This window comes from Methylocaldum sp. RMAD-M, from assembly GCF_017832375.1.
GTDB lineage: Bacteria > Pseudomonadota > Gammaproteobacteria > Methylococcales > Methylococcaceae > Methylocaldum.
In genome coordinates, this window is sequence record NZ_JAFIBZ010000006.1 from 115,343 (window position 1) to 173,013 (window position 57,671).

The window sequence follows — 57,671 nt, forward strand, 5'->3', positions numbered from 1 at the left end:
CAGAACCACGCCCGGAATGCCGGGCTTGAAGGCGAGACACGCCTCGCCCGCCACGTCCAGGATGAAATCGTTCCGCACCTCGCGCACTCGCGGCCAGACGTTCTCCAAAAACCAGCGGAGTCCGTCCACGTTGTGCGGCGCATGGCTGCCGAGATACAGAATGCGGGACTCCGAGGCGCCCCGAGGCTTTATCGGCCTCGCGTCAACTGGCGCCGGAAGAGCGACGATCTTCGCTATCGGCATCAGATTGCCGAGGTCGAGGGCGTCTTCGTCGCTGATCGCGAGCAGCACGTCAAAGCCTCCGAGCATGGCCTGCTCCTGTTCCGGGGTCACCGGGGGAACGGCGGTTATGCCGCGAGCCTCCAGGGACTGGCAGCGCTTGTAAAAGACGTCGTGGGCGATCAACAGCGTGCGGGTGCGGTTCGGCAACCAGTTCACGATCCGCGCCCGGAAAATGGTATCGACGAAGACATAGTGGGGAGCTAGTCGGGCGAACAGCGGCGCCAATCGGCGCAGATCCGGTTCGCTCAGGCAGCGGCCGATAAAGACGGCTTTGCTCTGCGATGCGCCGCGCCAGTTCGCCAGCCGTCGGGCCCATGCGCCGCCCACGCTATCGAGCAGCCAGCGGTAAACGGACCGAATCAGGGCCCGTGGGTGTGTGACAAGGCGCCACTCCCCCAGCCGAACCGTTCCGGGCACGTGAATCTGGAGTCTTGTGCAACCCAATCGGCGCCGGGGGCGGAATATCGGCGCCGGCAGGCGCGGTCCGCTGATCACCAGATGCGCCTCGAACTCCCGTGACTCCAGGTATTTCACGAAAGCGTGGTTGTAGGTGGAATACCCGTTCAGGCCCGGAACCGGCAAATCCTCGCACAGAAAAACCGCGACCGGACGCAGACGTTCGGTTTTAGGCGCGCTCATTTCAATTCCCACTGCAGCAGAAGCTTGCGTTGGACCGGCAGGAAATTGTCGTCGGACACCGCCGTGACGACGGTGATTCCGTTTTCGTCGCGATGGGCGGCGATACCTTCCATGTTGTCGATCTCGTGAAATAGCCGATTGGCTTCCAGAACGGGGGAGCCGTCCGAAACCGCTCCGGGCCGTATGTCGGTTGCCGGGATGCGGCGAAGACGCATCTTGAAACCGCCGAGCAGCGATAGCCGCCGCTCGAGCAAGAGCAAATCACCTTCCGGGAGAAAGACGGCGTCGCTGATGTCGTAGCCGTCGGTCAAGCGGACCTTGAGTTCCAGCGCCGTCCCTTCCTTCAGAATCCAGGCCGGAGCCATGTCGCGACCGGTTCGGTCCCGCTCGGCAATGGCGAGGAGCGCACCGCCGAAATCATGTCCGGCGGGAATCGCGACCAGAGCTTCCAAGCCGCGACCTTTCGGCAGTGCCACAATGTCCGGAGGAACCGGCAGGAGCCGACCGTGGCGCCGGAGCAAGTCGGATGTCGGCTGGAAAACGGCTATCCCGTTGCGGTGCCCTTCGAATCCCAGGTAAGCGGCCTCGGCGGTCAGCTCGAGAGACTCGATGTCGCCCTTGCCGTTTTCTCGGAGTGGTTTTCCTTCGGGCCCAAGAACCGACGCCATCACCACATCGGCGACGCCGCTCGGACGGCCCCGGTCGTACAAGAGACGGCCTTGTACCCAATAGCCGGCATCGGTGACTGCCGCAAACCCATGGCCGCGGTCCGTCATCCGCAGGCCGGAAATTCCGCCGAAATGCGGGGCGCCGGATTCGAGCACCAAGCCGCCCCGAAAGACCAGCGGCGACGCTGCGGTTTCCGCGATCTCGATTTTTGAAAACTCGGCGATCGGGTGCGCCTCGACCGGGATAGGCGTAAGACCCGGCAAGGCTACCGTGGGTTTAAATCTCAGAAAGCCGGCCCAGGCGATCGCGGCGGCCAACACTGAGGCCGCCGCGGCCGTTACCCACCATCGCCACCGCCGTGCGACGCCGTATCCGGTTCGTGGAGAAGCTTGCGTCGGACGGCGCGTATCGCGAAGCCGGTCGCCGCTGGGCACGATTTCCGTTACAGCCGCTTCGAACCGTTTTCTCATGGGCTTCGTCACGAGCGCGCCGGGTGGCTGCATCGGGCCGCCTGGGCGAGTCTCAGCGCCCGTGAAAAAGCGGGCCAGGCCAGTTCGCGGCGAAGCAGCAGATAGATGCCCACCAACACTTTTCGCACCGCCTGCAAGGCGACCGCCCGGCTCGAGGCCGCGCTTCGAGACAGCGCGTACAGGCTGCCGGCATAGTAATGTCCGATCAACCAACGATGAGGGTCGCGGTGCCCGACCAGAGAGGCGTCGAACCAGACGGCTTTTTCCCCGGCGGCGACATAGGCGCGCAGGGCGTAATCGAGGTCTTCTCCGCCGTTGATCGGCGCTCCGACCCCCAGGGACTCGTCGAAATAACCCGTTTGAGCGGCGCGAGAGGCGCGCATGAACAGCGTATTGGACGAGGCATTGGCAACGAACGCCCTAGTGCTCGCCGGCCGCGCGGCGCGCAGCTCCAGCGGCAGGGCGGAGAGCGTCGAAGGCGTGGAGGAATACCGGCATATAGCGAGATCGAGCGAGGCGTCTCCCCCGAACAAGGCCAGCATGGCTTCCAGCGTGCCCTCCGGGTACCAGGCGTCGTCGTCGGGAAAAGCGACCATCAACGATCGCTCGAACATGCCGTCTTCGCGCGCCGAGCTCAGGAGGAGATTCCGCGCCTTGGAGAGCGAAACTCGATCGGGAATGGTCGTTACCCGGATATAGTCCGGCAGATCGGGCAGCGGCTGGCCGGGAGCGTGCCGCTGCAGCAACAGGTATTGAACGACCCGAAGGCCGGACGTCGCTATGGCGCGCTCTACGCTCCGGACCATGCGCTCCAGTTCGTCGTGACGTCCGCCCGCACTATCGTTGGTGGTGAAGAGCAGGGCGTCCACCTCCGCGTAGCGCCCTTGCTCGGTCGCGGGAACGGCATTCATGAGCGCTCGCTCCGGAGAGTGCGCGCTTCGCTGGACGAAGCGCGCCGACCGGCGCGACGCATCAGCGCGCGATCGTAGGCGGCCAGAAGGCTGGAGACCTGGTCGGGCCAGCGAAAGTACGTGCGGGCCCGCTCCAAGGCGCGCTCGGCATGGTTCCGGCGCAAGGACTCGTCTTTCAGGAGAGCCGCCAGGGCGGATGCCAGCCCCTCGGGCGTATGGTCGGGCGCGTAACGGGCCGCATCCCCGAGGAGGCGCTTGGTCTCCGCTAGTTCAAAGGCGACGATAGGCATCCCCAAGGTAGCGTATTCGAACACCTTGCACATGCTGATTTTGTCGTTGTATGTGTCGTAAGGATCGGGAATGACGCCGATGTCGAAGCTGGATAGGGCGGCCAACAGCGCTTCCCCGGACAGGAAACCCGTGAATTGGCAGACATCGGCTACGCCCAACGACTGGGCCAGTGCTTTCAGCGAGGCAAGCTCGGGGCCGGCGCCGACGAATCTGCAAGTGAATCGCGGCAGCCCGGATTCGTTGCGCAGCGCCGCAACGGCACGAATCAGGTTGTCCACCCCATCCTGAGCGCCCATGACCCCTACGTATCCGACCGTGATCGTGTCTTCCACGTCGGTTTTCGGCACCCGTTTGAACTTAGTAAGGTCCGGCACGCCGTACACGGTAAAAACATCGTCGGGATACTTGCCGCCCCGATTTATGGCCAGTTCCTTGAACGTTTCGTTGGCCGAGATGACCACGTCCGAAAACCGGAAGGTCAGTTTTTCGAAGAGTCGCAGCAGGGCGTGCATCGGGCCGCGTTTCTTGAACTTGGATTCGTAGAGCTCCGGACAGATGTCGTGATGATCGAAGATCAGCGGCCGGCCGAGCGCTTTATAGGGCAGGGCAACCAGGAACAAAAGATCGGGCGGATTGGCGATGTGGATGACGTCGAAATCGTGGCGTCGAAACACTTTGAAGGCCAAACGCGTTTCGTGGAACAGCGCCGCGCCGTATTCCAATAAGAAGCCCAATGCGCCGCTGGCTTCCAGGGGCAGGGGATGGCGGTAGACCCGGATGCCGTCGATCACGATTTCCCGTTCCGGGTGCCTTTCGGTGGCCGGGCAGATCACCGTAACCTCCCAACCGGCGTCGCGCAGTGCGGTCGCCTCCTGCCACGACCGCCGGTCCAGCGGCAGCGGAAGGTTTTCGACAATCATTAGACAACTTGGCATTTAAACCCCCGGTGAATGGTCATTTTTTCGCTCCTCTCGAATGCGATCTTCGTTTGCGGTCGTTAAGCGAAATCGTTTTCCGCCATCATGCGACCTTGCCTTTCGTCGGCCCCTTCCAGGCGACCGAAGGGACCTGCCACCACGATGTCGGTTTTGATGACGCGGGCCGGATTGCCTGCTACGACCGTCCGGGGCGGCACGTCGCGCGTGACCACCGAGCCCGCTCCCACGATGCTTTCGTCCCCGATCGTGATCCCAGGCAGAATGATGCTTCTCGCTCCCACGAAACACCGGCGTCCGATCCGGGTGTGAGTATGAAAGCCGCGGGTCAGGTCGTGCGCGAGAATGGCGACGTCGAAAGCGATGTAGGACTCCTCGCCCACGTGGATCCCCTTGGGATTGGTCAGATCGAATTTGGTCGACAGCGAAAACTGGCTGGATGGATGGATATCCATGCGAAAGACCTTCACCAGCCAAAGGCGCTTGAATTTGACCAGGTACAATCGGACCCATCTGAGTTTGCCGAGATTCATCTTTGACGTTTCTCCTGGATACTTGCTTTTTTGAGGTGAAACTTTGGCGATGTCCTGGGTCAGACCCTGTGCGGCGGGTCGAGGGCGGGCTCGGCCGTCCGAAACGGTTGAGGACTGTACGATTCGGGAGATGGCGGAACCGGTTCGCGGCGGTCGCAGGAACCGAAGAAGGCAACCACCAGCGCCATGAAGATTTGAGGCACGCTGAATGTGTTGTCGGTTGACGAATAAACGAAGAAAGCCGCAGCGACCATCAGAAAAGCCCACTTTTTCGTCACAAGAGGATCGCGCAGCAGGTTCACCAGCATGGCTATGAAGGCGCAGCCCATGAGCAATGAGCCGACATAGCCGACCTCCACGGTGAACCGAAGATATTCGTTGTGCGCGGCGACCGTGTGCGTCGTGGTGGACGTTCTAGCGGACAGGATATCCATCTGGTGTCCCAAGCCGACGCCGAAATAGGGAAAGCGGTGTACGTAGGCTTTCAGTTCGTTCCAAATGATGTCGCGGCCGCTCATCGCCTCGGACGACACGCGGGTCATCAGTTGGTCTCCCATGAGGTAGAAAAGTCCGGCTACCACGACGCAGCCGTAAAGAACCATCAAGATTCTGAACACCGCGGACCGGCTTTCCATGAACAGCATCGCGCCGGTAACGCCGAGCGCGAGCGCCGACGGCATACGGGAAGCCGTGAGCATGGTGATTCCGGCATTGACGAGGGCAAGCAGGAGATAACGCGAACGCTGCTGCAGGGCGAGGTAACTGGCCGCCACGGCGCCGGTAACGCCGGCTCCCCCGAGAAATGCCGGTCCCATGTTGCCGGCGAGCCGGCGGGTGCCGAGATAATCCGTCATCCATAGATAACTGATGCCCACTGCCTCGTAAATCGTTCCGAGCAACACCGAGACCGGCGGAATGAGGGCTGCGATCAGCAATATGAACTCCCGGTCTCGCTGTTCCGGAAAAGCCGTAAAAAAAAGCAGAAAAGCGATGAGACTCACCAGGCTTCGCGCGTATCGGTTCCAGGAAAAGGCGTCGAACTCGCTGAGAAGACCGCAGACGAAGCTGACGAGGATGATGAAGCCCATCAACACGAGGTTGGCCGGAATGCGCTTGCGGGTGAGCGTGAAAACCAGTCCCGCCAGGATTAAAAACAGTTTCTCGACGGGATTGGCGTTGGCCAGGCCGAGCAAATGTCCCATATTGAGGACCAACACCAGTTGCGCGAGAAGAAACATGCGTCTAAACGCCATGTTCGGCTCCCCTCCCGTCCGGCGTTCGGCGCAATCGATCTTCAAAACTCATTGAGTACCGCGCCCACGATCCGGCAGCCGACGGCGGTCAGCATTTGCCGGAGAAAATCGGTTTCGGAGAAGGGGGTTACATGCTTTCTCACGATCAGCAGGGATGCGCCGGCGCGCGCGGCGACCGTTTGGGCGTCGCTGCTGGCAATTCCGCCGGGCGTATCCAGAAGAACGATGTCGTATGCCGCCGAGAAGTCCCTCAGAAGCGCATCGAATGCGCCGCGGCTGAGCAATTCCAATGGATTGGGCGGAAGTGTGCCGGCCGGAAGCACCGATAGATCGGCGAATTCCACGATGCGGCGGATGCATTCGCCGCCGCCGCGACCCACCAGCAGATCGGACAAGCCCATGCCGTTGCGGCCCAAAGCGAAAATGTCGTGCTGGCTCGGGTTGCGCAGATCGGCATCTACGAGCAGCGTTCGCTGTCCCAGTTGCGAAAATACGACGGCAAGGTTCGACACGGCATAACTGCGCCCCTCTCCGCGACGAGGACTGGTTACGGCCAGGGTTTTGCTCCCATTGCCGTGCCAGCGCAGCATCAGCTGACTGCGTATGGCGCGGAACACCTCCATCTGGGGGCTGAACGGCTGATACGCGGCAATCAGTCGAGTGCTGAAATTTCCCTGCCCCGGCTTCAAATAGCGGTAATCGAACTGTTCCGAAATCGCTCGGTTGATGTCTTCTTCGGAAATCAATCCAAGCCGCAGTGCGGCCTCGCCGAAACGCAGCCCGGTTTCTCTCTGGAGATGCAGCACCCGTTCCGCATCGAGCGGCGAGAGCCTGCCCGATTCCCGCAGGATTTGTCCGATCCGGCGTTCGGCGCCGATGGGTTCCGGGTTAATCTTGAGCGCCGGGGTTTGTGTCATAAAAAGATCTCGTTGGGCAATGAGAGATGGGCGTTTCGTCCCTGCCATCGGGGCGACGGCTGGAAGATTTGCGTGCGGCCTTGGCAATCGAAGCCTACCGGTTTCATGGCGGCTTCAGACCGGAGTTTTGGAGAAAGCCAAACGCCATTTCGGATGGCGTAATTTCGCATCGGTCAAAACCCCTAGCACGGGGAGTCCGAGTGTGATGCTCAAGTCTTCCGGGGAGCGCACGCGGCGATCGAGCAATTCCAGCAGCAAAGCGAAGCTGACCGCCAGAATGACGCCTAGAAAAGCCGCTACCGCGACGTTCAGCAGCACTTTCGGCCGCGACGGCCGCAACGGCGGTTTGGCGGGATTCAAGACGGCGACATTGGTTTGGTTGGCCTCGCTTTCGAGGCGCGTCTGATTGAACCGTTGCAAAGCGGCTGTGTAAGACTGCCGGGCATGTTCGACTTCATGGGTCAGTACCGCGAGTTCGTCCCGCTGCTTGTTGAGTTCCAGTACTCGTGCCTTTTGCGCGCCGAGCGCCGTTCTGAGCTCGTTTTCGCGCATGCGCGCGATGTCCACCGCGGTATTCAGGCTGTGAAGGATGGTTTTTGTCTCGGCTGCCAACTTGCGTTTGAGGCTGCCGGCTTCGGCCACGGCTTGCTGATGGATGGGATGGTTGATGTCGTATTTCTCTCCGATTTCGGCAAGTCTGGTCTCGGCTAGCGCCAGTTTCGCCTTCAGATCCTGAACCACGGAATTGGCAAGCACATCCGGTAAGGTTTCCGGCAAGAAGGCGCTGCCTGCCGCTTCCAATTGATTGCGGCGGGAGATCAGATCGTAGGTGTGCGACTGAGCGGCCACCAGCTGCTTGGAGAGCTCTTCCAGCCGGCTGTTTTCTACGTCCCAGTGTTGGTCGAGAGCGACGATGCCCTTTTCCTGCTGGTATTCGGACAGACTGGCCTGGGCTTTCTCCAGGTTTTCCCGCAAACCCTTGATTTGCTGCTCGAACCAAGCGGCATTCTGGCGCGCCGGCTCGGTCTTGAGTTCCAGGTTGGTCGCGATGTAATTTTCCGCGAATGCGTTGGACAGCGCGGCGGCGAGCGTCGGGTCGACATCCGAATAACTTACTTGAATAACGCTGCTCTCCCGCGACGGTTGAACCTCCAGTTTTTTCAGCAACTGATCGGCCAGCCAGTCGCGAATGTCGCCCGTTCCCTTCGCTTCTTGCTCGAACCGTTCCTTCGATTCCGGCAGATCGGCCAGCTTGAGTCGATCGACGACCTTGAGCGCCACGTTATGGCTGCCGATGATGTTGACTTGGGTGGCCATGTAACCCGGCATCAGCTGCGCCGGCACCGCGATGCCGGTAATGGGGTCCACGCCCTTGTAATCGACGACGAGGGTCGACGTGGCGGTATACGCCTTCGGCAGTATCAGGCTTATCGCGAGGACCGTCAGGGCAGCCGCCAGCGGCGTAAGAACGAGCACCCACAGCCGTGCCCATAGAATCTGCAGAAACTGATTCAAATTCATATCTGGTTACCAATCCATGAAATCCATGCCGAGGACGAAGGCATGCCTTTGCTTCCGGGAAGATTCGCTAAAACCATCGTTCGTCCACATAGATCACATCGTCCTTTTCGATCAGTTCATCCAACTCCGCATCGAGCGTCGTCAACTGATCTTCCGAGGATCTCCGCTTGATCGTGATGCTGCGCAGGCTGCCGCGAGGAGTCACGCCTCCGCCCAATGAAATCGCTTGAGCGACGGACATGTTCCGCTCCAAACGGTATGCGCCGGGGCGCTGCACTTCGCCGTGGATGTAAAAAACCGGGGCACGCGGCACGAATATGACGTCTCCGTCTTCGGCGAAAATGTCTTCCGACGCTTTTCCTTCCTCGAGCAGTTCTTTGAGATTCAGCTCTTCGCGGTAGGTTTGCCCATTCCGAGTTCGGGTCACGATGGTCCGATCGTCTCCTTGCGGATTCACGCCTCCCGCCAGCGCGATCAACTGAGTGACCGTGCTCGCGGTATCCAGGGCGAAACGTCCGGGTTTGTTCACGAATCCCAATACGGCCACTTCGTGACTGCGGTATTCCTGCACCGTGATGTTTACCTGGGGATTGCGTACGTAACCTCGTTCTGAAAGAAGGGTTTCGACGCGAGCTTCCGCTTCTCCGACGGATAAACCGCCCAATTCGATTTCCCCGAGGAGCGGAAACGTGATTTTTCCGCTATCCGAGACACGGGTTTCGGTGGCGAGATCCTCGTTGCCGTAAACCGCAATGCGTACGACATCGTTGGGGCCGAGCAAATAATCGGCCTGCGAAGTCGATAGGATCAGCAAACCGATCAAGCCGATAAAAAAATGCGGGCAAATACCGAAGGGTCTGAACATGTTTTAGTGAATAAAGTTCGAAAATAAGGCTGAATCCAAAAGTCCAAATAATGAGAATCTACGCGCGCCCTTATATTCTTCCGATCAGTAAGCGGTGTCCTGTTTGAGAAAGACACCGGCGGTTCTCAAAATAATCCACAGGTCCAGAGACAGCGACCAGTTCCGCAAATAATCGAGATCGAACTCGATTCGGGCTTTCATTTTCTGCAACGTGTCGGTTTCTCCCCGGAAACCATTGACCTGCGCCCATCCGGTAATACCCGGTTTTACCTTGTGACGGATCATGTAACCTTTGATTTGAGTGCGGTACAGTTCGTTATGAGCCACGGCATGCGGACGAGGCCCGACTATACTCATACGCCCCTGCAATACATTGATAAATTGCGGCAATTCGTCCAGAGATGTCTTACGCAGAAATCGGCCGAAACGGGTAATTCGATTATCGGTCTTACTCGCCTGTCGAACGTTATGACCGTCCTCGCAGACCGTCATCGTTCGGAATTTGTAGACTTTGATTTCCTCGCCGTCGAGGCCGTAACGACGCTGCTTGAAAATGACGGGACCGGGCGAACTCAGCTTGACCCCGATGGCTATCGCAAGCATCAATGGGAAAATCAAAATCAGAATGATCGATGCAAAAAGGATATCGACGATACGCTTCATGACCCGGTTGACACCATAAAACGGTGATTCGCAGACAGCCACTACCGGAATGCCGTTTATATTCCCAAATCGTGCTTGAATGAGATCGAAGACAAAAATATCGGGAACGAAGTAAATGGATGCCGTGGTATCTCTGAGTTTATCGAGAAGATCGAAAATCCGCGGCTGAGCCATCATCGGTAACGCGATATAGATGAGGTGAATGGATTTAGTTCGGACGAACTCCGCCACCTCGTTCATCTTTCCCAATAGATTGATGTGGCTCACGCCTAGACGCTCCGGACTCCTGTCGTCGAAGAAACCGGCGAAGCTGATTCCCAAATAAGGCGCGGACTCGAACTGTCTCGCTAATTTAAGGCCGAGCTCGTTTACCCCGACAATGATTGCTCTGCGTTGGGCATCGCCCTGCGAGACCGCCGATTGCAATGCACGACGAGCCAATAGTTGTACCGCAATGAGCACCAACGGCGTGGCGACAAACCAAGTCAACAGAAGCTTTCTCGAAAAGTCGTCCGACATTTTTGCGGCAAAACCCAATATCGCCAGGAAACCGAATAAAAAGGTCCAACGAGCGAAAATATTGCCGAACGAACGCAAGAGACTCGATTTGAAGTCTAGTTCCAGGTCTATTTCGTCAAAAATTAGCGAGGCGATCAAAAATGTTATTACTAATAGCAAAAAGTAATGCTTTTCGATCTTTAATCCATAAAAGTGGATCGTCAAGATAAAACACCCGACGATCACAATTGGATTTAGAAGACTCTTGACTAATAGAACTGAAGGTCGGTCGATTGCCTGCAAGCCTTTTTCTCCTAAGATCAGCGAAATAGGGTAGCTGTCGTAGGGTGACGTTAATGCAGAGAAGAATAAATGGGTTCGGCTTTCTTGTTGCCGCGTATAACCTGCAATCCGATCAAGGTAATTCCGACCAATATCATGAGCCAGGTTTCTGTGTCGGGTGCGGGCGAGGCATAACCAGCGTACATGTCCTCTTTTCGATTTTTCTTGTAGCGGTCGACGGCCATGGCATCAAGAGAAAGCTCTTGCATTCCTTGGAATGTTATTTCAGATTCATTCCAGCCGTTCTTGGATTTTCGGCCCGGTATGTCAAGTGCAAGGCGGATGGCGTTTACGTTGACAGAAGATAGGAGGCGATAGGAGCTTTTGGCTATGCCGAAGAAGGAGGTTTCAGCAAAGCCTGCTTTACCGGAAGGTGGTATATGAGCGCTAGACTTATCGATAGCGTGGTTCCTTTCTTTGTCGTGATAAGGCGTGCCGAAAGTTGAAGGATAATCACTGAAGTTCTCCGCAGATGCTCCTTTAAACCAGATGAACAACAGGCAAAAAATTATTCTGTAAGAGACGTTTAGAATCTGTCTTAAGCTCATATAAAACCCCCATGTGATGCGTCTAAAGAAAACAGAACTGGATGCTCGTATTCTTATGAAATCCGATATCGATCAGCTAGGCGAAGCATAGGTTGGCTTATTATCAGTCCATTATTGGGTTTTAAATGGAGGAATATTATTCGATATAAATTCAGCGCCGCTGTCGGTGGGCGATAGGGTATTTCCGGAAGGTTCCATGCCGCCAAAATACTCTACGGTTGCGGTCTCCCGGAGCCGGCTCAATTCACGGTTTATCTGCGTTATCCGCCGCTGGTTTGTGAGGAAGGACTCGATCAGGGGAGTGGCCTTATCGTGATCGAGGGGAGCTTCTTTGACCGTCAACAATTGCAACACGAGAAACTCATCTCCGGCCTTGAACGACACGGCATCTCCTTTGTTTAGGCGATCAAATTCGTCTAGTTTCTCCAAGGGTAGATGTTCGGCAGGACGTATTACCGTTTGTAAGGTATGGGGAATATTTTGCTCGTGCAGCCATTTTGACAGGGCGTTGAACCGCACGGGCTGCTTTAGGCGCGAGTCAATAAGCTTGTTGTTTTCAGGCGTTAGGGGGATAGATATTTGCTGGAGTTCGTAGATCTTGCGCTTTTCGAACAGTTGAGGATGGGATTTGTAAAAAGCGCTGATTTCAGCGGGGTCCGGTTTGGCAACCGCTTGAGCAATATGATCGAGGTAGGCCTGCGCGAGAACCTGACGCTCAGCCATCGCTGTAGCAAGCGTGACACGGGGATCACGGTCAAGATGCTTTTCGATCGCTTGTTTTGAAAGGAGTTGTTGGTTTATCAGGCTGTCGATGCTCTTCTCCCAAATGCTTCCGACTTCACTATCGGGGCGCGTGGCCGAACCAGAGAGGAGAACATCGAGCTGACCGACGGAAATGTCATCTCCGTTAACACGGGCCACGATTTGGGTCGTTTTGTCGGACGCGGACTGACTGTCGCATGCACTCAACAACGCCAAAATCGCGTGCGCACTCAGCGGCAGCGATCTCAACCAAATCTTTCTATCCACAATTCTCCGTAAAATCATGAACTCCTAAACTCCTAATCCTGTTTCCAGCGGGGTCGAAATATTTACCGTGTACGAACCATGTAAAGCAAAACCTGGACCATCATCGTTTTTCGGTCCAGTCCTGCGAGGAATGCAGTCTTTGGACCTACGCGCAGAGAGGGTGCGATTACAGCGTATACCGCGGATACCGTCGCTTTGAGCTTCGGGGTTGGGAGTCTGGACACAGCTCTTGAATCGATGGGAAAGGGTTGCGACGGTACGGTGTCTTTGTTTGATTACGCTCAAAAAGAGGTCTTCCGGCAGCGGATTTGTTCCAGTTTCGCTCGTTTTGGAAAGCGTTGAGTCGCTGCAAGACGACATCGCTCGTGAGAGCAGGCTGCAACCGGTCGAATGCGCTTGAATCAACGCGTTTTTCTGTCTAGCGTGCGTCCGAACGCGTTTTCGTCGGGGCAATGGGAGAAATCGTGCCGTCCCTCAAGCGTAAAGGTCATCGGTAGTGTCACAGTTTTGCGACAAGATGGGGCTGTTAATTGGATGCGTATGGCTTCGGCCATCACTGTGAAGGGTTCATGCCTTCGGCGCGAGCGATGCGAGTGTATTTGCGGAAAGTTTTGGTGGGGGCTTGCGACAGAGTTAGCTCCAGGAGTAACCACGACGAACGGGTATTCGATGGAGCCGAGGGTTTAGGTGTTGCCGGACGGCGATAGGACAATGGATAAGTTGTACCTGGAAACGGCAGTTGGAGCTGCGGACCGTGCGTTAGGCCGGTTAGATGGCCTTGCCTGTCCTCAGCCCCGTCGGAAGGGCCTGCCCTGAGCTCGGTCGAAGGGGCACGAAGACGGTGGGCGGCGCGGGCGGCTCAGCCGCGAACCGGCCGGCGAGCGTAAGGAAACAGGTCGCGACTAAAGCGACGTTTGCAATTGAAGGAGCAACGCCGCCTCGGTCGGCTTTTGCAAGCGAAACCCAGGGCGTGCTTCGGCGCGACAGCTCTGCCGCTATTCGGGGGTAATCCCGAACGCCTATCGCGCCTCCTTGTTATTAAGTCGTTTCGCCTTTTTCTCCCTCTTGCGGACGGCGAAGGCGTATACCGAGTTCGCGGAGCTGAGCGTCGGTGACCATGGCCGGAGCGTCGATCATCGGGCACCAGGCCGATTGAGTTTTGGGGAAGGCCATGACTTCGCGTATCGATGTCGCGCCGCTCATAAGCATAACCAGCCGGTCCAGACCGAAGGCCAAGCCGCCATGAGGCGGCGCTCCATACCGGAGCGCATTGAGCAGGAAACCGAATTTTTGTTGGGCCTCTTCGTCTCCGATCCCGAGCAGCTCAAACGCGGCTTTCTGCATGTCGGTACGGTGGATACGTATGGAGCCACCGCCGATTTCAGTGCCGTTCAGCACCATGTCGTAGGCTCGGGAAAGGGCGCGGCCGGGATTCGACTGAAGCTCCTCGAGGCTGCATTTCGGAGCGGTAAACGGGTGGTGCAGTGCGAACCAACGGGCTTCCTTTTCATCCCATTCGAACATGGGAAAATCGACCACCCATAGCGGCTTCCAGCCTTTGTCCACGAGTCCGCGGTCTTGGCCTAGCTTCAGGCGCAGGGCGCCTATCGCTTCGTTGACGATTTTGGTTTTGTCGGCGCCGAAGAAAATGATGTCGCCGGTTTCCGCCTCGACTCGATCCAGGATGCCGCGCACGGCTTCCGCAGGAAGGAATTTGACGATCGGCGATTGCAAGCCTTCGACTCCGGCGCTGCGGTCGACGACCTTAATGTAGGCTAGGCCCTTGGCGCCGTATATGGCGACATACTGGGTCAGATCGTCGATCTCCTTGCGGGACAAATTGGCGCCGCCGGGGAGTTTAAGCGCCACGACTCTCCCATCTGGATCCTTGGCGGGACCGGCGAACACTTTGAATTCCGCTTGTGCGACCAAGTCCGCGATATCGACCAATTCGAGCGGGATGCGCAAATCCGGCTTGTCCGAACCGTAGCGTTGCATGGCTTCCGCATAAGTCAACCGGGGGAAGGGATTGGGCAACTCGACGTGCAAAACGTCGGTGAACAGCTGCCGAATCATGTCCTCCATGAGATACATGATCTGGCTTTCGTCCATGAAGGAGGTTTCGATGTCGAGCTGCGTGAACTCCGGCTGGCGATCGGCGCGAAGATCCTCATCCCGGAAGCAGCGTACCACCTGATAATAGCGATCCATGCCGGAAATCATCAGCAGCTGTTTGTACAACTGCGGAGACTGCGGCAGAGCGAAAAAATGATTCGGGTGAGTTCGGCTCGGGACCAGATAATCCCGCGCGCCCTCCGGGGTCGCTTTGGTCAGGAAAGGAGTTTCGATCTCGTAGAACCCGTGATGATCGAGAAATTGTCTGAGAAAGCGTACGACGTCGCGCCGCATCTTCATGCGATGCTGCATCACCGGACGGCGCAAATCGATGTAGCGGAAACGCAGACGGGTTTCCTCGCTGACTTCGATTTCGCTTTCCAAGGGAAACGGGGGCGTTTCGGCTTTGTTGAGGATTTCCAACCGCGTAGCCAGAACCTCGATTTTGCCCGTCGGCAAATTCGGGTTTTCCGTGCCGGCGGGGCGGAGGCGAACCGTGCCGTGCACTTTAAGCACGTATTCGCTGCGAACCGTCTCTGCCAGCTTGAAGGCTTCCGCATAATCGGGATCGAATACGACCTGAACAAGGCCTTCTCGGTCGCGGAGATCGATAAATATCACGCCGCCGTGGTCGCGGCGGCGGTGAACCCAGCCACAGAGGTCCACGTCCTGATTCAAATGGCTTTCCGTCAATTCTCCACATCTGTGGCTACGCATTGCTATATCTCTAAATTCGAACGACAAAAACGAAAATATTACGGGTCTGGCTATCGATGTACAAGTTTACGAGGCCGCATCCGCAGTCGACTTTTGGGTTTCCTTCTTGGCCGTCGACGAATCCGATTTACCGTCGGAAGTGTCGCCGGCCAGGTTCTTTTTCTTGTCTTTTCCGCCCTTGAAGTCCGTTTCATACCAGCCACCCCCCTTCAGTCGGAAACCGGCGGCCGATACCAATTTATTCAATTCGAGATCGCCGCATGCGGGGCATTCTTTCAAAGGATCGTCGCTGATTTTCTGGATGGCTTCGAATTCGTGGCCGCACGATTTGCATTGGTATTCATAGATAGGCATGGAAAACTCCTCGTTTGGTCTGAAACAGGCGCTTGTAATATGAGGGTTTAGGACGAGTTTTCAAGGACAATGTTCCATGATCCGGGAAACGGCATTTGACCGCTCAGGTGCCCCCAAAAGCCCGATGAATACGGCCGTTTCGCGGATGATAGGCTGTCCGCAAGATTATGGATCAGGCAGGTAACCCGAATAGTCGCTCGATAGCGGTGTTTCCGTGTCCGGCGAGTCGGGATCCGCCGGCTCACCCGCTATGGCATAGGACGCCGAGGCCCATTCGCCTAGATCGATCAATTTGCAGTACTCGCTGCAAAATGGCTTAAACCGATGGGTTTCGCTCCAGGCGACTGGCTTTCGACAACGAGGACATTTAACGATTTTATATGAAAGTGCGTCGGACAAACTCGCTCGTCACAATAAGCAGCAGGTTAACTGGAAAGTAATATCGTCTTGGCATTGGGTCGGCCGTTCAACCGTGTCGGGAATCATGAAGCGCACGGTGAACCGGTGCTTGCCTCCGCTGATTTCCGCAAAATAAGGTTGCGAACGCCTCACGCCTACGCGGAGCAGTTGAAACGGCAGGGTGTGGTCCAGGCTTTTCTGAAAGAAGCCGCCGCTAGCCTGTTCATCGGTCGGTGCGGCGCTGGTCCGTATGAAATTCAGCAAAATATCGATAGCCGAGCGTATGAGACGAAACGGCTCCAACCAACTTTCGAGATCGTGCCGGCGTGTGTGGTCGTCGAGTTTAAGCCAGTAATGAAAGGCCGGTAAATCGAAAGAACAAGTTCCGCCCGGAATGGTGCTGCGCTGAGAGATGCTCTTGAAAAGCTCGTTTTCCATCAGAGAGAGGCCGAGCTTGCCGGGAACCGCATAAAGCTCTTTGCTTAATTTATCGAGCTTCGTCAGGACCTTATCCAGCTTAGCGTGATCGATGTCTTGATTGTGCGCCATTCGCGTCAGCACCGCAGCATGGCGATCCAACTCCTTTAATGTTTCCGACTTCAGATCATTGCGGCTAAAGAGCGTTAGGACATCCAGCAGCGTTGAAATGACTGCCCGACTGTCCCAAATCGAATTGCCGGCCATGAAATGGTCAAGCTGCTGAAAGAGTTGCTCAAGCCTCATGAATACGCGTATGCGCTCATTTAGCGGGAACTCGTAAATAATGGAATCGCTCAAGGCGGGAGTTTCGGCAATCGATAGCATAATAAACAATCCGATCCAGGATTTATGAAAGGGTGTCCGTTGGCGGACACCATTTTCGTTTATCCCGGAGATTAGTCAATACTACCTTTTGCGCTTGCTCTTGTGTAAGAATTATTCGGATTACTGCCCACCGAGTGCGAGATAGAGTTGGTGTAATTCTTCGATACGGTCCGATAGAGCAGCTTCATCGACCATGTTCTCGAGCACGTCGTCTGCTGCTTCCAGCCGTTCGGTGCGGCTGGCTTGGGACGCCATGATTTTCTCGATTTCCCTATCGCTCAATCCATCGCGGAGCCTGACGCGCTGCCGTTGCGTTTCTTCTGAACAATCGACGACCAGCAATCTATCCACGAAATGCCTTTGGCCGGTTTCCAGAAGCAGGGGAACGACCACGATACAGTAAGGTGCCGAAAGAGTCGCTATTCGTCGGCCGATCTCGGAATACACCAGGGGATGCAGCAGTGTCTCGATCCAGCGTTTTTCTTCGGGATCGGAAAAGACGATTTCTCGCAATCTTGCCCGATCGAGACAGCCATCTCTTAGAATCGCAGCCCCGAAGTGCTGCTTGATCGCCTCGAATGCCGGTCGATTCGGTTCGACCAACTCGCGGGCGATGACGTCCGCGTCCAGAATTGGAACGCCCTTGGCGGCGAATAATCTGGCAACCGTGCTTTTACCGCAACCGATTCCGCCGGTCAAACCGATGACAAGCATGGGGGCTCAGCCGGAAATTCCCGCGAAACGCATATAAGCGGCGTTTATGTCATGGCCCCACAGCAGGGCAATCCATCCGGCAATGGCTAAATAAGGGCCGAATGGTATGGGAATGCTGCGGTCGTGCCTGAGAACGGCGATCATGGCTATCCCGATGATGGCCCCGACCAAGGATGAGAGCAGCACTATGGTCGGCAAAAGGCCCCATCCCAACCACGCGCCGAGCATGGCGAGCAGTTTGAAATCGCCGTATCCCATCCCTTCTTTGCCGGTCGCGATCCTGAACAAGTGGTATACCAGCCAAAGGCTTAGATAGCCGAAGATGGCCCCCAGTATACTCGAGGAGCTGTCTGTAAAAATGTTGAACAGGCTAAGAAACAGTCCTGCCCATAGGATAGGTAAGGTAATCGCATCGGGAAGCAGTTGACGATCGAAGTCGATAAAACTCAAGCAAACTAGACTCCAGCTGAGGATCAGTGCCGATGCGGTTTGCCAAGTGAAACCGAAGTGCCAGGCAACGGCGACAGAAATCGCGGCGGTCAGCGCTTCGATGGCCGGGTAGCGAAAGGGGATTGGTATTCGACACCCGGCACATCGTCCTCTAAGCAGTAGGTAACTGACGACCGGGATGTTTTCCCAAGCGCGGATCGGCCGATTGCACTGTGGACAACGTGAACCCGGAACGAGCAAATTGTAGGCCTCGTCCGGCTCCGATTCGGGTTCGAGATCGAGATAGGTTTTACACTCCCGCCGCCAGGTTTTTTCCAGCATTATCGGCAAGCGGTGAATGACTACGTTCAGGAAACTGCCGACCACGAGCCCCAGAACGCCGATGACGGTCAAGAACAAAGCTGGATTTTCGGCCAATAACTGGATGAATGGCGCCACCTCGGAATTTCCTCGATCAGACGACTGAGCCGAGCTTGAATATCGGCAAGTACATGGCGACCACCAAACCGCCGACAACGACGCCCAGGAACGCCATGATCATGGGCTCAAGAAGGCTGCTGAGCGAATCGACGGCGTTGTCCACTTCCTCCTCGTAGAAATCCGCCACTTTGGCGAGCATGCTGTCCAACGAGCCGGATTCCTCTCCGATTGCGACCATTTGTATGACCATGTTGGGAAACAGGTTTGCCTGTCGCATGCTCAGTTGAAGCTGATGTCCGGTGGCGACTTCGTCTCGCATCCGAAGGACGGCATTGGAATAAATGATATTACCGGTAGCACCTGCCACGGACTTCAGTGCCTCGACCAAGGGGACGCCGGCTGCCGACATGGTGGCCAAGGTCCGGGCGAAACGGGAAATCGCCGCCTTATGCAGAATGGTGCCGATCGCCGGTATGTGCAGGGAAAATCTATCGAGGGCCTGATTGAACGCGGCCGAGCGCTGTTTGAGCTTCACGAACACAAAGCCGACGGCAACGAGAACTCCCAATACGATATACCACGATGCCTGTAGAAACCGGGACATCTCGATGACCATTTGAGTAAATGCCGGGAGGTCCGCGCCAAAACCCTTGAACAATTCCTCGAACGTCGGTACCACGAAGATCAGCAGGATGGCCGTTACGATACAGGCAACCACGATGACGGCTGTGGGATAAGTCAAGGCTTTTTTGATCTTGGCCTTCAGCGATTCGGTTTTTTCCTTGTATTCCGCTATCTTGTGCAGCAGCGTTTCGAGAACGCCGGCTTGCTCGCCGGCATGCACAAGGCTGCAGAATAGCTCGTCAAAATAAATCGGATGCTTTCCCAAGGCTTCGGCAAGCGGACTGCCTCCTTCGACGTCGGCCTTGATGCCCATGATCAGTTCCTGCATGCTTGGATTCTCGTGGCCACGCCCGACAATGTCAAAGGCTTGAACCAGCGGTACCCCTGCACTCATCATCGTCGCGAGCTGTCGGCTGAATACGGCGATGTCTTTGGTCGTGATTTTCTTCTTTCGCGCACTGAAGAGCGGTTTGGGCTTTTTCTTGATCTTGATGACTTTGATGCCCTGGCGTCGGAGTTCGGCCTTGGCCGTAGTTTCTGTGCGCGCGGACAGTTCCCCTTTGATTCGCCCGCCGGTACGGTCGGCGCCTTCCCAAATAAACAGAACGAGTTCTTCTTTTGCCATAAGACTTAATCTCGCGTGACGCGGTCGATTTCTTCCAGACTGGTAATGCCCGACTTGATTTTTCGAAGCCCCGATTCCCTCAGGTCCGCCACACCCTCCGCTTTCGCTTGTTCGCCGAGCTGAAGGACGTTCCCGCCCTCCAGAATGATGCGGTTGATGGATTCGGAAATGGGCATGACCTGATAAATGCCGACGCGGCCCTTGTATCCCTTTACGCATTTATCGCAGCCGACCGGTCCGAAAACCGTAAAACTGCCCAGCTCTTCTTCTCGAAACCCGGCTTCCAGCAAAACCTCCGGAGGGAGGTCCTCTTCCTTCTTGCAATGCTCGCAAAGCCGCCTGGCCAGCCGCTGCGCCATGATGAGCAACACCGAGGAAGCGATGTTGAATGCAGGGATGCCCATTTGCATCAAGCGGTTGAGCGTTTGGGGCGCATCGTTGGTGTGCAGGGTGGAAAGCACCAAATGGCCGGTTTGTGCGGCTTTGACCGCAATCTCGGCCGTTTCCAGGTCGCGAATTTCGCCTACCATGATGACGTCCGGGTCCTGCCGCAGGAATGCCCGGAGCGCCTCGGCAAAAGTCAGGCCGGTTTTGACGTTGACATTGACCTGATTGATGCCGGGCACGGTGATTTCCACCGGATCCTCTGCCGTCGAGATATTGCGGTCGGCCGTATTCAGGATATTGAGCCCGGTGTAGAGACTGACCGTTTTACCGCTCCCGGTGGGCCCCGTAACCAGAATCATCCCATAGGGCTTATTGATGGCGCTCAGGAAGTTTTGCTGCTGCTCCGGTTCGAAGCCGAGCTTTTCGATTCCGATTTGGGCCGCGGTCGGATCGAGGATACGGAGTACGATTTTTTCGCCGAATAGCGTCGGACAGGTATTGACGCGGAAATCGATGGCGCGAGTCCTGGACAATGCCATCTTGATGCGGCCGTCCTGAGGGATGCGCCGCTCGGCGATGTCCATTCGCGACATGACCTTCAGGCGCGCCGCGACCCGCCCTGAGAGGTTGACCGGAAGGCTTGTGACCTCGTGGAGCATGCCGTCGTGACGAAAGCGGACGCGGAAGTTTTTTTCGTAAGGCTCGAAATGGATATCGGAAGCGCCTTTCTTGATGGCGTCGAGGAGAAACTTGTTGACTAATCGGACAATCGGGGCGTCATCGATATCCGAGGATTCGCCTTCGGAGGGCTGATCGATTTCATCGCCGCCGGTAATCCGGAGATTGTCGAGATCGGCATCCACCAAGTCTTTGAACGAGATGTCGGCTGCTTCCAGGGCCTGGTCGATCATCCGCGTCAGTTTGTCTTCCTCTACGATGACGCTTTCGGTGCTGGACCGGGTGTGAAATTTGATCTCGTCCAGAGCTTGGAGATTGGTGGGATCGGCGAGCCCGAGATACAGGCGGTTCCCGCGCTTGAACAGCGGCAGGACATGGTGCTGGCGGATCAGCTTCTCGCTGACGGCCCTGGTCGGCATCATGTCCGGAGATATCGCATCCAGGTCGAATAGAGGAATTCCGTATTCTTTGGATGCTACGCATGCAATGGATAGGCTATCGAGAATCTTGTTGCCGACCAGATAGCTTACGAAATGGGTTTTTTTTTGAAGAGCGCTGTCGAGATGAAGATGTGCATCGGATTCCGTCAACAGCCCTTCCTTGACCAGGCTTTTGGCCAGTCCGCTGAGTTGCAATTTCGTCGCCGTGATTGCCATGAGATTTAATGCTACGGACAGCTATGCATCGCATTGTTGGAAAGCCTCGATAATATTAGTCGATGCATGGGCTTTATCCAGTTTGCTCGGACGGAGCCGCTTGATGGTGAGGATCAGCGCGCTTGAAGAAGCTTCAAGGCAATATTGGCCTGCATGGTCAACTGACGGAAACTGTCGAAAACCTCACGGGTAATCGGTTCTTTGCTGAACGCGCGGTCGGCATAGAAGAGTCCTATGACCCGCTTGTCGTAGCTGACCGGGGAGAGGCAGCAGTCGTGCTGGCCGAACTGCGCAATGACCTCTCCGGTAAATAACCGCTGTGTTTCGGTGTCGGCACCGCGAGCCCAAAAATACTCGTTCTTCTCCAGCACGTTCGAAAAAATGTTGGGCGACGAACCGGCAATGCCGATTTGCAGTTGTCCGCGCGATTCAACCGACGGCCAGCCGAGCGCGAACTTTTCCTTGAGACGTTTGCGATCGGGCGTTAACAGCGCGAAAAGGACCCGATCCATGCCTAAAGCCCGATAAATTCCCTCCAAGATCATTTCGAGAACCAGGTTCACGTTGAACTCGCCGCACAAGAGATTGGTCACGTCCTGCATGATTTGTATCAGGCTGGTGTCGTCCCTCGGCGCTAGATCATCGGTCTGACGCTGTTTGCCCGTTGGCCCCCGATCTGTGCCGGGGATATAGGGTGTGACTTGATGGGCTCCGGATTGCTTGGCGAGTCTTATCGCACTTTCCGCGTTATCCTGCAATATCGTGAGCAAATGGCGTTCCGGCTTTCCCGTCAGCTCAGCCATTCGGTAAATGCAGCGCCTGATTTCTTCGGTGTTCCACCCTTGAGGTGAATTTCTGGCGACTTGATAACCGAGCTTGACGTACTCCGTGCGGGGTGAGTTGCCGGAAAATGCCTCTTCGATCAACCCGCCAAGTCCCCACGTTTTACTGAGGGAGGCGCCGAGATGAATGAGTTGAAATCCTAAAACGGTTTTTTCGGCTTTTTCGGCAGGTATTTTTTGCTGTTCCGTCAGTACCTGAATTTTTTCCCCGGCATCGTGTTCGAAGCACCAAAAGCCGATGTGGCCGATGTTGTGCAGCAGGGCAGCGACAAATACTTCCTCTGGTCGTGGATCGTTAAGCAAGATCGCGAGTGATTTCGCCTGTACTGCGCTGTGCAAGGCACAGGCGATTTCCCGGTTTACTTGGTGTTTGCGTTGTTTGGACAGAACCGTTTCGATGAACGAGCAGGCTAGTGCCAGTTCGCGGATGACATTGAGTCCCAGCAACACGATAGCCCGTGTAACGGTTGCCAGACGGATGCTGCTGGGGTTGTAGTGAGGACTGCTGGCGAACTTCAGCAGCCTGGCCGTGAGCCCCGGGTCTTCGAGAATGATCTTCGAAAGTTCGGATACTCCCGAACGTTTATCCTCGATGACTTGATTAAGACGCTGCGCGGTACGGGAAAAAATAGGCATTTCCTTGTCGCGCAGACAGTTGGTCCAATCCTCCAGAGTTGTCGGGCTTTCTCTTACGTTGGCCGCCGACGTTTCGCTGACTGACGCCTTTGCACCGTCTTCAGGTGTTTCTGCGGCCGGATCATCGCGCATGACGACAGGTACCCCTATAAAGCACGGATTTTTTCCGCCTGCGCCTGCAACTCCACGAGGCTAACGCGAATCTCTTGAAGGCGCGCTTGCTCCTTGGCGACGACTTGAGGGGGGGCTTTCTCGAGAAAGCCGGTGTCATTCAGCTTGCCCTCGATACGCGGCAGGTCTTTGGACAAACGCTGGATCTCCTTTTCCAGCCGCGCCAGTTCGGCATCCTTGTCGATCAATCCTTTCATGGGAATCAGAACTTTCATCTCGCCGACCAGCGCGGTGGCGGATTCCGGAGCCGCTTCGGATTCCGAAAGCCAGGTTACGGTTTCGACGCGGGCCAGCTTTACGATGAACTCTTGGTTGCGGCTCAGCCAAATCCGATCCTGTTCGGAGCCATTCTGAATCATGATCGGCAGAGGCTTGCCGGGCGCGATGTTCATTTCGCCGCGGATGCGCCGAACGCCCAAGATGATATTCATGACCCATTCCATCTCGGCGATGGATTCCGGATCGATCCAGCTTTCGTCGACCTCGGGATAGGCTTGCAGCATGATGCTCGTGCCTTTCTTGCCGGCCAGAGGAGCGACGCGCTGCCAGATTTGTTCGGTGATGAAAGGCATCAGCGGATGAGCCAGGCGTAGAATGGTTTCGAGTACATGGACCAGCGTCTGACGCGTTCCTAAAACATACTCGATCGGAGTCGATCCGTGGCTGTCAGGGGATTCCGCGCCGTAAAGCGTGGGCTTGGACAGTTCCAGGTACCAATCGCAGTACTCGTTCCAAACGAATTCATAAATCGCTTGGGCCGCCAGGTCGAAGCGATAATTCTCGATGGCGTTGCTGGCCTCTCGTATCGTCAGCTGCAATCGGCTTCGAATCCATCGGTCGGCCAAGGTGAACTTAACGTTGGCATTATCCAGTCCGCAGTCCTTGCCCTCGGTGTTCATCAGCACGTAGCGCGCCGCGTTCCACAGTTTGTTGCAGAAATTGCGGTAGCCCTCGACCCGGCCCATGTCGAATTTGATGTCGCGCCCGGTGGAGGCCAGGGAGGCGAAGGTGAAGCGTAGGGCGTCGCAGCCGTACGCGGCGATGCCTTGCGGGAACTCCTTGCGGGTCCGCGCCTCGATTTTCTGAGCCATTTGCGGTTGCATGAGGCCGCTGGTGCGCTTTTGCACCAAATCCTCCAGGCTTATGCCGTCGATGATGTCCAGGGGATCCAGCACGTTGCCCTTGGATTTCGACATTTTCTGGCCTTCCGCATCGCGCACCAGACCGTGCACGTAAACCGTCCTGAACGGCACTTGCGGGTTGCCGTCCGGGTGTTTCATGAAGTGCATGGTCATCATGACCATGCGCGCCACCCAGAAGAAAATGATGTCGAAGCCGGTCACCAGTACGTCGGTGGGATGGAAGGTCTTCAATTCCGGCGTCTGGTCCGGCCAGCCCAGAGTCGAGAACGTCCAAAGGGCGGAGGAGAACCAGGTGTCGAGTACATCCTCGTCCTGGCGCAGTTTCAGGCCGGCGTCCAGGCTGTACTTGGAGCGCACTTCGGCCTCGTTGCGGCCCACGTAGACGTTGCCGTGGTCGTCATACCAGGCCGGGATGCGGTGGCCCCACCACAATTGCCGGGAGATGCACCAGTCCTGAATGTCGCGCATCCAGGAGAAATAAAGATTTTCGTATTGCTGGGGCACGAAGCGAATGCGGCCGTCTTCCACCGCTTCGATGGCGGGTTTCGCCAGTTCCTTGGCGCTGACGTACCACTGATCGGTGAGCCACGGCTCGACGACTACGCCGGAACGGTCGCCGCGCGGCACTTTCAGCGTGTGCGGCTCGATTTTCTCCAATAGCCCTGATCGGTCGAATTCGTCCACGACTCGCTTGCGCGCTTCGAAGCGGTCCAGGCCGGCATAAGCTTCCGGAGCTTTTTCCCCGTGCGCGCCGGCATAACCCTCGAAGGTGAGCACGGTGAATTCGTGCAGGATTCGGGCATCCTTGTCCAGTACGTTGATCAGCGGCAGGTTGTGGCGTTTGCCTACATCGTAGTCGTTGAAGTCGTGGGCCGGCGTGATTTTCACGCAGCCGGTGCCGAACGCGGGGTCGACGTATTCGTCGGCGACGATGGGGATTTCCCGGTTCGTAATCGGCAGCCTGACAGTCTTGCCCACCAGGTGCTTATAACGCTCGTCCTCTGGGTGCACCGCCACGGCGGTATCGCCCAGCATGGTTTCCGGACGGGTGGTGGCGACGACGAGATGGCCCGAGCCGTCCGCCAGCGGGTAGCGGAAATGCCATAGGCTGCCTCTTTCCTCCTCGCTCTGCACTTCCAGGTCGGAGATGGCGGTATGCAGCTTGGGGTCCCAATTCACCAGGCGCTTGCCGCGGTAAATCAATCCGTCGTCGTAGAGGCGCACGAAGGCTTCCTGCACGGCGCGGGAAAGTCCCTCGTCCATGGTGAAGCGCTCCCGGCTCCAGTCGACCGACGAGCCCAGCCGGCGCAATTGCCGGGTAATGGTTCCGCCGGATTCGGCCTTCCATTTCCAAACCTTTTCGAGGAACTTCTCGCGGCCTAAGTCGTGGCGAGTGAGGTTCTGAGCCGCCAATTGCCGTTCCACCACCATTTGCGTGGCGATGCCGGCGTGGTCGGTGCCGACCTGCCAGAGGGTGTTGTAGCCTTGCATGCGATGGTAGCGGATCAAGGCGTCCATGATGGTGTTGTTGAATCCGTGGCCCATGTGCAGACTGCCCGTCACGTTCGGCGGCGGAATCATGATGCAGTACGGCGTTCCGTTCCCGCTGGGCGCGAAATATCCGCTTTCCTCCCAGAATTTGTACCATCGCGATTCTATGGAATGAGGCTCGTAGGTTTTATCCATGACGTGTTCTGTTGTTTAGGGATGGCCAATCGCGGGATTGGCGCAAGACGATCGATCTCGAATTATATTGAAAACTTAGCTGATCGAGGCTTCAGTCGGAGCTATCCAAGCGATGCGTCTGAATGGTATGGCCTTGATCCGTATAGAACCGGTATCGACGGCGTCCTGCCTGTTTTACCGTTTCGTCCTGGTCGACAAGTTCGACCAGACGCTCGAATCGGTCGAGATCGGGCGGTATTTCGGCACTCAAATTGATCAGTACGTTCTTGGCAGCCTGCGGTGAGCTCCGGTGTCCGATGAGCACCGGCGTTTCGGCTTGGGCTGCGGAGGCATCGAGCCGTTCGTGGGCGACGAAACTGCCTTGCCGGAATGTCCATAGCAAATCGTCTAGCACCCGTTCTTCCTCTTCCGAAGCGGCATAAACGAAAACCGTCAGGTCTTGCTTGATGGCCTTCTCGGTAAGACGGCAGGCCATCAAGCGGCGGCTGTGAGCATCTCCGGTGGGCAGCACGTAGAAATCGATCCGGGTCATCGCGCTTGGTCGATCAGATACTGCACCAGCAGCGGCACAGGGCGTCCGGTCGCGCCTTTTTCATTGCCGGTTCTCCAGGCGGTTCCGGCGATGTCGACGTGAGCCCACGGATAGTCCTTGGCGAAGCGGGACAGGAAACAGCCGGCCGTGATCGTGCCGCCGTCGGGGCCGCCGATATTCGCGAGATCGGCGAACTTGGACTTGAGCTGCTCCTGATATTCGTCCCAAAGCGGCAGGCGCCATACCCGGTCCCAGGCTTTTTCGCCGGCTTCCGTCAGCGCTTGGGCTAGACCTTCGTTATTGCTCATCAAGCCGCTCGGATGACGGCCCAAAGCGACGATGCAGGCTCCGGTCAAGGTCGCGACGTCGATCACGGCGGCCGGCTCGTATTTCTTGGCGTAGGTTAGCGCGTCGCACAGCAGCAAACGGCCTTCGGCATCGGTATTCAGGATTTCGACGGTAAGGCCGGACATGCTGGTGACGATGTCGCCCGGCTTATTGGCTTTGCCGTCCGGGAGGTTTTCGGAAGCCGGGATCAATCCCACCACATTGAGCGGCAATTCGAGCTCGGCTATCGCCGAGAGCGCGCCGATCACGCTCGCGCCGCCGCACATGTCGTATTTCATTTCATCCATGTTGGCGGCCGGTTTCAGCGAAATGCCGCCGGCGTCGAAAGTGAGTCCCTTGCCGATCAGAACGAAAGGCTTGGCTTTCGACGAAGCGCCGGAATATTCCATGACGATGAGCCTGGCAGGCTGCTCGCTGCCTTTGGAGACGGACAGAAAGGCACCCATGCTCAAAGCTTCGAGATCGGACTCGTCGAATATTCGCACCTTGATTTTCCGGCTTTTCCCGACTTGCTCGGCTTGTTCCGCCAGATAGGTCGGCGTGCAGATGTTGCCGGGCAGATTGGCCAGATCCCTCGCGATGTTCATGCCGTTGGCGATGGCCAAGCCTTGTCTGATGCCCAGTTTGGCTTCCGCCGATTGATCCTCGCTGTCGAGCAGGAATTGGAGTTTGGATAGGCGTTGCGGCTTATCGTCCGCCTCTTTTTTCAAGCGCGTGAATTTGTATAGGTTTCCTTCCAATACCTCCACGGCTTGCCGGATTTTCCAAGCCAGATCGTACCCTTCGACCTCGGCTTCGTGGAGAAGGCTCACGGCAAGTTTTGCCCCCGAATCTTTCAGCGATTTCGCCGCTGCGGCCAAAACCTTGCGGTAGGCGGCGGGGGCCAATTCTCCCTTCTTGCCGAGACCGACGAGCAAAATACGTTCTATGTCGCTTTCGGGGATATGGTTTATCAATAGAACGTCGCCGACTTTTCCTTCGACGTCGTCGCGCTTGAGGAGCCTGGAGATCAAGCCTCCCAAGTGTTCGTCCAACCCGCTGCCTGCGGCGGTCAGTTTTCGTTTCTGGTGAAAGCCTAGAACTGCGCAGTTGGCGCTAAGCTTGATGAGCGATTCACATTTTGCCGAATAGTCCATGGTAGAATTTGTGGCTTATTGCTTAAGGGATGGATTGTCGTAATTGACCGCAATTTTCAAGGGAGGGCCTCGAATCGTTAAAGCTTATTATGAAACCCCACCCTTTTAAACCGCTTCAATGGAGACGCCCTCCGATCATCTCGGTGCTCGACCGGATGGTGGCGGCGGAACTCGCCAAGACATTGGGGGCCGTTCTCGGCGTTTTGGTCACGATCATCGTCAGCCGCAAATTTCTGAGTATTCTCGCCAAAGCCATCGAAGGCGAATTGTCAGGCGAAACCATATTTCAACTGCTCGGGCTCAAAATCCTGTCGGCAACCGCCCAGTTGCTTCCGGCTTCATTGTTCATGGCAACCTTGACTGTGTTGGGGCGCATGTATCGGGACCAGGAGATGTCGGTGCTGGCATCGAGCGGGGTGGGGTTGACCCGCATTTATCGGGCGATGAGCTGGATGGTGTTGCCGGTGACTCTCATTGCCGCCGTATTGGCGCTGCAGGTCATGCCGTGGTCCGAGCGACAGGCCCAGGCGCTCATGAAGAAGGACGAGAAAAGTGCCGACATACGCGGTATAAAACCGGGACGTTTCAACGAATTCAGCCAGGGCGACGTCGTGTTGTATGCGGAGGAGTTGAACGAAGACAACTCCATGCACAAGATCTTCGTGCAAAGCCGGCAGCGGGACAAAACCGGCGTAGTGATCGCCGAGAGCGGCCATCTAAGAAGAAACGAGTTGAACGAGCATTTCGTCGTTTTGCAGCACGGCCGCCGTTATCAAGGAATACCCGGACGAGCTGATTTTATTATCAGCGAGTTTGAGGAATACGCGGTGCGCATCGATGGTCCAGAGGGTGAGACGGCATCGCTCAAGCGCGAAGCGTCGGATAGCATGGTGCTGTGGTATTCGCATACGCCACGGGAGTTGGCGGAGCTGCAGAAACGTTTGGCAGTGCCGTTCGGCGTGCTCTTTCTGAGCTTTTTGGCCGTTCCGCTCGCGAAAATCGCGCCGCGTAGCGGTGTCTACGGGAACGTGTTTACGGCCTTTCTGATTTATATCGTTTACGAGAATGCTCAAAAGATTACTCAGGGTCTTCTGATGACCGAGAAGATACCGCTTTGGCTGAGCTATTCCGGCGTTTATTTCTTTTTGCTCATCATTACCGGGGTCTTGTTCATTCGAAATCTCGGCTTTAGCTGGATCGTTCAGGTAGCCAGGGAAAAGGTCGGGTTATGAGAACGCTGAGCCGATATATTGCAGGAGAAGTGGTCAAGGGATCGCTGATCGCCGTGTTGATATTGTTAGCGCTCCTCAATTTTTTCACCTTTGCGGATGAATTGGGCGATCTGGGGCAGGGGAATTACGGCCTGGCGAGTATCGTTCAGTATCTGATCCTGACCTCGCCTCGCAATTTTTACGAGCTGATGCCTTCCGCGGCATTGGTCGGAAGCCTGGTAACCTTGGGAGCCTTGGCCAACAATCGGGAGCTGGTGGCCATGCAGGCCGCTGGAGCCTCACGTCTGCACATCATCGGGGCAGTGCTGGCGGGGGGCATGATGCTGGTTTTCATTTCGCTCGGGATCGGCGAATACATCGCTCCGGTAGCGGAGCGCGCGGCGCATACGCTTAAGGCGACCGCATTGCAAAAGCAGATCGCATCGAGAACGAAGTATGGATTTTGGGTGCGGGACGGTGATGTATTCATCAATATCCGCCAAATCGAACGGCCCGAAAACTTGGGCGATATCAATATCTTCAAACTGGATGGGACAGAGAAACTCCATTCGGCCACGCATGCCGACAAAGCCGTTTACGATGGGAAGCAGTGGCGATTGGATAATATTTTCGAGAGCCAATTTCTAGCCGACGGAATCGTCACCGAGCAAAAGGCGTATGCTGATTGGTCTTCGGTGCTAGCACCGAATCTGCTGAATGCGTTCGTGATCAGTCCGGAAAACCTATCGGCTTACGAACTGGCGAGATACATCCGGTATCTGAAGGAGAACGAACAGCAATCGGCGTTCGTCGAACTGGCATTCTGGGGAAGAATCGTGAACCCGGCGGTTACTCTGGTCATGCTGCTCGTAGCCGCCCCTTTTGTACTGCCGGTGCGGCGAGAAGTCGGCACGGGGCAGCGTATCGTGGTAGGCGTCGTCATCGGGTTGGGTTTTTATTTGTTTGACCGCACTTTCGGTCACTTGGGGCTGATTTATGAGATGAATCCGATATTTGCGGCTTTCTTTCCGACAGTGCTGGCGCTCACGGGTGCTTTGGTCGCGATTTTCCGGCTTCGCCTAACTTAGATTGGAGATGTGGGTTAGATAAAGGGCAAGAAGTCGCGGCCGCTTCCGTCGGCATCGATTAAGCCCACAGCGAAACCAGAGTGTAAGCTATCGAGGGCGATTCGAATAACCCGTTCCAGACCTTCCACCAGGGAATAGTGCTTCAAATCGGCGACTGTCACCCAGCGGGCGTCCGAAACATCGGTGGCGGGCTTTGGTGTGAAGCTCTCCGGATCTTTCAACGTTGCGACAAAATCGACGATGACATAATGAAACTCGCCGATCATCCGCTCGACCAGAGCAATTACGGGGCCCAGCTCTGCCTCGATCCCGGTTTCTTCCAGTATCTCGCGCCGGCAGCATTGCATGAGCGTCTCGCCGGGTTCCTGTTTACCGCCCGGAATCGACCACAGTCCCAAGGCGGGTTGTTTTCCTCTGCGGATCAGAAGAACTCGCTCGGATGCATCAAAAACGACAGCACCAACGCCGACGGCCGATTGAGGTGGTCCGCACCTTGTAGAGGTGATGTCCGGCTCCGGAGGCGTCATTCTAGCGGTAATGCGCTAAAGTCCGCGTCCGAGGCGTTGGCGAACCGGCGAGTAGAGCCGGTGCGTATCGATTAGGCGGATTCATTGTGCGATACGAGATCATTCGGTAGAGGAGAAGTTTATGCGGGCTCCCGCCATCGAGGTTCGTGGTCTTAACAAGCGCTTTGGCTCGGTGACGGCTGTGGACGGAATTTCTTTCGCGGTACCGGAAGCAAGCACTTGTGCCTTACTCGGCGGCAATGGAGCAGGAAAGACGACCACTCTGGCGATGTTGTTGGGACTCTTGTTGCCATCTTCCGGGAGTATTCGGATCATGGGCGTGGATATGATCAAGAATCGGTATCCCGCGCTGTCCCGCATGAATTTTACCTCTCCCTACGTCGATTTGCCGCATCGGCTTACGGTGAAACAGAATCTCGACGTTTATGCCCGTCTCTACGGCGTTCGGCATCGAGCCGCGTGCTTGCGGTCTCTTGCGGAGCGTTTCGATCTAGAAGCATTGATGAACCGCGCCTACGGTTCCCTTTCGGCCGGGCAGCGTACCCGCGTCGCCTTAGCCAAAGCGCTCTTGAACGAGCCCGAAGTGTTGCTGATGGACGAGCCGACTGCTTCCCTGGACCCGGCTTCGGCCGACACGGTCCGAACCTTGCTGAAAGCCTATCAGGAAAAATCCGGGGCCACAGTTCTGCTCGCTTCCCATAATATGCAGGAGGTGGAGCGGCTATGCGATAACGTCTTGATTCTCAAACAAGGGCGTATCGTGGATCGGGATACGCCCGCGATGCTGGTGCAGAAATACGGACGAGATAGTTTGGAGCAGGTTTTCATCGACATCGCGCGCGACCAAGATCGCCAGTCAGCTTAGTGTAGCGTGTATACATGTATATGAGCTTGCAACGTGTTTTCGCCTTGGTCATGCGCTATCTGTATTTGATGCGCAGCTCCTGGCCTCGGTTGATCGAGCTCATTTATTGGCCGACCATGCAGATGATTTTGTGGGGGTTTATCAACCAATTCTTCGTCGGCCACAGTGAATGGGTGGCCCAGGCTGCGGGATTGTTGATAGGCGCCGTTCTACTCTGGGATGTGTTGTTTCGTGCCCAATTAGGTGTTTCCGTAGTCTTTTTCGAAGAGATGTATTCCCGAAACCTCGGGCATTTGTTCGTCAGTCCGTTGCGTCCTTACGAATTGGTCATGGCCTTGTTGACGGTCAGTTTTTTGAGAACCTCGATCGGCGTCGGGGCGGCAGCGGGTCTGGCGGTCGTTCTGTATCGGTACTCGATTTTCGATATGGGGCTTCCGCTCGTGGCGTTTTTTGCAAACCTGCTCGTCATGGGATGGGCTATCGGGTTGATGGTGGTCGCGCTCGTATTGCGTTACGGACTAGGAGCGGAAAGTCTGGCTTGGGCCGTGATTTTTGCAGTTGCGCCGCTCAGCGGGATTTATTATCCAATTTCCGTGCTTCCCGATTGGCTGCAAAAAATTGCTTTGCTGTTACCCTCCAGCCATGTCTTCGAAGGTATGCGTGCCGTTGTGCGAGATCATGTTTTTTCTCTCGATTCGTTTTGGATGGCCGTTCTGTTGAACCTGATTTACCTCTTGATCGGTTTCGCTCTTTATCTTTTCGCCTTTCATGTCGCCCGTAAACGCGGCCTATTGTTGCAAATGGGGGAATGAGTGGGCTGTCGCGATAGCCTGGAACCGTCCTAAGTACCTGAAGCTCCATTTTCCGGAGCGACCGCAAACAATGAACAAAGTCAACGTCCTGTTTTGTTGTATGGCTAATATATGCCGGTCTCCGATGGCCGAGGGAGCCCTAAGAGAACTGGTGAAGAATGCCGGTTACACGGACAAGATATTCATAGACTCGGCCGGAACCCATGCTCACTATTTGGGGCGCCCACCCGATCCGCGAGCTCAGCGGGCCATGTTGGAGCGGAGGATCGATATCAGCGGTTTACGCTCAAGGAGGATTTTGCTCGCGGATTTTCAGAGGTTCCACCACATTTTGGTGATGGATGCAGAAAATTACGACGCGCTGCGGTTTATTTGTCCGAGAGCCCACATCCACAAGATTCGGTATCTTCTAGACTTTGCGCCTCAGTTCAAGACACGTGATGTTCCCGACCCATATCATGGGGAAGAAATCGTTTTTTACCGGGTGCGAGAGATGATAGAACGGGCAGCGGAGGGAGTATTCGCGTACTTACACGAGTCTTTGAACGACAACAAAGTTACGTAAAACGAGAGGGTTGAAAGCCTAATTCGTGTCACGCCCCTAAAAAGTCAAGGCTACAATCTTGAACATCATTATTAACGCTCATAGAATAGTGTCCCGTTGCGTGGTAATCGGCTCTAGCGCGGGTTTCCACCAGCGGGCGTAACCGAGTTACGTCGTCATGGACGCTCTTGATGTCAGGGAGCGTTGTGTCACAAACCAAAGAGTTTTGTTGAGGTAAGAAAGATGGAACAAGAAAAAGACAATTTCTGGCTCTACATCGGCGGTATCATCATAGCGACTGTTGTCGGCGTTTTCCTGTTGAAGAGCAGGGAAATGGAAAGCGTGCCCGCCAAGGCCTATGAGGAAACAAGGGCACAAATCGAGAAACAGATCGAGAACGCAAAACCCTAGGAAATTTTGCCGCTGAAGCAGGAGCCAATACCTGCAAGGCAAGCGCTAAAACCGGAGGAAAAAATAACGGCTCGGAGGAGCATCTGATCGCTAAGCTTTGTTGCGTAAGGAGGTTGAGAAAATCAGCCGTAGTTGCGGCCTAGCCCTCACCGGACTTATGCAACAAAGCTTCTTTTGGCCATTTTCAAACCCGTCTACTTAATCTCTCGTCGCGTACAATACGTTGCGCGCGGGGCGTTGTCGGTCAACTCCAAATCAGCTTTGTGTCGGACGGCTAGCAGCAGCGCCCATGATCGCGGACCCACTCAGCCAGTTTTTCTGCCTTATGCTCTGTAAGCTGCTCCCAAGAAAAACGCCATTGCCAATTGTCGGCGATCGTTCCGGGCGTATTCATGCGATGTCCATGACCCAATTCCAGGACATCCTGCATCGGTATTACCGCTAATCTCGCCACAGACGCGAGCGCGCATCGAACGAGGCTTTGCGGCATTCCCACTTTGTTATCCCCGCAATGATCAAGTAGGTATTCGGAAACACGATGACGCTGTTCCTCCGACAAGTTTTCGTACCAGGATAACGTCGTGTCGTTATCGTGAGTCCCCGTGTAGACCACGTTGTTCTCGGTGTGGTTATGGGGCAGATAAGGATTATCGTCGCCCCCGTCAAAGGCGAATTGCAGTATCAGCATGCCCGGAATATCAAACCGGTTGCGAAGCGCTTCCACCTCGGGTGTGATAATGCCCAGGTTCTCTGCAACCAAGGGTAAGCCCGAGCCGTTGAGCGTGGCGAATACCGTTTCCAGCAGGGCGTCGCCCGGAGCCTTCACCCAGCGGCCGTGAATCGCCGTTTCGGATTCGGCCGGTATCTCCCAGTATGCTTCGAAACCTCGGAAGTGGTCGATGCGTACCCAGTCGTAAAGCGCCAACTGACTCCGGAATCGATCCAGCCACCAGCGGAAGCCGGTCGCTTTCATGTGCTCCCAGTTATAGTGAGGATTTCCCCAGCGTTGGCCGGTAGCCGAAAAATAGTCGGGCGGCACTCCGGCCACGACGCGGGCATAACCGGTCTCGGTCAAATCGAAACATTCTCGACAGGCCCACACCTCGGCGCTGTCGCCGGCGACGAATATCGGCATGTCGCCGAACAACATGACTGCTCTCTGCTTGGCATAGCGTCTTAACTCCGTCCATTGCTCGAAAAAAACGAATTGCTCGAATTCAACCTGAGCGATGCGATCCGCCAGACGTAATCGGGCAGCTTCCAGCGCGGCTGGCTCTCGGTCCCGAATGGCGTTGGGCCATTCCTGCCATGCCTTGCTGCCGAGTTCCTCGCGTAGAGCAATGAACAGCGCATAATCCGATAGCCACCAGTTCTGCTTTTTAACGAATTCGTCATAAGCAGTGCGGTATTCGCTTTGCAAGCATGCTTGGAAGGAGCCGAAGGCCTGTTTTAGGCAACGAAATCGATAATCGGCGACCGAGATTTCGCCGATAGAATCCGGCGGCGCCGGTAGCCAGCCGCGATCAGACAGCCATTTAAGATCTATCATCAGCGGATTGCCGGCATGGGCCGACAAGCACTGGTAGGGTGAGCCATCGGCATGGGTCGGATTAATCGGAAGCGTTTGCCAGACGCTTATGCCGCAGTCAGCCAGAAAATCGACGAATCGATAAGCGTTTTGACCCAAGTCCCCGTTCCCGAGACTGCCGGGCAGGGACGTGATATGCAGAAGAATGCCGGCCCGACGCCGGTCCAATATGCTGTGTGCGTGCGTCAATTCCCCACCTTAACGACTATGAGTTGGGACTTTCCCAGATATGCTTTCGCTAGCGCTTAACGGGATGTTTGGAGATTTGGAGCGTCTTTTTCGCGGATATTGCTGGACGACAGTGGTTTGATGTCAAGAGACAAGTGCAAGTTAAAAGGCGTATCAAGCTGATTTGTTCCTTGCCGGGATTCCGGCAAATACGTTTTCGAGGACGGCTGTGCAATCCACCCGACGGGCGCCCGGGATTCGCCGCGGGTGTTTTGAGGGCATTGCGCGCGCAATTTTTCGATCACACTAGCTGGCTAAGGGGGATCTCGGAGAGATCGAGCGAAATAGCGATGTGGGCGCCATTCAAAACGCAAGAGCTTTTTTTATCAAATAATTTTCGATGGCGCTTTAAGCGCCAATGCAGAAAGCCGGAAGATTAACCGAGCCTCAACGGGCGAAATGCAGCCGCTGTCCGAGAGCGTCCGGAGTCACCAGAACCACGCCACCCGGACTGACATAGAACCGTTTTCGATCTTCTTCCGGATTCTCCCCGATCACGGTATTCGGTGGAATATGGCAGCCCTTGTCGATGATCGCTTTGGTAATGCGGCAGTGCCTGCCGACGTTAACATCCGGCAATATCACTGAATCCTTTACCTTGGAGTACGAGTTCACGCGGACATTGCTGAACAGCAGCGAGTGCCTGACTTCGGCGCCGGAGATAACACAGCCGCCGGATACCATGGAATCTACCGCCATTCCACGGCGATCGTCGTCGTCGAACACGAACTTGGCGGGAGGGGTTTGTGCCTGATAAGTCCAAATCGGCCAATCCTTATCGTACAAGTTAAGCTCGGGATCGATGCCGATCAGCTCCATGTTGGAGGCCCAATAAGAGTCCACAGTACCGACGTCTCGCCAGTACGCTTGTACGCCACTTTGTACATCGCGGAATGGATAGACAAATACTCGATATTTTTTAATTACCGCGGGGATGATGTCTTTGCCGAAGTCGTGACTCGAACCCGGTGTGTCCGCATCTTTGATGAGCTGTTCGAACAAGAAGCCGGTGTTGAAGACATAAATGCCCATGGACACTAATGCATGATCGGGCCGATTCGGCATGGGCGGTGGATTTTCCGGCTTTTCGACAAAGTTGGAGACGCGTTTGTCTTCACTGACATGCATGACTCCGAACGCTTTCGCCTCGGCTAGCGGCACCTCCATGCAACCGATGGTCAAGTCGGCCTGCATTTCCACGTGGTAGGCCATCATCAAGCCGTAATCCATTTTGTAGACATGGTCGCCGGCGAGAATCAGGATATATTCAGGGTCCCTTTGGCGGAAGATATCCAAATTCTGGTATACCGCGTCGGCGGTCCCGGCATACCAAGCTTCCTGAAGGCGCTGCTGGGCAGGCAGGATATCGACAAACTCGCCCAGTTCGGCTCGTAAGAACCCCCAACCCTGCTGAATATGCCGAATTAACGAGTCCGCTTTATATTGCGTTAATACGCCAACTTGTCTGATGCCCGAGTTTATGCAATTTGAAAGTGGGAAATCGATAATTCGAAATTTGCCGCCGAAAGGCACGGCCGGTTTGGCTCGCCACTCGGTCAGCTTATGTAATCGTGTTCCGCGGCCTCCAGCCAGAATAAGAGCCAAAGTATGCCTAGTAAGGCGGCTGACGAAACGGGATGCATGCATCGACTCTGGCATGAAAGGCTCCTTTAGACTGTGCCATCCACTGGGGGCGCAAATTTGATACCATAACGCCCAGGTGTTTCGGGCATTTGCCAACGGCTATATTTTACTATCAGAGGCCAAATAAAGTGAACTCGACCGACACACAATCCGCGAACGAAGCCGGCGGCGTTTTGCCTCAGATGGATTCTGAATTGCAGCGGATCGTTCTGGCGCGCCACCACGATCCGTTTGCGGTTTTGGGTCGGCATCGGACCGAGGGTGGCGATGTCATCCGGGCGATTGTTCCGCAAGCCGAGACGGTGCGGATCGGGGAGCGAGGCCCGGATATGCAACGCATTCCCGGCACCGATGTGTTCGAATGTCATCTGGATCATGATTCCGTTCCCGAACATTACCGCCTGTTATGGACGGACAAGTCGGGGCAGCCGCAAAGCCATATCGACCCGTATACGTTTCCGCCGCAGCTTTCCGACTTCGACCTTTACCTTTTCGGCGAAGGCAAACATTGGCATATCTATCGTATCCTCGGTGCCCATCCGCACACCGTGGACGGGATCGACGGCATCCTGTTCGCAACATGGGCGCCGAACGCGGAGAGAATCAGCGTGGTGGGCGATTTCAATGCCTGGGACGGGCGGCGGCATCCGATGCGGGTCCGGGGCAACAGCGGAGTGTGGGAACTATTCATTCCCGAGCTCGAACCCGGAACGCTGTACAAATTCGAAATTCGCAACCGCCAGCAGGGTACCGTTCTTTTAAAAACCGATCCTTACGGCCGGCAGTTCGAGCTACGCCCGAATACCGCTTCCTTGGTCGTGCCCGACCGGGCTTACGATTGGAATGACGACGATTGGATGGAACATCGCGCGAACTGCGATTGGCTCCACGAGCCCATGTCCGTTTATGAGGTCCACTTAGGGTCTTGGCGGCATGATGCCGAAGGCGAATTTCTAAACTACCGGGAGCTGGCCAAGCAACTCGTGGCCTATGTCAAGGAGCAGGGCTTCAGCCATATCGAATTACTGCCGATCACCGAGCATCCTTTCGATGGATCGTGGGGTTATCAAACCACCGGCTATTTTGCGCCCACCAGCCGTTTCGGTACTCCGGAGGATTTCCGCTACTTCGTAGATTACTGCCATCAAAACGGAATCGGTGTCTTTCTGGACTGGGTGCCCGCTCATTTTCCGAAGGACGCGCACGGGTTGGCCTGGTTCGACGGTACGCCGCTATACGAACACGAGGACCCGCGGCTCGGCGAACATCGCGACTGGGGTACGCTGATCTACAACTACGGCCGAAACGAAGTCCGCAATTTTCTGATCGGCAGTGCGTTATTCTGGCTGGAAGAATTTCACCTCGACGGACTTCGCGTCGATGCGGTCGCCTCGATGCTTTACCTGGATTATTCCCGTGAACCCGGCGACTGGATCCCCAACAAGTACGGCGGCAACGAGAATCTGGAAGCGATCGCCTTTCTGCGCGAGCTCAATACCGTGACGCACCAGCAATTTCCAGGCACGCTTATCATGGCCGAAGAATCCACCGCCTGGCCGCAGGTGACCCGTCCCACCTGGACCGGGGGGTTGGGCTTTTCGATGAAATGGAACATGGGCTGGATGCACGACACCTTGCTCTACATGAGCAAGGACCCCATCCATCGCCATTATCATCACGATCAGCTGACCTTCGGCTTGCTGTACGCGTTCACGGAGAATTTCATACTGCCGTTCTCCCATGACGAAGTCGTCCACGGCAAGGGTTCGATGCTGCAAAAAATGCCGGGAGACGATTGGCAGCGTTTCGCCAATCTGCGTTTGCTGTACACCTTCATGTTCACTTATCCGGGCAAGAAGCTGCTGTTCATGGGCTGCGAGTTCGGTCAAGGCGGTGAATGGAATTTCAGCAAGGCTTTGGACTGGTATGTACTCGAGTACCCCAATCACAGCGGACTCAAGCAACTGGTGAGCGATCTCAACCGCCTTTATCGGGAAAACCCGGCGTTACATAGGTTCGATTTTGAACAAAAAGGCTTCGAATGGATCGATTGCCACGATGCGCCTCAGTCGACTCTGAGCTATCTGCGGCGGTCCTCCGACGAGTTCGCGGTCATGGTGTTCAATTTTACCCCGGTGCCGAGGCAGAACTATCGCATCGGCGTGCCGGAGCCCGGCGTCTACCGAGAGATCTTCAATTCCGACTCGCGTCATTACGGCGGGAGTAATATCGGCAATAGCGCCGTGACCACGGAAGCAAAGGAATGGATGGGAAGGCCGTATTCCATCAGTCTTACACTGCCCCCTTTGGCCGGAATCGTTTTGACTTGCGAGGTTCTTAAGGAGGATGAACCGGAACCTCCCGAATGAAGAAAATACTCTTCGTCACCAGCGAGGCGTATCCGCTCATCAAGACCGGGGGGCTCGCCGACGTCTCGGGAAGCCTGCCGATAGCCTTAAAGGGCCTAGGCCACGATGTCCGCATACTGCTTCCGGGATATGCTTCGGCCATGGCGGCAGGTCATTTCGAACAGGTCCGACTGCTGCACGGCGATGGCGAAATTGCCATTCTGGAAGGCGTTCTGCCCGGTTCGACGGTACCGGTTTGGCTGCTCGCCCATCCCCAGTACTTCGGGCGGTCCGGCAATCCATATTTGGGGCCGGATGGAAAACCCTGGCCCGACAATCCCGAGCGGTTCTCGTTGTTGTGCCATGTTGCCGTGGAGATGGCCATGAATCGGCTGGGACTCCGATGGAAGCCCGACATCGTGCACTGCAACGATTGGCAAACCGGTTTGGCACCCGCGTTGCTCAGCGACGAGCCGGGACGGCCAGCCACCGTTTTCACGATCCACAATCTCGCCTATCAGGGAGTCTTTCCTCACGAAACCTTCGTCAAGCTGCGCTTGCCGAATCGATTTTGGTCCAGTCAGGCGCTGGAGTTTTACAACCAGTTGTCCTTCATCAAAGGAGGATTGGTTTTCGCCGACCGGATCACTACCGTGAGCCCTCACTATGCCGAGGAGATTCAGGGAGAGGAGTTCGGTGCCGGACTCGAAGGCTTGCTCAAGCATCGCCGGGAGCGGCTCAGCGGCATACTCAACGGTATCGATGCCGACGCTTGGAATCCGGCCACCGATCCCTTCATTGGGACGAATTTCGACATCGATTCGCTGGAAAAAAGGCCGGCCAACAAAGCGGCGTTGCAGCGGGCGTTCAAGCTGGCGGAGGATGACGGGATCGTTTTGATGGCTTGGGTCGGGCGCTTGGTTCAGCAAAAAGGCATCGATCTCGTGATCGAGCTTCTGCCCAAGCTGATTCGGATGCCCATTCAGCTCGTCATCGTGGGCAGCGGCGAAGCCCGATACGAGCAGATTCTATTGCACTGGGCACGTCTGTATCCCGATCGTATCGCGGTCAAGCTGGGTTACGACGAGCCGAGCGCGCACCTAATCGAAGCCGGTACCGACCTATTCCTGATGCCTTCCCGGTTCGAGCCCTGCGGTCTCAATCAGATGTACAGCCAACGCTACGGGGCCGTGCCGGTCGTACGTCATGTGGGCGGTTTGGCGGATACCGTGGACGATGCCAACGCCACGAATCTGACGATGGGCCGGGCTACCGGGGTGGTTTTCCGCGATGCTGCCGCCGATGATTTGTTCCACGCCTTGAATCGAGGTTTCGTGCTTTGTCAGAATAAGGTGCTTCGGGAGAAGGTCCAAAAAGCCGGTATGAGCAAGGATTTTTCTTGGCAGCAAAGCGCTCAGCGTTATCTCGATTTGTACGATCGGGCCATGGCCGATCGCCTGACTGCCGACAGCTTGCTGCGTCTCGACGTGGAAACCTAAGCTTTTCGTGCCGATATGTGGCTACGTCTCGCCTTTATCGCAATCGCCGTCACAGTCTCGAATGCCCCGGCCGCCGCTCAGGATTTGTCGACCATCGAGCTGTTCCACCGTCCGTCGGATGAGATGGTGCCGTTGATCCAGCCCTTGCTGGGGCCGGGCGATGTCGTGATCCCCGCCCGCGATCGGCTTATTCTGAAGGCCGACCCCGGAAAGGTCGAAGAAATCCGCGACTTGGTTCGGCAGCTCGATAAAAGTTCGCACAGACTTCTGATCACGGTCACTCAAGGCCGTGATCTGTCCACGGAAACCTTGAATGCGCAGGGGCGTTTGCGCGGACGGATCGATCTGAACCGTCCGGCCGATTCGGATATTCGTATCCGCGGGCATCTTTATCAGTCGGAAGGCCGCGATTCAGCCGGCCACACGCAACAGTTGCAGACTCTGGAGGGGCGATCCGCCTATATCGAAGTCGGAGAACAGATCCCTGTTCCGACTCAATCCTATTACGGCTATGGGTACGGCTACAGCGAAAACATCGAATACCGGCCGGCAACCACCGGATTTGCGGTAACGCCCAGATTGTCCGGCAGCGAGGTGATCATAGAGCTGTCGCCTTGGTCCGACCGGCTCAGCCGGGACCGGTTCGGCGTCATCGACACGCAAAGCGCACACACGGTAATACGGGCCGCGCTCGGCGAATGGGTCGAGATCGGCGAACAAGTGGAAACGTCCGTCCGCGAAGAAAGCGGGCTCGCCAGCCGAAGCTATTCCACCCGCAGCCAGCAAAACAGGATTTTTCTCAAGGTCGAGGATTTGGACGCGGGTAAGCCTTGACGACCATTATTCCTCCCTCAACGCCAAGGCCGGAGTTAGTCTGCTAGCCCTCCATGCCGGATAGAGTCCGGCGATCAACGCCGCGGTAATCGAAAGAAGCGGCGCTTGCCACAGCTCCACGCCGGAAACCGCCAAATCCATGCTCCAGCCGAAAGACCGAAGGTTGATGACCTTGACCAGTGCCATGGCCAGGGCGAACCCCAGGGGCAGTGCAAGAACCCCGGCGCAAAGGCCCAGAAAACTGGTTTGCGTGAGCACGAGGCCGATCAGTTGCCGCGGCGTCATTCCCAGCGATCGCAGCACGGCGAATTCCCGCGTCCGTTCGAGCTGTATCGCCAGCAGCGCGCTCAGGATCCCGATCAGCGCGACCCCGACGGCGAGGAGGCGCAGCACATGGGTGACGGCGAAGGTGCGTTCGAAAAACTCCATCGAGGCTTGCCGGATTTCGATATTCGAACGGATCAGCACGGTGCCGGGTTGCCGAGTCAGGTCCTGTATTTTCGCTTTTACCGCTTCTGCCGTAATCCCGCTTGCGAGATAAAGGCCGAGCGAGGTTACGCCGGTATCGTTCCAAAGGTCCGCATACAAGTCCCGTCGCAGGACTGCGAGTCCCTGATCCGAGCGGTAATCGAAAAAGACTCCGGCGATGACAAACGGCTTCGGACCTCGTGACGTGCTCAACATTAAGGAATCGCCGGCTCCCAGCCCGTGCCGCGTGGCAAAAGGTTCGGAAACGATGACGACCGGCTCGGCCATAAACCGCTTCCAAACCGTCTGATCGTCGGCCGATTTGAAACGGAACGTCGGCCGCTCCGGGTAAGCCGGCTGAAACGCCAGGAGCTCGATGCGGCCGACTGAGGATTCGGCGAAGGTCCGGCGTCCGAGGCTGAAGCCCGCGATGCCGGGCAAGCGAACGGCGTCCTCCAGCAGGGATGAGGGCAAGGGTTCGCTCGCGATGCCGGTTTCCGTGGGACGGGCCACGTAAAGATCGGCCTGAAGCAGTTGTTGCAGCCAATCGGCGATGGTGAAGCGAAAGCTCTCCACCATCATGCCGACGCCGATGGCGACGGCTACCGAAATGCTCAATGCCGCCGTCGCCAGACCGGTTCGGCTCAAAGCGGCGGACGTGCCTCGGATGGCCAGGCGGACGATTGGCCTGGCGGTGCGCGGACACAGTCTGGTGAGGCCCAGCATCGCTGCGGGGATAAAGAGCGCATAAGCCCCCGCCAGCAGGAAGATCCCGACTATCGCCGTAATCAGACCGGCCGCCGGCCAGTTCAGGAGGAAGACTCCGAGGATTCCGCTTGCTATCCCCAATAAAGTCAATTTCGGCAGCCACCGGCGCACGCTCTGTTCCAGGCCGGAGCGGCGCTGGGCGCGGACCGGCCGGGTCGAAGCCGCATCCAGGGCGGCGGGCAATGCCGCCAATACCGAGGCCGAGATTCCGATCGACAGGCTGCGCAGTAAAGCCGCGGGAGAGACCGAAAACTCCGTCACCGTGACGACGAAATACATATCGCTGATGGTGCGGGTGATTTGATCCAGGAGACCGCGAGCCGCGACCAATCCCAGCATCAATCCGAGCAAGCTGCCGAAGAGACCGAGCAGTCCGGATTCCAACAGGATTTCGCTCATGACCTGTCTGCGAGTGACTCCGACGATGCGGAGATTGGCGAGCAGCGGGCGGCGTTGCAGCACCGTGAAGGTCATCGTGTTGTAGATCAGGAAAAGGCCGACCAGCAGCGCCATCAGACTCATGGCTTTCAGGTTGATTTCGAAGGCATGGGCCATGCGCGCGGTTGCGGTGTTTCGTCCCGCGGCATCGATCAGCGCGGTGTTTTCGGGCAGCATGCCGCGTAGCTTCTCCAGTTCGCGGGATTCGTCGGGCAAGACGAGGTCGATGCGGTCGAGCCCGCCGATCTTGCCCAGTATCTCCTGGGCCGTGGCGATGTCGGCGAGCAGCAGGCCTTCCAAAGCGGGATCGGGCTTTTCCTCGGGATCGACATAGCCGACCACGCGTATCGTCCGCGGCGTGCCCGCGACCTCCACGGTCAGGTTGTTGCCGGGGCCGATGTTGAGCCGCTGGGCGGTGACACGGGAAATCAGCGCCGTATCGGGCTCCGTCAGAAGATCGACCACCGCGGCGAACGAGGATCGAGTGAGCCCTTGCCGTATCGGGCTTTCAGCGAAGGGGTCGAAGCCGGCGAGTCGCAGGGTCTGATCGTGCGCCGCGACATAGCCCTCGACGACGGGCGCCATGGGCACATCGCCTAAATCCCGTCTGAGCTTGGGATAAAGCGTCTCATCGAGGAGTCCGGCCCCGGCGACGATGTGATGGGTAGTCTTGCCGGTCAGCGCGCTCATCGACAGCTGAAAGGCGCGGCGCGAACTCTCTACGGCCAAATCCACCGAAACCAGCATCGCTACCCCGAGGGCGATCCCCAGAATCGCCAGCACGAGCTGTAGCGGATGCCGGTAAAAGTGCCGGCGATTGGCTTTGTTCAGCAGCGTCATCGTGACATGAGCCTGCCGTCCCGCAGCTCCCACACCGCATCGGCGCGCTCGGCCACTTCCCGGCTGTGGGTGGCGACCAGCAAGGTTTTGCCGCGCCTTCTGACGGCGTGATCGAGGAGATCCAGAATGTGCCGCCCCGTCGCGCTGTCCAGATTGCCGGTCGGTTCGTCGGCCAGAATCAGCGAGGGATCGTGCACCAGCGCCCTAGCCAGGGCGACCCTTTGTTGTTCGCCCCCGGACAGCGAATCCGGATAGCTGTCCTGCCGGTCGGCCAAACCGACTTCTTCGAGCAGCGTAACTGCCCGGCGCCGGGATTCGTCGGCGGAAAGGCCGTTCAGTTCGGCGGGCAGGGCGACGTTTTCCAGCACCGTCAAGGTCGGCAGCAGATTGAAGAACTGATAGACGAAGCCGATATGGCTGCGCCGGAACAGGGTTCGCTCCGGTTCGCGCAGTCGGTTCAGATCGAGATCTCGAACAATGATCGATCCGGAGTCTGCCACGTCCAGACCTGCGATCAGATTCAAAAGAGTCGATTTCCCCGATCCGCTCTGTCCCAGCAAGGCCACGAAGCGCCCTTCGCCGATGTCGCCGTCGATACCCTGGAGCACCGGACGCAGTCGGTCGCCCTCCCGATAACCATGAGTCACGCCGCGCAGCATCAGCAGCGGTCGCTCGGAATGGATGGCGGCGGGGGCTTCGGTATGCAAGTTGCCTTTGGTACTGTTCGTGGCGAAACTCAAATCACATCGTCACCCCGGCATGGAAGGGGCCGACTAAAGGCCCGTTTGCGATTGGGACTGCCGGGGTCCAGGTTACAAGGACGTAGACGCCCCGCCATCCTCGGCCTCTGGATTCATGTCCCACAGTCCCTGTGCGGCACCCTGCGGGCGCTTCGCGTGCAAATCGGCCTCGCCACGCTACGCCGTCCCGCTTCGCTCGCGAGTCCTGGGCAGTCCTTCCCTGGCCTGCCCGCTCGCCGCATTGCGCCTCGCCCTGCCGATTTGTCCGGCACAAATTTGCCAGGAGCAAATTTGGACGTGCGCAGCACGGTCCGAAGGACGAACCCCGGGGACGGGGTGAGCAATCCATGCCGGAATGACGAGCAATACTGACATTTCTTTCTTTGCGTGCGGTAAACGGCCGACACCGCCCTAAGACGGTAAGTCGAAGTAATGGATGCTGAACAGATTGCAGTCGTCCAGCCAACATCCTCGGACCCCGAATCCCGCCGTCCGGGCCAGCCTTTGAAATTCTTCGACCGTGTACTTGTAGGAATTTTCCGTGTGCACCGATTCGCCGTCGGCAAATGTGAGGACTTCTCCGGCCAGGTGAATTTCTTGCGCGCCGCGGCTGATCAGGTGCATCTCGATGCGGCTTTCTCGGGCATTGTAGAAGGCGTAATGATAGAACCGGCCGGGATCGAAATCGGCGTCCAACTCGGTGTTGAGGCGGTGCAACACGTTCAGGTTGAACTCGCGAGTCAGTCCTTGCGCGTCGTTGTAGGCCCGGTGCAGCACGGCCGGATCCTTCTTGAGATCGACGCCGATCAGCAAACCGCCGTCGGGCTCAACGAGTCGAGCGACCCGCCGAAGAAAAGCCAGAGTCTCTCCGGGCTCGAAATTACCGATGGTCGATCCGGGGAAAAACACGACTTTTTTCGATTCGGCCGATGCCGGAGGCGGCTCGAACGGTTCCAAGCCGGCGGTATAGTCCATGCACATCGCGTGCACCCGCAACCATGGGTATGCGGCTCCCAGCGCCTGCACCGAAAGTTTCAGATGATCCTTGGAAATGTCCATCGGCATGTAGACGGCGGGGTGCAGGGTTTCCAGCAGGAGCTGCACTTTTTGGCTGTTGCCGCTGCCCGGCTCGATGAGGATGCAGTCCTTGCCGATGGTTTCCGCGATCTCTTGAGCGGAGTCGCGGAGAATGCCGACTTCGGTGCGGGTCGGGTAATACTCGGGCGTCTCGCAAATGGCCTCGAACAATTCGCTGCCCCGCTTATCGTAGAACAGTTTCGGGGGCAGCCGTTTTTTCGGGCTGAAGAGGCCGCTCAATACCTCGTCGAGGATATCCGCCTGCGCCGGCTCCCGGTCCGTGAATCGGATGCGCCGAGCGGTCATGAGCCATCCTCCGCCAAGCGGATGCCGGTAAACTGCCAGCGGTCCGGCGGATAAAAAAAGTTTCGATAAGTGGCGCGGATGTGCGACTCCGGCGTCGCGCACGAACCGCCTCGGAGCACCATCTGATTGCACATGAACTTGCCATTGTATTCGCCGATCGAGCCGGCCAGCGGCTTGAATCCTGGGTAGGGCGCATAAGGGCTCCGGGTCCATTCCCAGACGTCTCCGAAAATCTGCGCGATATCGCCTCCTGCCGTTTCCGAACTGGCAGCGGGATGATAGCGGCCCGATTCGCGGAAATGACCCCGAATCGTGCAACGGGACGCGGCGCATTCCCATTCCGCTTCGGTCGGCAGGCGTTTGCCCCGGAAACGGGCGTAGGCGTCCGCTTCGTAAAAGCTGACGTGGCAAACGGGCTCGTTCTCGTCGAGAGGGCGCATTCCCGACAAAGTCATCAGCCACCATTCGCCCTCGATGTTCTCCCAGTACAGCGGAGCCTGCCAGCCACGTTGCCTGATCGCCGCCCAACCGTCGGAAAGCCACAATTCCGCCCGCCGATAGCCGCCGGCCTCGACGAACTCCAGGTATTCGCCGTTGGTGACGAGGCGCGAGGCGAGGCGGTAGTCCCGGAGGTAAACCTTGTGGCGGGGTGTTTCGTTGTCGTAGGCGAAGCCCGAGCCGGCATGGCCGATCTCCCTGAGACCGCCGCCGTAGTCCAGCCATCCCAATGCCGACGCGGCCGGAGCTTTCGGATGGTTCGCGTGGCGATAGACCGGCCTCAGGGGATTGACGGCAAAGTTGTATTTGATGTCGGTGAGGAGAAGTTCCTGATGCTGCTGCTCGTGATTCAAGCCGAGCAGGAGGCGCGAAGCGATTTCATCCTTGTCCGACGGCGGCGGGGCAGTCAGCAATTCAGCCATGGCTTCGTCCACGTAAGCGCGATACCGGTAGATCTCCTCTACGGTGGGCCGCGCCAACAGGCCCCTCTGAGGCCGTGGAAAGAAGCTTCCGACGGTTTCGTAATAAGAGTTGAACAAATAACCGTATCGTTCGTGAAAGAGCCGGTAAGGTTTCAGGTAAGGGATCAGCAGGAAGGTTTCGAAGAACCAGGTGGTGTGGGCAAGATGCCATTTCGGCGGACTGACGTCGGGCATCGCCTGGATGACGTAATCCTCGACGGCCAGCGGCGCGCACAAGGTTTCGCTGTCCCTGCGAATGGCCTGGTAGTCCTCGAGCAAGGCATCGGTCGGATTCTCTTTGCGCGCGAAGCGAGCGGAACGATCGGCTTGTATCATGTGTTACCTCCCTGGATCGCAGGGGGCATTCTAAAACGCCGAGCCTTTCAAGGCTAACCGTAGTGTTACTACAAGGAGTAATCCCATTCGGGATTCGAGTGAACATTACGTAGATGGTGGATTCGCCCCTAGTCTCCGCTCAGGACAGGCTCCGCGTAACCCACCGATTGACGGTCGCTCGGTGGGTTACGGCGCACGCGAAGCGCAGTGATCGGCGGTCGGTCGGTGCTGATGTGCGCCTAACCCACCATCGATGGGTTTCGCTTCGCTCTACCCATCCTACAAAATGAATGCCTGATTGAAAGCGATTTGGAAGAAATTCCGGCACAAGAGGAGAATCTGTCAGAGCACTTTGAAACAGCGCAGTGCTTGACGGAAAGCGATCGTTGTCAGAATGTCAGAACAATAGCTTTTTTCCGGCCGAATCGATTCATAGTCGATTATCGGAAATTCGGCGTCGAATCAGAACTGTTCACGAAACCCCGTCCACCATTCGCCGTCAGCCCGTGTCAAGAAAGCTTGGCCTGCATGAACGGCAGCCGTCACCTCGCTTCTGCGGGCATGCACCAAAGCCAGCGTCGGCGCCCGGTGATAGCTGCGGCACCGGTTGCGATACAGCGGATCGATAAGCCAGGCTTCCAGCCGGCCCTGCACGGCCGTCGCGCCGCGGCGGTCGGCATCGAGCAGCAGGGATGCGAAAATTTCGTTCTCGTTATTTTCGTCCGCGACGATCTGCATCACCTCCGCGATGCGGCTGGGCGAAAGGTAATAAAGATACCATCCCGACAGCTTACCGTTCGAATCGCGGACCTGCCGTCCGATCAGCGGACCCCGCGAGGTCACGCTCGACATCTCGTCCAGCAGCCAGGCCAGATAGGATTTGCCGTAATCGGGGTGAAGACGCCAGCGCGCCGAGAGCCTAGGCCAAGCCGCCGCCATGGCTTCCGGCGCGAGATCTTCCTCGACAAGCTTTTCGGTGGAACGTGCCGGACGCAACATGCCGTTTTTCAAGAGACTCCGTGCCGCACCGTCGAGCAGCACCGAAAGCGGTCGGGACATGCTTACGACCGGCCTGAGAGCAGGATGCTTCCGGCCGATGTATTGGCTGGCGAATGCCGCCGGCCGGAGTAACCGTATCCAGCCCAAGGAGTGCAGGTGCGCGGTCTGTCCTCCCAGTTGCTCCCACAAATAACGCCCCTGGTCGTTTGCGCCGTCGGTAATCGATAAATCCTGAGGACCGCCGAGAAAGTGCCGAAGCAAGAATACGCCGGCGCCCTTGGCCCTTGCCTCCGGAAGTGTCGCGAACGGTCCGCTGCACGCCATGCGTATCGGCCGGCCGTCGAAGATCATCCGCTGCACGCTCACTCTCAGAAATCCGCCGATTCGGCCTTGAGCATCCTCGTAGACCAGCGACGGAATCTCGGGATCGTAGCCTGGCGGATCGAGACACATGCGGCGTACATAATCGGCCAGTCGGTCCGGTGCCGCGGAGCGATCCGAGCGGAATACCCGTTCGAGGACTGCCGCTACCGCCGCGATGTCATTAGACGTGAGCGGGCGAATGGACTGGCGCCGCAGAATCCTGACTCGCGCCGGCTCAAGCGACATCGGTGAGATTCCGCCGGCTTTCGATATAAGCCGCAATTCGGCTTACCGAGCGAAATTTTTCCAGGTTCAGATCCAAGTCGTCGATCGATACCGAGATGCCGAACTCCCGCTCCAATTGAGCGATCAAGTTGACGAGCAGTAGAGAATCCAGCAATCCGGCGTCCACCAGATCGGTATCGGGCTCGGGAATTTCGATGTTGAGGCGATCGAAGAGGAGGCGCGTAACGGCTTGCATCAGTGACTCGGTGCTTTGAGGCATTTTGTTCTCCGGTGCTCATGGGCCAATAAATCGAATAGCAGACGGTCCAGGTATCGATCGCCCAACCGGTGACAGCGTCGTTGCCGCCCGATCGGTCGAAAACCGGTTTTCTCCAGAACGCGGATCGACGCGACGTTTCCCTCCACGGCCCACGCGTTAATCGCTTGCAGCCCCAAGCTGCCGAAGCCGTGGTCCAGTAACTGGCGGACTGCCTGGGTCGTATAACCGCCGGTTGCGTACGTCTTGTCGCCGAGCACGTACCATAAAGTGGCGGTTTTGAAGAAATCCGTGATGCTGCTGAGCCCGACGATGCCAATCGGCTGTTCGCTCTCCGGCGGCGCGAAAAGGCGTAAACAGTGGATGTCGCGCTGGACCATCACCTGCAACAGCATTGGCGTCAGGATTTGCACGTCGCCGCCGAAGTCCAGCCATCGATAGTTCTCTTCGGCAGCGAGCCAGTCGGCGGCGGTCGCCAACCACTTGCCGTCAAGGTTCCACAGCTGTGTCATGTTGAAAGAGGCTCCGCAAACGAGGCCGGTCGATTTTGCCGTTAGCGTTCTTGGGGAGTCGCTCCAGTGGCAGCCAATGCATCGGTAACGCATAGCCCGGGAGCAATCGAGACGCCTGCTCTCGCAAATGGGCTGCCGACACCGTTGAACCCTGCCGCGGTACGTAGGCGCAGCAGATGGCATTGCCCTCGAATCCGTCGGTCGGCATGGCTACTACGGCACATTCTTCGAGGCTCTCGATCGAATGGAATGCCGCTTCGACTTCTCCGAGCTCGATCCGGTAACCACGGCTCTTGATCTGGGTGTCGGCGCGTCCAACGAAGTAGAACAGGCCATCTTCGCCTCGTCTCGCCAGATCGCCGGTCTGGTAGATGCGGTCTTCGGAGCCCGCCGCGTGGGGATGGGGCAGAAAGGCCGCAGCGGTTTTCTCAGGGTCCTTCCAGTAACCGGGGCTCAGGCCCGCTCCCCCGATGTACAAATCGCCGATTTCGCCGGGCGGAACTTCGTTCAGTTTCGAGTCCAGCACCAGCAACTCTTCGCCGGCGCAAGCGGTGCCGATCGGAATGTTAGCCAGACCATTCCGTGGGCATTCGGGGACGGTGTAATAACTGCTTGCGATGGTTGCTTCGGTCGGACCGTAAAGATTGGTAAACCGGACGTGCGGCAGTCGCTGCATGAAATGGATGAGGATCGGAGTGGGCAATACCTCGCCGCACCACAACATCCGCTTGAGAACCGGAAAGTCGTTTTGCATCACGACCCCGTGCTTGGCCATGAAGTTCAATACCGATGGGACCGAAAACCACTGATTCAACTCGGCCGAGCGGATGAATTCGGCGAGTTTGTGCGGCAATAAATTGAGCGCAGACGGGATCATGTGCAGCTCGGCTCCCGCCGAAAGCGTGCCGTAGATGTCGAACATGGACAGATCGAAATGCAAGGGCGTGTGGCCCGAAATCCGGTCGCCGGGTTCGATGCCGAAGTAACTCCGTGCCCACTCCACGAAGGCGATCACGTTACGATGAGTGATGACCACCCCCTTGGGGACGCCCGTCGAGCCGGAAGTGAATAGAATGTGCGCGATATCTAGCCCGTTGTTTTCGGTCTCCGGCGGTACGGAAGGATATGTGTCCACCTCGGTCATATCGAAGCATGCGGTGAATTTCCGTCCGTTCAAGCGATATTGCTCGATCGAGCCGATCATCATGGGGTAGTCGCCGATCTCTTCAAGGATGTCATCCAAGAGTTTCACCGCCTCGGACGAGACCAGCGCTCCCCACGGCTCGGAAATTCTGATCATCGGTGCCAGGCGCGCGGGGGGGCTGGTCAGATCGATCGGAACATAAACCGCATCTGCCTTGAGCACGCCTAGCATGGCCACGACGGCAGCCGGCGATTTAGGCAGCAACAGACAAATTCGATCGCCGCGGCGGCAACCGGCTTTTAGCAAATGCCAAGCCAAGCGCGAGCTGGCTGAATCCAGTTCTCCGTAAGTCAAGGAGGAGCTTCCCAGGGTAACGGCGATGGCATTCGGGCGCAGCTCGGCCTGTCGGGAGACGTAATCTTGCAACAGTTCGGGCACGGTGCTTACCCCTTTAGGGATTCTAGGGCTTTGCGAAAAACGATTGCCGTATGCTCCAGTTCTTCCTCGCTGGGCGGGATATCGAGAATGAAAGTACGATAGCCGAGCCCGACGTAGCTGGCGATTTCCCGTGCCACCCGTTCGTAACAGCCCACCAGATAAGGGCAAAACGTCTGGTAATTGTGGAAGGGGCCGAGCCAATAGGGGTTATCGTCGTCCACGGCCGCTGCATGCGACGACAGCTGTTTATGCCAGTCGGAGTCCGACACTTTCATTGCGAGATGATGGGTCAGCTGTCCTTCGCGGGTTTCCGGAAAACGCTCTAAGGCGGCCCGCCATGCCTGCTCGGCCGAGGAACGTGCCACGATGCCCACCCGAACGCCGCAGGGCACTCCGACATTCTTTTCTACGCCTCGCTCTTCATTCGGAGGCAAGGGATACTTGATCGCCGTCGCGCCTATCGCGTGAGCCGCCGTCATGCCGGCATCCGACGAGCCCGATATCAGGATGCCCGGCTGCAACGAAGGCGGCAGCTGCGGAGACATCTTAAGATTGTGGATACGGTAATACTTTCCTTCGAAGCTTACGCCCGCCGGGCTTTCCAGCAGTTGCCGGATAATCGTCGTGTACTCGACCGTACGCGCGTAGCGCTCGTCATGGGGCGTATCATCGCCAAGGGCCGACAGATCGTTGCGGAAGCCGCCGGCCAGCATGTTCAAATAGACACGCCGCCCGTACAGAAATCCTAGCGTCGCGACTTTCTTCGCGGCCGTATAAGGGTGCATATAGATCGGCTGAACGGCCACCAGCGGAGCTAAGGTCGCAGTGTGTTCCAGAATGATTTGACTCACCAGCCACGGGTCCGCCAGCGAGTTGTCGGTGTAGACCAGAATGCCTCGGCATCCGATACGCTCGCTCCAGCGGGCTACCTCGATGACACGCTGTCGATAGGATTTCGGATCGCCGGTAGTGGATTGAGGGCAGGTCGAGAAAACGTCGATCGCGTCAAGACCGATGCGGCTTTCTCCGGAAAAATCGGCAGATGCACTGTTACGCTGAAGCTGCGACATAAAGCCTTCCTTGGAAATGTCGTTCCAGATCGTTGGTTAAAGCCTGCCTAGCGTGCGCAAAGCGGCCATTGTCCTTTTCGGCCGGGCAGTCGGATCGCGATTGGGCTTGACGCTTTTTCGATTCGGTGTCCGTGAATCTCTGAGTCAAGAATTGGCGTGTCGTTGCCCGATCGATACGTTCATATAAACGTCTTGTGGTCCGGTTCGCCCATTCGTACGTTTACCTATCTTGTCGGGTACGCCGTCTTCAAACGGTCAGCAAAATAGCGCTGCATGAATCGGCCCGTCATCGGCAGAATGGCGACGCCGAGGGATACGTAACCTAACCGGATTCTGCGCCATGCTTCTTGCATGCCCGAAAAATCACTCCGCTGTCGTACTCGGTCCAGGTAGAGCAGGATGGCGTCGCGTGCCCGGCCCGCATGCCCGGATGCCAGATTATCGATGGTCTGGTGAAGTTGAATGATGGTGGGATCGATTCCGTAATGGCGGAGAATATCCGCAACCTGCATATAGCCGGCCCCGAGTCCGCTCAACTCGATGGCGAGATTGAGACCCAGCAGTTCCGGGAAATAGCGGTCCTTGAGCAGCCCGATAGCCAGCATGTAAACCGGCAATTCAAACGCGGCGTCGGTTAATCTTCGATCCTGGGCGAAGCCTTCGGTCTCGAACTCGGGAATCGCCAAGTCCAAGCTCTCCAGCAGCCGTCGATAGACATTGGCATGATTGCGTCCCGGTCTGCCGTTTCCCACCTCGTCGGCATAGATATGCAACAGATGCCGTTCGATCTCGCCGAGATTTTCGGAGGCCGTCGGAATGGCGGCCAGCCAGCAGCCGTCGACCAGAATGGACGGCGCCAGTTGCAGAATTGCCCAAAGACAAAACTCCCGCCCAATCCTGGGATTGCCGTTCAGGGGACGATAGCGCGCGGCTTCCTGCCGATAAGCGGCTTCTATCCACTCGCTGAAGGCCGCCGGATGATAATGGCGCAAAGAACGACGGATCGGTTTCAGCAAGTCCAGCCATCGGCTGCGGCCAAGAATGCGCTTCACCGCGATCGTCGCTTCGGGCGGGCAGTCGCCGGCGGATTCGGCACGGAGCAGCGCGGAGAAGAGCCGTCGGCGGCTCATGGCAGGCGGCGAGGGCTGGTATTTTTTCGGTCCAGCGCGTGCGTTCTGTGGAGTTGGCACTGCACGGGGTTCGCTAATGGACCGGCGAGCCGTTTCGCCGGCGTCGATTGCTTCCGATTCGGCATCGGGATTTTCGATCCAGTTGAGACAGGACCGCCGTTCCTCTTCGGTGAACACGCCGAACATGGCGCCACCGAATTGCATGGCTCGAATCAGCCGGCCGGCGGCTGGACATCGGAGATCCACATAAGGCGAGGTGCGCAATGCTTCGAGCATCGCACCGGGATCGTCCTCGGCCTGTGCCAGCCATTGATCAAGGCTACGCTCTTGGAGCATCACCCGACGATGGTAGCCGATGGCGTACCGGCGCTTCGCCCTAACGATGTCGGCCATGGCGTCGGCGGCCGTCGGGCGTCGATTCCGGTCGGCGGAGAAAGCGAGCAGAAGTGATTCGAACGCATGGCGGTAGAGGTGCCAGCCGGCGCGGATACGCGCCAAGTGGCCGTATTCCCGGAGGTGGGACTCCAACGCAGCTGATGCCAAAGGGCGGACAGCGTTCGAAAATCGTTCCCGTGCCGAAATCCAAGCGGTTTCAGGGCTATCCGAGAGAGTAGCCCACCAAGCCGAATCCAAAAAGCAATGAGCAAGGGTGTAGCCCAGCAGCTCCGGAAAGAAGGTACGGGGTTTGTGCATCAGGCCGAGATGGAGGCAGGGCATGCGCAGGGCGAAATCGGGGAAACGCCGGTCGCTGAAAAAAGTAGGGCTGTAAATGGCCGGGAGCGTTATGGTCGAATTCGTCAACAAGCTCCGGAAATGTAGGGAAAGGGGCGGTGAGTCGTCCTCCAGCCCGATCGTTCGGCAGTAAATCGCAAATAGGTGACCGTGCGCGGACAAATGGCCCGTGGCCGGCTGGGATACGCGGGCCAGCCACGCGCCTTCGAGCAACGCGCTTGGACTGAGAGCCAAGAGCAACGATCGTCGTTCGGCTGGGTCGGCGACATTCGGCGCGTTAACCGGCACCCAGGTTTCGAGTTGGAAGTCGGGTCGATTTTGCTGCTCTTGAGCTTCGATCAAAGCGGCTTTCACGAACTCTTCGGCGGTTTGCAGAGTTCCTCGATCGGGAGGATCGTTCAGCAGAACCTGGCAAAGAGAGCGGAAATCCGGCGACGCGGTCATGGCTGAAGACCTGGCTTGGTGAACAGATGATCGTCGATGACCAGGGAGTCGAGGCCGGACGTGAGCAATACGCCGGCGGCGTCCTCCACGCTGTGCACGATGGGTTTGCCCATGACGTTGAAGCTGGTGTTGAGCAGGACCGGCACGCCGGTTCGTCGATGAAATTCGCCGAGCAGCGCATGAAAACGCGGATTCCAGTCTTGCTTGAGCGTTTGCAGCCGACCGGTGCCGTCGACGTGGACCACGGCGGGCACCTGGTCAAGTACGGTGGGCCTGAAGCGCAGGGTACGATCCATATAGGGGCTTTCCTGGTAGTTTTCGAAGAAATTCGGACCGTGCTCGTGCAGAACGACCGGCGCATAGGGACGGAAGCGTTCGCGGAATTTCACGTCTCGGTTGATGCGCTCGCCCATGTCCCGCGACCTGGGGTCGGCCAGGATGGAACGGTTGCCCAGCGCGCGGGGACCGAATTCCGCGCGGCCTTGAACCCAGCCCAAGATTTTTCCCTGGGCCAGAAGATCCGCGGCAGCGGAGATCACGGCTCCGTCCGGCAAGTGTCGAACCGGAAGTTGTGCGTACTGAGCGAGACGTTCAATGGCGTCGCGCTTGATGCGGCTACCTAAATAAGGCGAAAGGCGGCGGGGTTCCGTCCGGCTTTCCGGATGGTCGTCGTGAAACGCCAGCAGGGCTGCGCCTAAGGCGGTCCCGTCATCGGCAGGTGCCGGCGGGACGTACAGCGATTGGAACGGCGTATGTGCCAACAGCTGACCGTTGCAGACCGAGTTGAGCGCGCATCCTCCTCCGAAAGCCAGATTATCGGACGAGGCGAGTTCGTGGAGATTGGCGATGAGCCGGTTGACGGTCTCGGTGAAGAAATGCTGGCCGGTATGGGCCAAATCCGCGACGGCCTCCGGTGCTTGATTCTTCAATCTCCGACGGGTTATCAGGCGGTTCAGGTACTCGAAGAATCGTTCGTAATCGGGAGCCAGGCGCAAGCCCTCGATCCGCATCGTGCCGCGCAGCCAGCTCAAGACCTCCTCGTCGATCCGTCCGTAGGACGCGAGCCCCATGACTTTCCATTCCTCGCCGCCTATCCAATCGAAACCGCATAGCTCGGTGAGCTTCATATAGTAGAATCCCAAGCTGAGCGGGCCGCGTGCTTCGAAGAGAGGTTTCAGGCGTCCGTTGCGATAGGCGAAGAACGCCATGGAGCCTTCCTCGCCATAAGAATCGATTACCGCGCAGGCCGCCTCGTCGAAAGGACTCCCGTAACACGCCAGCGCGGCATGGGTCAGATGATGGTCGTAATGGCGGAAACGGACGGATGCGCCGGGAAAGTCGCGGCCCAATGTTCGCGCCAGGTTGAGCCCGATCCGCCGCATGGCGTGGTGCTGGCAAGCCAGCATGTGGTGGATCTGATACATTTCCAGCCACGTGGTAAGACGGCGTCCTTTGCCGTTCAGGATGCCCCGGGGCGACAGCCAGCCGAGCATCTTCGCGAGTCTTTCGTAGATCGGCCGGGATCGGCGCCAGTTGCAAGCAATGACGAACTCATCGGCATCGCCGCAATGCTCGCTCAGAAGCTTAGGGATAAGGTATAGGTTGTCCGGCTCGCAATTCAGGGCGCGCTTGTATTGAAGGTGGCGTTCGGTAGCCTCCGCGAATAAGATCTCGCCCGCATGGTTCAGGATGGACAGCGCCGGATCGTGATAGGTCGCGCAGAGGCCAACATAATACGTTCGGGTGTCGTGTTTTTTCATCGCCGATTCCGAAAGCCTATGGACATTCTAACGAAAACTGCGGGGGTCGGGATTCCGAGAACGGTTCGTCTGCCGGATTTTCTACCGCCTTGGTGGTGCGGTTTCGGTCTCAGCCTGTTTATGCCGATCTGCATTTTCGCGTTTTTCGCAACCGGCCCCCATCCGGCGGTTCAGGCCTTGGCTTGGACATTGCCGATGGGCGCACTCTTTGCGGCCGATTGTTTCGGTCCTTCCGAGCGGCGGTCGGTGCCTGCCGACGCTCCGCGCTGGTTTTTCGACGGAATCCTGTATGCGCTAGTTCTATTGCAGATACTGAACGCCCTCGCTTTGGGACTCTTGGTCTCGCGGCTTAGATGGGCCGGCCCGCTGGAAGTTGCGAATAGCCTGGGCAATCTGTTGGCCGTCCGGATCATGGCCGGAGCCAATTTTTGCTGCGCGGCAATTTGTCCTGCCCACGAACTCATCCACAAACATCGCCGATGGCACCGGATGCTGGGACGATTTCTGTTTGCCACCGTGTTTTACGATCATTTTTCGATCGCGCACAAGCGGGCTCATCATGCCATGCTGGGCAGTGCGCTGGATCCGTCGACCGCTATTGCTGGCGAATGCTACGAGGACTTTTTTCGGCGCGTGGCGATTCAACAATGGCGGATTGCCTGGAATGCCGATCGAAGGGCTACTTTGACCGGAGCGGCCGTCGAAGCCGTTTGGCTCGCAGCATACGTCTGGCTGTTCGGGCTCTTGGCGGCAGCGGTGTTTCTGCGATGCGCCTATCTCGCCATACGGATCTTGGAATCCGTCAATTACTTCCAGCATTACGGTTTGACCCAAGCCTCCGGCCGGTCGCGTTTAGCAGCCTGGCGCAACGACTCCGCGGTCAGCCTGTTTCTGTTTCTGGGCCTCACGCGGCACGCCGACCATCATCGTCGCCCCGGGATACCTTATCCGGAACTGTGCGCACCGACCGAAGGACCCGCCATGCCTTACGGATATTGGGGCATGGCGGTGATGGTGCTGAGGCGTAACGAGAAATACCGGGCTTGGGTCGATTCGCAAGAAAACGTATAAGATGACCGAAAGGGAGCGCTCGCGATTGTTCGCCCCTACCAATGCGCCAGCAAATGGGCCAGGCCGCGGATGGTAATGGTCGGCTTCCACGACGGATGATCGATGTTCTCCAACTGTAGCTCCGGCAGCCTGCGGAGCAGGGCGTCAAGCGCCGTCTCGAGCTCGATGCGCGC

Annotated in this window: 49 protein-coding genes (2 of these 49 running past the window's edge); 10 read left to right on the forward strand and 39 right to left on the reverse strand. The window is 57.2% G+C overall.

Annotation, left to right across the window (positions count from 1 at the left end):
• The 24 genes from JOD69_RS08380 to JOD69_RS08495 all read right to left on the reverse strand — a co-directional run.
• A protein-coding gene (locus JOD69_RS08380; protein ID WP_086134092.1) for a glycosyltransferase crosses the window boundary here: on the reverse strand, nt 1-921 show its 5' portion. Its footprint begins 336 nt before the window's first position; 921 of the gene's 1,257 nt are visible here — the first part of the coding sequence; its start codon is at nt 919-921; its stop codon lies beyond the left edge, outside the window.
• Entirely contained in the window at nt 918-2,060 is a 1,143-nt protein-coding gene (locus JOD69_RS08385; RefSeq protein ID WP_168175422.1) for an esterase-like activity of phytase family protein, read from the reverse strand. The genes JOD69_RS08380 and JOD69_RS08385 overlap by 4 nt, the downstream gene beginning before the upstream one ends.
• A gap of 8 nt (nt 2,061-2,068) precedes the next feature.
• Complete coding sequence (locus JOD69_RS08390) at nt 2,069-2,971, reverse strand: hypothetical protein (protein ID WP_210023887.1); 903 nt, start codon at nt 2,969-2,971, stop codon at nt 2,069-2,071.
• Nucleotides 2,968-4,197 (reverse strand): glycosyltransferase family 4 protein, encoded by a 1,230-nt coding sequence (locus JOD69_RS08395; protein ID WP_210023888.1) that lies wholly within the window; start codon nt 4,195-4,197, stop codon nt 2,968-2,970. The genes JOD69_RS08390 and JOD69_RS08395 overlap by 4 nt, the downstream gene beginning before the upstream one ends.
• Before the next feature lie 62 nt (nt 4,198-4,259).
• Nucleotides 4,260-4,730: an acyltransferase gene (locus JOD69_RS25015; protein WP_077730536.1), complete on the reverse strand. Its 471-nt coding sequence runs from the start codon at nt 4,728-4,730 to the stop codon at nt 4,260-4,262.
• A gap of 59 nt (nt 4,731-4,789) precedes the next feature.
• Nucleotides 4,790-5,983 carry an O-antigen ligase family protein gene (locus tag JOD69_RS08405; protein ID WP_139841059.1) on the reverse strand — a complete coding sequence of 398 codons (1,194 nt, stop codon included), beginning with the start codon at nt 5,981-5,983 and terminating at the stop codon, nt 4,790-4,792.
• Nucleotides 5,984-6,024: 41 nt separating this feature from the next.
• Entirely contained in the window at nt 6,025-6,900 is an 876-nt protein-coding gene (gene epsG / locus JOD69_RS08410) for a chain length determinant protein tyrosine kinase EpsG (protein WP_133718121.1), read from the reverse strand.
• A 114-nt stretch (nt 6,901-7,014) separates the two neighbouring features.
• Nucleotides 7,015-8,421, reverse strand: coding sequence for a chain length determinant protein EpsF (gene epsF / locus JOD69_RS08415; protein ID WP_077730538.1), 1,407 nt, complete (start codon nt 8,419-8,421; stop codon nt 7,015-7,017).
• Between the two features lie 67 nt (nt 8,422-8,488).
• Complete coding sequence (gene epsE, locus JOD69_RS08420; protein ID WP_077730539.1) at nt 8,489-9,286, reverse strand: polysaccharide export protein EpsE; 798 nt, start codon at nt 9,284-9,286, stop codon at nt 8,489-8,491.
• Nucleotides 9,287-9,370: 84 nt separating this feature from the next.
• The gene (locus JOD69_RS08425; protein ID WP_245245522.1) at nt 9,371-10,750 is read right to left on the reverse strand and encodes an undecaprenyl-phosphate glucose phosphotransferase; all 1,380 of its coding nucleotides are present in this window, start codon (nt 10,748-10,750) and stop codon (nt 9,371-9,373) included.
• Nucleotides 10,751-10,800: 50 nt separating this feature from the next.
• The gene (locus JOD69_RS08430) at nt 10,801-11,337 is read right to left on the reverse strand and encodes a hypothetical protein (RefSeq protein WP_133718124.1); all 537 of its coding nucleotides are present in this window, start codon (nt 11,335-11,337) and stop codon (nt 10,801-10,803) included.
• A gap of 111 nt (nt 11,338-11,448) precedes the next feature.
• Nucleotides 11,449-12,366, reverse strand: coding sequence for an EpsD family peptidyl-prolyl cis-trans isomerase (locus JOD69_RS08435; RefSeq protein ID WP_168183803.1), 918 nt, complete (start codon nt 12,364-12,366; stop codon nt 11,449-11,451).
• A 1,038-nt stretch (nt 12,367-13,404) separates the two neighbouring features.
• Complete coding sequence (aspS, locus tag JOD69_RS08440; protein WP_086134098.1) at nt 13,405-15,198, reverse strand: aspartate--tRNA ligase; 1,794 nt, start codon at nt 15,196-15,198, stop codon at nt 13,405-13,407.
• A gap of 66 nt (nt 15,199-15,264) precedes the next feature.
• On the reverse strand, nt 15,265-15,552 hold the full coding sequence (locus JOD69_RS08445; RefSeq protein ID WP_077730544.1) for a zinc ribbon domain-containing protein: 288 nt from the start codon (nt 15,550-15,552) through the stop codon (nt 15,265-15,267).
• Nucleotides 15,553-15,717: 165 nt separating this feature from the next.
• A complete protein-coding gene (locus JOD69_RS08450; protein ID WP_077730545.1) occupies nt 15,718-15,951 on the reverse strand; it encodes a DNA gyrase inhibitor YacG in 234 nt (77 codons plus the stop codon).
• A 9-nt stretch (nt 15,952-15,960) separates the two neighbouring features.
• Complete coding sequence (gene zapD, locus JOD69_RS08455; protein WP_240502530.1) at nt 15,961-16,755, reverse strand: cell division protein ZapD; 795 nt, start codon at nt 16,753-16,755, stop codon at nt 15,961-15,963.
• 120 nt (nt 16,756-16,875) lie between these two features.
• Nucleotides 16,876-17,469 (reverse strand): dephospho-CoA kinase, encoded by a 594-nt coding sequence (coaE, locus tag JOD69_RS08460; RefSeq protein ID WP_086134099.1) that lies wholly within the window; start codon nt 17,467-17,469, stop codon nt 16,876-16,878.
• Between the two features lie 6 nt (nt 17,470-17,475).
• Entirely contained in the window at nt 17,476-18,357 is an 882-nt protein-coding gene (locus JOD69_RS08465) for an A24 family peptidase (protein ID WP_086134100.1), read from the reverse strand.
• Nucleotides 18,358-18,373: 16 nt separating this feature from the next.
• Nucleotides 18,374-19,588 carry a type II secretion system F family protein gene (locus JOD69_RS08470; RefSeq protein WP_077730547.1) on the reverse strand — a complete coding sequence of 405 codons (1,215 nt, stop codon included), beginning with the start codon at nt 19,586-19,588 and terminating at the stop codon, nt 18,374-18,376.
• 5 nt (nt 19,589-19,593) lie between these two features.
• On the reverse strand, nt 19,594-21,309 hold the full coding sequence (pilB, locus tag JOD69_RS08475) for a type IV-A pilus assembly ATPase PilB (RefSeq protein WP_077730548.1): 1,716 nt from the start codon (nt 21,307-21,309) through the stop codon (nt 19,594-19,596).
• Nucleotides 21,310-21,422: 113 nt separating this feature from the next.
• Entirely contained in the window at nt 21,423-22,919 is a 1,497-nt protein-coding gene (locus tag JOD69_RS08480; RefSeq protein ID WP_086134101.1) for an HDOD domain-containing protein, read from the reverse strand.
• Between the two features lie 14 nt (nt 22,920-22,933).
• The gene (locus JOD69_RS08485) at nt 22,934-25,786 is read right to left on the reverse strand and encodes a valine--tRNA ligase (protein ID WP_086134102.1); all 2,853 of its coding nucleotides are present in this window, start codon (nt 25,784-25,786) and stop codon (nt 22,934-22,936) included.
• A gap of 91 nt (nt 25,787-25,877) precedes the next feature.
• Entirely contained in the window at nt 25,878-26,318 is a 441-nt protein-coding gene (locus tag JOD69_RS08490; RefSeq protein ID WP_077730551.1) for a DNA polymerase III subunit chi, read from the reverse strand.
• Entirely contained in the window at nt 26,315-27,802 is a 1,488-nt protein-coding gene (locus JOD69_RS08495) for a leucyl aminopeptidase (protein ID WP_077730552.1), read from the reverse strand. Before JOD69_RS08495 ends, JOD69_RS08490 begins: the two co-directional genes overlap by 4 nt.
• An 89-nt stretch (nt 27,803-27,891) precedes the next feature.
• On the opposite strand from JOD69_RS08495, the gene lptF reads away from it, so the two are divergent.
• The gene (lptF, locus tag JOD69_RS08500; RefSeq protein ID WP_086134103.1) at nt 27,892-29,034 is read left to right on the forward strand and encodes an LPS export ABC transporter permease LptF; all 1,143 of its coding nucleotides are present in this window, start codon (nt 27,892-27,894) and stop codon (nt 29,032-29,034) included.
• Nucleotides 29,031-30,101 (forward strand): LPS export ABC transporter permease LptG, encoded by a 1,071-nt coding sequence (lptG, locus tag JOD69_RS08505; RefSeq protein ID WP_077730554.1) that lies wholly within the window; start codon nt 29,031-29,033, stop codon nt 30,099-30,101. The genes lptF and lptG overlap by 4 nt, the downstream gene beginning before the upstream one ends.
• Before the next feature lie 14 nt (nt 30,102-30,115).
• Here lptG and JOD69_RS08510 read toward each other — a convergent pair whose 3' ends face one another.
• Nucleotides 30,116-30,628: an NUDIX hydrolase gene (locus JOD69_RS08510; RefSeq protein ID WP_086134104.1), complete on the reverse strand. Its 513-nt coding sequence runs from the start codon at nt 30,626-30,628 to the stop codon at nt 30,116-30,118.
• Between the two features lie 121 nt (nt 30,629-30,749).
• Between JOD69_RS08510 and JOD69_RS08515 the strand changes: the two genes are divergently transcribed.
• The 4 genes from JOD69_RS08515 (at nt 30,750) to JOD69_RS08530 (ending at nt 33,260) form a co-directional block, all read left to right on the forward strand.
• A complete protein-coding gene (locus JOD69_RS08515; RefSeq protein WP_077730556.1) occupies nt 30,750-31,493 on the forward strand; it encodes an ABC transporter ATP-binding protein in 744 nt (247 codons plus the stop codon).
• 20 nt (nt 31,494-31,513) lie between these two features.
• On the forward strand, nt 31,514-32,305 hold the full coding sequence (locus JOD69_RS08520; RefSeq protein ID WP_205780779.1) for an ABC transporter permease: 792 nt from the start codon (nt 31,514-31,516) through the stop codon (nt 32,303-32,305).
• A gap of 70 nt (nt 32,306-32,375) precedes the next feature.
• Nucleotides 32,376-32,870: a low molecular weight protein-tyrosine-phosphatase gene (locus JOD69_RS08525; RefSeq protein ID WP_077730558.1), complete on the forward strand. Its 495-nt coding sequence runs from the start codon at nt 32,376-32,378 to the stop codon at nt 32,868-32,870.
• Nucleotides 32,871-33,092: 222 nt separating this feature from the next.
• Nucleotides 33,093-33,260, forward strand: coding sequence for a hypothetical protein (locus tag JOD69_RS08530; RefSeq protein WP_168175425.1), 168 nt, complete (start codon nt 33,093-33,095; stop codon nt 33,258-33,260).
• 274 nt (nt 33,261-33,534) lie between these two features.
• Here the strand turns inward: JOD69_RS08530 and malQ are convergent, their stop codons facing one another.
• The gene (malQ, locus tag JOD69_RS08535) at nt 33,535-35,037 is read right to left on the reverse strand and encodes a 4-alpha-glucanotransferase (protein ID WP_240502531.1); all 1,503 of its coding nucleotides are present in this window, start codon (nt 35,035-35,037) and stop codon (nt 33,535-33,537) included.
• A 426-nt stretch (nt 35,038-35,463) separates the two neighbouring features.
• Nucleotides 35,464-36,735 carry a glucose-1-phosphate adenylyltransferase gene (gene glgC / locus JOD69_RS08540; RefSeq protein WP_077730559.1) on the reverse strand — a complete coding sequence of 424 codons (1,272 nt, stop codon included), beginning with the start codon at nt 36,733-36,735 and terminating at the stop codon, nt 35,464-35,466.
• Nucleotides 36,736-36,902: 167 nt separating this feature from the next.
• Here glgC and glgB point away from each other — a divergent pair, with 167 nt between their 5' ends.
• Genes glgB through JOD69_RS08555 form a run of 3 tightly spaced genes read left to right on the forward strand, consistent with a single transcriptional unit; the run spans nt 36,903 to nt 41,401 of the window.
• Nucleotides 36,903-39,089: a 1,4-alpha-glucan branching protein GlgB gene (glgB, locus tag JOD69_RS08545; protein WP_086134166.1), complete on the forward strand. Its 2,187-nt coding sequence runs from the start codon at nt 36,903-36,905 to the stop codon at nt 39,087-39,089.
• Nucleotides 39,086-40,567, forward strand: coding sequence for a glycogen synthase GlgA (glgA, locus tag JOD69_RS08550; protein ID WP_077730560.1), 1,482 nt, complete (start codon nt 39,086-39,088; stop codon nt 40,565-40,567). Before glgB ends, glgA begins: the two co-directional genes overlap by 4 nt.
• 15 nt (nt 40,568-40,582) lie before the next feature.
• Entirely contained in the window at nt 40,583-41,401 is an 819-nt protein-coding gene (locus JOD69_RS08555; protein ID WP_210023889.1) for a hypothetical protein, read from the forward strand.
• A 6-nt stretch (nt 41,402-41,407) separates the two neighbouring features.
• Here the strand turns inward: JOD69_RS08555 and JOD69_RS08560 are convergent, their stop codons facing one another.
• From JOD69_RS08560 to JOD69_RS08610, 11 genes are all read right to left on the reverse strand, one after another.
• Entirely contained in the window at nt 41,408-43,915 is a 2,508-nt protein-coding gene (locus JOD69_RS08560) for an ABC transporter permease (protein WP_210023890.1), read from the reverse strand.
• A complete protein-coding gene (locus JOD69_RS08565) occupies nt 43,912-44,622 on the reverse strand; it encodes an ABC transporter ATP-binding protein (RefSeq protein ID WP_210023891.1) in 711 nt (236 codons plus the stop codon). Before JOD69_RS08565 ends, JOD69_RS08560 begins: the two co-directional genes overlap by 4 nt.
• A 444-nt stretch (nt 44,623-45,066) precedes the next feature.
• A complete protein-coding gene (gene egtD / locus JOD69_RS08570; RefSeq protein WP_086134108.1) occupies nt 45,067-46,038 on the reverse strand; it encodes an L-histidine N(alpha)-methyltransferase in 972 nt (323 codons plus the stop codon).
• Nucleotides 46,035-47,333 carry an ergothioneine biosynthesis protein EgtB gene (egtB, locus tag JOD69_RS08575; RefSeq protein ID WP_086134109.1) on the reverse strand — a complete coding sequence of 433 codons (1,299 nt, stop codon included), beginning with the start codon at nt 47,331-47,333 and terminating at the stop codon, nt 46,035-46,037. The genes egtD and egtB overlap by 4 nt, the downstream gene beginning before the upstream one ends.
• Before the next feature lie 462 nt (nt 47,334-47,795).
• Nucleotides 47,796-48,941, reverse strand: coding sequence for a hypothetical protein (locus JOD69_RS08580; protein WP_086134110.1), 1,146 nt, complete (start codon nt 48,939-48,941; stop codon nt 47,796-47,798).
• The gene (locus JOD69_RS08585) at nt 48,931-49,176 is read right to left on the reverse strand and encodes a phosphopantetheine-binding protein (protein ID WP_210023892.1); all 246 of its coding nucleotides are present in this window, start codon (nt 49,174-49,176) and stop codon (nt 48,931-48,933) included. Before JOD69_RS08585 ends, JOD69_RS08580 begins: the two co-directional genes overlap by 11 nt.
• Nucleotides 49,176-49,709, reverse strand: coding sequence for a GNAT family protein (locus JOD69_RS08590; RefSeq protein ID WP_133718148.1), 534 nt, complete (start codon nt 49,707-49,709; stop codon nt 49,176-49,178). The genes JOD69_RS08585 and JOD69_RS08590 overlap by 1 nt, the downstream gene beginning before the upstream one ends.
• Entirely contained in the window at nt 49,687-51,291 is a 1,605-nt protein-coding gene (locus JOD69_RS08595) for an amino acid adenylation domain-containing protein (protein ID WP_086134112.1), read from the reverse strand. Before JOD69_RS08595 ends, JOD69_RS08590 begins: the two co-directional genes overlap by 23 nt.
• A 5-nt stretch (nt 51,292-51,296) precedes the next feature.
• On the reverse strand, nt 51,297-52,361 hold the full coding sequence (locus tag JOD69_RS08600; protein ID WP_086134113.1) for an LLM class flavin-dependent oxidoreductase: 1,065 nt from the start codon (nt 52,359-52,361) through the stop codon (nt 51,297-51,299).
• A gap of 224 nt (nt 52,362-52,585) precedes the next feature.
• Nucleotides 52,586-54,667: an iron-containing redox enzyme family protein gene (locus JOD69_RS08605; RefSeq protein WP_086134114.1), complete on the reverse strand. Its 2,082-nt coding sequence runs from the start codon at nt 54,665-54,667 to the stop codon at nt 52,586-52,588.
• Entirely contained in the window at nt 54,664-56,427 is a 1,764-nt protein-coding gene (locus JOD69_RS08610) for a carbamoyltransferase C-terminal domain-containing protein (protein ID WP_086134115.1), read from the reverse strand. Before JOD69_RS08610 ends, JOD69_RS08605 begins: the two co-directional genes overlap by 4 nt.
• A gap of 18 nt (nt 56,428-56,445) precedes the next feature.
• Between JOD69_RS08610 and JOD69_RS08615 the strand changes: the two genes are divergently transcribed.
• Nucleotides 56,446-57,498, forward strand: coding sequence for a fatty acid desaturase (locus JOD69_RS08615; protein WP_168183804.1), 1,053 nt, complete (start codon nt 56,446-56,448; stop codon nt 57,496-57,498).
• 35 nt (nt 57,499-57,533) lie between these two features.
• On the opposite strand, the gene JOD69_RS08620 is transcribed toward JOD69_RS08615, so the two are convergent.
• On the reverse strand, nt 57,534-57,671 hold the 3' end of the coding sequence (locus tag JOD69_RS08620; protein WP_240506944.1) for a cytochrome P450. It continues 1,065 nt past the right edge of the window; 138 of the gene's 1,203 nt are visible here — the last part of the coding sequence; its start codon lies beyond the right edge, outside the window — the gene reads right to left on this strand; its stop codon occupies nt 57,534-57,536.

What these genes read in the sequence shown, in the direction of transcription:
- JOD69_RS08385 (WP_168175422.1), bottom strand. Translation starts at nt 2,060, where the DNA reads ATGAGAAAACGGTTCGAAGCGGCTGTAACGGAAATCGTGCCCAGCGGC.
- JOD69_RS08390 (WP_210023887.1), bottom strand. Translation starts at nt 2,971, where the DNA reads ATGAATGCCGTTCCCGCGACCGAGCAAGGGCGCTACGCGGAGGTGGAC.
- JOD69_RS08395 (WP_210023888.1), bottom strand. Translation starts at nt 4,197, where the DNA reads ATGCCAAGTTGTCTAATGATTGTCGAAAACCTTCCGCTGCCGCTGGAC.
- JOD69_RS25015 (WP_077730536.1), bottom strand. Translation starts at nt 4,730, where the DNA reads ATGAATCTCGGCAAACTCAGATGGGTCCGATTGTACCTGGTCAAATTC.
- JOD69_RS08405 (WP_139841059.1), bottom strand. Translation starts at nt 5,983, where the DNA reads ATGGCGTTTAGACGCATGTTTCTTCTCGCGCAACTGGTGTTGGTCCTC.
- epsG (WP_133718121.1), bottom strand. Translation starts at nt 6,900, where the DNA reads ATGACACAAACCCCGGCGCTCAAGATTAACCCGGAACCCATCGGCGCC.
- epsF (WP_077730538.1), bottom strand. Translation starts at nt 8,421, where the DNA reads ATGAATTTGAATCAGTTTCTGCAGATTCTATGGGCACGGCTGTGGGTG.
- epsE (WP_077730539.1), bottom strand. Translation starts at nt 9,286, where the DNA reads ATGTTCAGACCCTTCGGTATTTGCCCGCATTTTTTTATCGGCTTGATC.
- JOD69_RS08430 (WP_133718124.1), bottom strand. Translation starts at nt 11,337, where the DNA reads ATGAGCTTAAGACAGATTCTAAACGTCTCTTACAGAATAATTTTTTGC.
- aspS (WP_086134098.1), bottom strand. Translation starts at nt 15,198, where the DNA reads ATGCGTAGCCACAGATGTGGAGAATTGACGGAAAGCCATTTGAATCAG.
- JOD69_RS08445 (WP_077730544.1), bottom strand. Translation starts at nt 15,552, where the DNA reads ATGCCTATCTATGAATACCAATGCAAATCGTGCGGCCACGAATTCGAA.
- zapD (WP_240502530.1), bottom strand. Translation starts at nt 16,755, where the DNA reads ATGCTATCGATTGCCGAAACTCCCGCCTTGAGCGATTCCATTATTTAC.
- coaE (WP_086134099.1), bottom strand. Translation starts at nt 17,469, where the DNA reads ATGCTTGTCATCGGTTTGACCGGCGGAATCGGTTGCGGTAAAAGCACG.
- JOD69_RS08470 (WP_077730547.1), bottom strand. Translation starts at nt 19,588, where the DNA reads ATGGCAAAAGAAGAACTCGTTCTGTTTATTTGGGAAGGCGCCGACCGT.
- pilB (WP_077730548.1), bottom strand. Translation starts at nt 21,309, where the DNA reads ATGGCAATCACGGCGACGAAATTGCAACTCAGCGGACTGGCCAAAAGC.
- JOD69_RS08480 (WP_086134101.1), bottom strand. Translation starts at nt 22,919, where the DNA reads ATGCGCGATGATCCGGCCGCAGAAACACCTGAAGACGGTGCAAAGGCG.
- JOD69_RS08485 (WP_086134102.1), bottom strand. Translation starts at nt 25,786, where the DNA reads ATGGATAAAACCTACGAGCCTCATTCCATAGAATCGCGATGGTACAAA.
- JOD69_RS08490 (WP_077730551.1), bottom strand. Translation starts at nt 26,318, where the DNA reads ATGACCCGGATCGATTTCTACGTGCTGCCCACCGGAGATGCTCACAGC.
- JOD69_RS08495 (WP_077730552.1), bottom strand. Translation starts at nt 27,802, where the DNA reads ATGGACTATTCGGCAAAATGTGAATCGCTCATCAAGCTTAGCGCCAAC.
- lptF (WP_086134103.1), top strand. Translation starts at nt 27,892, where the DNA reads ATGAAACCCCACCCTTTTAAACCGCTTCAATGGAGACGCCCTCCGATC.
- lptG (WP_077730554.1), top strand. Translation starts at nt 29,031, where the DNA reads ATGAGAACGCTGAGCCGATATATTGCAGGAGAAGTGGTCAAGGGATCG.
- JOD69_RS08510 (WP_086134104.1), bottom strand. Translation starts at nt 30,628, where the DNA reads ATGACGCCTCCGGAGCCGGACATCACCTCTACAAGGTGCGGACCACCT.
- JOD69_RS08515 (WP_077730556.1), top strand. Translation starts at nt 30,750, where the DNA reads ATGCGGGCTCCCGCCATCGAGGTTCGTGGTCTTAACAAGCGCTTTGGC.
- JOD69_RS08520 (WP_205780779.1), top strand. Translation starts at nt 31,514, where the DNA reads ATGAGCTTGCAACGTGTTTTCGCCTTGGTCATGCGCTATCTGTATTTG.
- JOD69_RS08525 (WP_077730558.1), top strand. Translation starts at nt 32,376, where the DNA reads ATGAACAAAGTCAACGTCCTGTTTTGTTGTATGGCTAATATATGCCGG.
- JOD69_RS08530 (WP_168175425.1), top strand. Translation starts at nt 33,093, where the DNA reads ATGGAACAAGAAAAAGACAATTTCTGGCTCTACATCGGCGGTATCATC.
- glgC (WP_077730559.1), bottom strand. Translation starts at nt 36,735, where the DNA reads ATGCCAGAGTCGATGCATGCATCCCGTTTCGTCAGCCGCCTTACTAGG.
- glgB (WP_086134166.1), top strand. Translation starts at nt 36,903, where the DNA reads ATGGATTCTGAATTGCAGCGGATCGTTCTGGCGCGCCACCACGATCCG.
- glgA (WP_077730560.1), top strand. Translation starts at nt 39,086, where the DNA reads ATGAAGAAAATACTCTTCGTCACCAGCGAGGCGTATCCGCTCATCAAG.
- JOD69_RS08555 (WP_210023889.1), top strand. Translation starts at nt 40,583, where the DNA reads ATGTGGCTACGTCTCGCCTTTATCGCAATCGCCGTCACAGTCTCGAAT.
- JOD69_RS08560 (WP_210023890.1), bottom strand. Translation starts at nt 43,915, where the DNA reads ATGACGCTGCTGAACAAAGCCAATCGCCGGCACTTTTACCGGCATCCG.
- egtD (WP_086134108.1), bottom strand. Translation starts at nt 46,038, where the DNA reads ATGACCGCTCGGCGCATCCGATTCACGGACCGGGAGCCGGCGCAGGCG.
- egtB (WP_086134109.1), bottom strand. Translation starts at nt 47,333, where the DNA reads ATGATACAAGCCGATCGTTCCGCTCGCTTCGCGCGCAAAGAGAATCCG.
- JOD69_RS08580 (WP_086134110.1), bottom strand. Translation starts at nt 48,941, where the DNA reads ATGTCGCTTGAGCCGGCGCGAGTCAGGATTCTGCGGCGCCAGTCCATT.
- JOD69_RS08585 (WP_210023892.1), bottom strand. Translation starts at nt 49,176, where the DNA reads ATGCAAGCCGTTACGCGCCTCCTCTTCGATCGCCTCAACATCGAAATT.
- JOD69_RS08590 (WP_133718148.1), bottom strand. Translation starts at nt 49,709, where the DNA reads ATGACACAGCTGTGGAACCTTGACGGCAAGTGGTTGGCGACCGCCGCC.
- JOD69_RS08600 (WP_086134113.1), bottom strand. Translation starts at nt 52,361, where the DNA reads ATGTCGCAGCTTCAGCGTAACAGTGCATCTGCCGATTTTTCCGGAGAA.
- JOD69_RS08605 (WP_086134114.1), bottom strand. Translation starts at nt 54,667, where the DNA reads ATGACCGCGTCGCCGGATTTCCGCTCTCTTTGCCAGGTTCTGCTGAAC.
- JOD69_RS08610 (WP_086134115.1), bottom strand. Translation starts at nt 56,427, where the DNA reads ATGAAAAAACACGACACCCGAACGTATTATGTTGGCCTCTGCGCGACC.
- JOD69_RS08615 (WP_168183804.1), top strand. Translation starts at nt 56,446, where the DNA reads ATGGACATTCTAACGAAAACTGCGGGGGTCGGGATTCCGAGAACGGTT.